Source organism: Micromonospora sp. URMC 103 (assembly GCF_051386435.1).
In the GTDB taxonomy this organism is placed as follows: Bacteria; Actinomycetota; Actinomycetes; order Mycobacteriales; family Micromonosporaceae; genus Micromonospora.
On sequence record NZ_JBPQTR010000004.1, the window covers coordinates 283960 to 339758 of the forward strand.

Sequence of the window (55799 nt, forward strand, 5' to 3'; positions counted from 1 at the left end):
CAAGGACATGGGCGGAGCCGCCTCGGTGATCGCCGCCACCGTCGGCGCGGCGGCGCTGCGGCTGCCCGTACGGGTCACCACGCTGGCCCCGCTCGCCGAGAACATGCCCAGCGGTTCGGCGTTCCGCCCCGGCGACGTGATCCGCCACTACGGCGGGGTGACCAGCGAGACGACCAACTCCGACGCCGAGGGCCGGCTCGTGCTCGCCGACGCGCTCGCCTACGCCGTCCAGGAGCTCAAGCCCGACCTGCTGGTGGACCTCGCGACGCTCACCGGCGCCAACGCGGTCGCGCTCGGCAAGCGCACGGCGGCCCTCTACAGCGAGAGCGACGGTCTCGCCGCCGACCTCGTGGCGGCCGCCGCCGAGGCCGGCGAGTCGGCCTGGCGGATGCCGCTGCCCGCGGACTACGTCGAGTACCTCGGCAGCGACGTGGCGGACCTCTACAGCGCACCGACGCAGGGCGCCGGCTCGGTGGTCGCGGCGCTCTACCTGCGCGAGTTCACGGGCGAGTTGCGGGACCGCTGGGCGCACCTGGACATGTCCGCGCCGTCCTGGGCCGACGCCGACGACGCCGAGCTCACCAAGGGTGCGACGGGCTGGGGCGTACGCGCCCTGCTGCGCTGGCTGGCCACGCTGGGCTGACCGGCCCCCGGCGGCCCGACCCCGGCGGACCGGCGGCCGCCGGGGCGGTCAGCACTTGACGGCGGCGAGCAGCCCGTGCCCCACCGGCAGCAGCGCCGGGATCCAGTGCTCCGACTCGCGGATCGCCTTGATCGTCTCCCGGACGGTCACCGTCTCGGCGTCCCGGGCGGCCGGGTCGCCGATCCGGCCACCGGCCAGGGTGCCGTTGAGGGCGAGCACGCCGCCGGGGCGCAGCAACCGCAGCGCCGCGTCCACACAGGCGTGGAAACCGGTCGCCTCCGCGTCCACGAAGACCAGGTCGTACGCCCCGTCCGCGAGGCGGGGCAGCACGTCGAGCGCCCGGCCCGTGATGATCCGGGTCCGGCCGGCGGCGAAGCCCGCCTCGGCGAAGATCCGCCGGGCGATCCGCTGGTGCTCGACCTCGACGTCGATCGTGGTGAGGACGCCGTCCGCCCGCATGCCGCGGAGCAGCCAGACGCCGCTCACGCCCGTGCCGGTGCCGATCTCCACCACCGCGCGGGCGTTGCCGGCGGCGGCCAGCAGCCGCAGCGCGGCACCCGCGCTCGGCGTCACCGCGTCGAGGCCCACCTCGCGGGCGAGACTGCGGGCGGTCCGCAGGACGAGGTCCTCGGCGACGTACGACTCGGCGAACTGCTGGGCCGGGCTCGTCTGGCTGCCGGAACCGGCGACCGTGGCGATGGGGCACCTCCGGGCGGCGAATGGTGCAGGGGGCGGGTTGGCGGCTATGAGCCTAGAGCCGGCCGTGTGCGGGCGCAGCCGCGCGTCCGCCCGTACGGTCACGGAGGCAACCCCTGACCCGGTTCCGGACATCCGTGCAATCCTGGATGCGTGTCCCGTCGATCGCCGCCCGGGCGTGCTTGTCCGATCGCGCGGTGCGGGGCCCGGGGGACGGACTGGGAGGCACCGACGTGACCGACGGCTGGGACTGGCGCCGGCCCGCTGAGGGGACGGCTCCGGCGGCGCCGCCGGGGGCCGCTGGCCCGCCGGCCACCGCCGGGGACCGCAGCGCACCGCCCTGGTGGTCGGACGCGCTGGCCGACCCGTGGCGCGACCCGCACGCGCCGGCCGCCGTGGTCGTGCCGGCGGCCGCCGTGCCGGGCGCGGAACTCGAACCGGTCACCGACCCGGACGCCCCAGGCCGGCCGGGTCTCCGCCACCTGCTGCTCATCTCGCTGGTCAGCGCGCTGCTGGCGGGGTCGCTCGGCGGCGCGCTCGGTTACGCGCTCGCGGTCCGCGGCGGCGCGGCGGCCGGCACGGTGCTGGGCGCCGACCCGGCCCAGGCGCCGGCACTCGCCCAGCGCAAGCCGGAATCGCTGGCCGGCGTCGCCGAACGCGTGCTGCCCAGCGTCGTGACCGTCCGGGTGAGCAGCCTCGGCGGCACGAGCGAGGGCTCCGGCTTCATCGCGAGCGCCGACGGGCACGTGATCACCAACGACCACGTGGTGGCCGGTGGCACCGGCAAGGCCTCGGTGGTCTTCAACGACGGCAGTTCCGCCCCGGCCACCCTGGTCGGCCAGGACCCGGAGTCGGACATCGCGGTGATCAAGGTGGATCGCAACGGCCTGCGCCCGGTCGAGTTCGGCGACTCGGACGCGCTCGCCGTCGGCGACCCGGTCCTCGCCGTGGGCTCGCCGCTCTCGCTGGCCAACACGGTCACCGCGGGCATCGTGAGCGCGCTCGACCGGACGATGCAGGCCGGTGAGCCGGGCGGCCCGGTGCGCTACTACGCGGCGATCCAGACCGACGCCGCGGTCAACCACGGCAACTCCGGCGGCCCGCTGGTGGACGCGGCCGGCCGCGTCGTGGGTGTGAACTCGACCATCAAGTCACTCGTCTCGGACGGGCAGGAGGCCGGCAACATCGGCCTCGCCTTCGCCATCCCCATCAACCAGGCGAAGCGGGTGACGCAGGACATCATCGGCACCGGCAAGGCCCGGCGTACGGTGATCGGCGCCCAGGTGGGGGGTCCGGGCGCGAGCGTGGCGGGCGGCGGCGTACGCCTCGCGTCGGTCGAGCCGTCCGGTCCCGCCGCGGGTGCCGGCCTGCGGGCGGGGGACGTCGTCCTGCGGCTGAACGGCCGGCCCATGACCGAACCGAGCGACCTCATCGCCCTGGTGCGCAAGTTCGCGCCCGGCTCGGTGGTCACCGTCGAGTACCGCCGGGGGGCGAGCAGGCAGAACGCTTCCGTGACGCTGGCCGCAGATGCCAAGTGACGAGGGGTCACCCCCTCCCCGCTCCGCCCCCGACGTGCGTAGTCTTGCCCTGACGCCGAGAGGGGGCCTCGCGGGATGTTCGACAACCTGAACTGGTGGGAGATCGGTGCGCTGCTACTCCTGGCGCTGCTGATCTTCGGTGACCGCCTGCCGACGGTCATCAACGACGGGCTGCGGATGGTGCGCAACCTGCGCAAGATGGCCAGCAACGCCACCACCGACCTGAGCCGTGAGCTGGGCACCGACATCCAGCTGGAGGACCTGCACCCGAAGGCGTTCATCCGCAAGCACCTCCTCAGCGAGGAGGACGAGCAGGCGATCCGGAAGCCGTTGCAGGGCGTCTACGACAACCTGCGCGCGGACGTGACCGGGGTGCACGACGACCTGAAGGACGTCGCCAACGCGGCCGACCTGCGGTCGAACGGCCGGCCGTCCACCGCCACGGGCAGCGCGCCGGCCCCCGCGCCCCGGGCGAGCTACGACGACGCCACCTGATCCGACGTAGCGGCCCGAGCCGGCGCGCGGCCGCGTCGTCGAGCGGTCGGCCACTCCGACCCGCCGCGGGGCGGTCCCGCGGCGGGTGACCGCCTCAGCGGCCGGCGGGCTTCAGGCCGAGCGGCTTGCCCAGCAGCGACTCACGCCGGACGGCGAGCCGGTCGGCCACCCCGCCCAGCGCCACGGCGGCCGGCGACTCGGGCTCGGCCAGCACGATCGGGTTGCCCGCGTCGCCGGCCTCGCGTACGCGGGTGTCGAGCGGGATCTGCCCGAGCAGCGGCACCTGCGCGCCGATGGTGCGGGTCAGCGACTCCGCGACGGTCTGCCCGCCGCCCGCGCCGAAGACCTCCATCCGCGAGCCGTCCGGCAGCTCGAGCCAGGACATGTTCTCGATCACACCGACGACCCGCTGGTGCGTCTGCAGCGCGATGGCGCCCGCGCGCTCGGCCACCTCGGCGGCGGCGGCCTGCGGGGTCGTCACCACGAGGATCTCGGCGTTGGGCAGCAGTTGGGCCAGCGAGATGGCCACGTCGCCGGTGCCCGGGGGCAGGTCGAGCAGGAGCACGTCGAGGTCGCCCCAGTAGACGTCCGCGAGGAACTGCTGGAGCGCCCGGTGCAGCATGGGGCCGCGCCACACCACTGCCGCGTTGCCGGCCGTGAACATGCCGATCGAGATGACCTTCACGCCGTGCGCCTGCGGCGGCATGATCATGTCTTCCACCCGGGTCGGTCGGCCGTCCGCACCGAGCATCCGGGGCACCGAGTGGCCGTAGATGTCGGCGTCGACCACGCCGACGCTGAGCCCCCGGGCGGCGAGCGCGGCGGCCAGGTTCACGGTCACGCTGGACTTGCCGACACCGCCCTTGCCGCTGGCCACCGCGTAGACCCGCGTGCGCGAACCGGGCTGGGCGAACGGGATCACCGGCTCGGCCGCCGCGCCGCCGCCGCGCAGCGTGGCCTGCAGCGACTGGCGCTGCTCCGGGCTCATCACCCCGAACTCGATCTCCACACCGGTCACCCCGGGCACCGCGGCGACGGCGGCCGTGATGTCCGCCCGCAGCTTGTCCTTGAGAGGGCAGCCGGCGACGGTGAGCAACAGCTCGACCCGTACCGCGCCGTCCGGACCCACCGTGGCGGACCGCACCATGCCCAGCTCGGTGATGGGCCGGCGGATCTCCGGGTCGTTGACCGTGGCCAGGGCGGCCTGAATCGCGTCCTCGACGGTGCTGACGGGTGCTGACATGCCCGCAATGCTACGTCGGCGGTGATCCGTGGCCGCGCCCAGCGGGGGCGGTGTGAGGGAAACGATGACCCTCACGGTCGCCGGACGAGGGCTGGACGACCAACCGACGAAGTGGGACGATCGAGACGAACGCCGCTCGCCTGGCCCCTTGAGGCGCGCGGCGTTCAAACGTTGCGGAGATCGCTGTCCATCTCGTCGCGCGGCTCGTCGAGCGCCTCGCCGCCGGACGCCCGCGACGTGCCCTTCTCCTGCTGACGCCGCTCCAGCCGCAGCCGCCGCTGGCTCGCCTCGTCCAGCTCCTCGGCCAGCCGGGCCAGCTCGCTGCGGACGAAGTCCCGGGTCGCCACCTCACCCAGCGCGATCCGCAGCGCGGCGATCTCCCGGGCCAGGTACTCGGTGTCCGCCTTCTGCGCGGTGGCCCGCCGCCGATCCTCCTCGAGCGCCAACCGATCCCGGTCCGCCTGCCGGTTCTGCGCGAGCAGGATCAGCGGCGCCGCGTAGCTGGCCTGCAACGACAGCACCAGGGTGAGGAACGTGAAGGTGTACGGGTCGAACCGCAGCTGGGGCGGGGCCAGCGTGTTCCACCCGAACCAGATGCCGATCACCAACGTCATGTAGACGATGAAGTTGGCGGTGCCCATGCTCCGGGCGATCCCCTCCGACCAGCGGCCGAACGCCTCCGGGTCGAAGCGGGGCAGCTTGACGCCGCGGGGCTCGCGCGGCTGGTCCAGCCGCTGCGCCCGCCGCTGCTCAGCCATCCGCGCCGTCCAGCGTCGCCTCGGCGGGGCCCGGGGCCGCCATGGCGTCCCGGTCCCGCCAGTCGCGGGGGAGCGAGTGGTCCAGCACGTCGTCCACCGTCACGGCGCCCACGAGCCGGCTGTTGCGGTCGATGACCGGCATGGCGACGAGGTCGTACGTGGCCATCCGGCGGGTGATCTCCGGCAGCGGCGTGGCCGGCCGCAGCGGGTCGATGTCGTTGACCACGACCCCGCCGAGCAGGTCGGCCGGCGCCTCGCGCAGCAACCGCTGGAAGTGCACCATGCCCAGGTAACGCCCGGTGGGCGTGGTCAGGGGGGCGCGCGTCACGAAGACCTGCGCCGCCACGGCGGGGGAGAGCTGCGGCTCGCGGATCCGTGCCAGCGCCTCGGCGACCGTGGCGTCCGGCGGAAGGATGACCGGCTCGGAGGTCATCACGCTGCCCGCCGTGCCGGGGCTGTACTTGAGCAGTTGCCGCACCGGGTCGGCCTCGTCGGGCTGCATGAGGTCGAGCAGCACGTCCTGCTCCGGCGGGGGAAGCTCGCTGAGCAGGTCGGCCGCGTCGTCCGGGTCCATCTCCTCCAGCACGTCGGCGGCCCGCTCCCGGTCCAGCGCGGCGAGGATCTCCACCTGGTCGTGCTCGGGCAGCTCGCTCAGGACGTCCGCCAGCCGCTCGTCGTCCAGCGCGGCGGCGACCTCGTTGCGCCGGGCGTCGGGCAGGTCCTGCAGCGCGTTGGCGAGGTCGGCGGGGCGCATGTCCTCCAGCACCGCGAGCAGGTTGGCCGTGCCCCGGCTGTCGGCGATGCCGCTGAGCCCGCGTACCCGCTCCCAGTCCACCTGGTGCAGGTGCCCGCGGCGGGTGAGCCGGCCGGTCTGCTCGCGGACGGCCACCCGGGCGAGCGACCACTCGCCGCCTCGGCTGCACTCCATGGCCACGTCCACCACCGTGCCGGACTGCCCGCCCGGGTCGACCTGCACCCGCCGGTCCAGCAACTCCTGGAGCACCAGCAGCTCGTTGGGCCGCTTCTCGAAGCGGCGCAGGTTGAGCGTGCCGCTGCCGAGCACCACGGCGTCGGCGTCGATGGAGGTGATCCGGTTGATGGAGAGGAAGATCCGCCGCCGCATCGGCATCTCGGCGACGAGCCCCACCACCTCGGGCGGCCGCTGGGTCGGCCGCAGGCGGGCCACCGCGTCACGGACGCGGCCCACCTGGTCGCCGTTGGGATCGAAGACGGCGACTCCGGCGAGCCGGGCGATGTAGACCCGGGTCGGGGTTGTCACGGCCACCAGCCTAAGCGCCTAGTGTTTATCAGCATGTCGACCTTGGCGTACGAGATCGTGGACGTCTTCACCGACCGCCCGTTCGCCGGCAACCCGCTGGCCGTGGTGTTCGGTGCCGAGGCCCTGGCCACCGAGCAGATGCAGGCGCTCGCCCTGGAGTTCAACCTTTCCGAGACGGTGTTCGTGCTGCCACCCACACAGATCGGCGCGACCTACCGGGCCCGCATCTTCACGCCGGTGGAGGAGCTGCCGTTCGCCGGTCACCCGAGCGTCGGCGCCGCCGTGGCGGCCAGTCGGCGCGGGCTGTTCGGCGTGGGGCAGGTCACCCAGGAGTGCGGGGCCGGCGTGCTGCCCATCGAGGTGACGGAGACCGGCGCGACCCTGACCGGCGGCGCGCCGACGCTCGGCCCCGAGCTGGATCCCGAGCCGCTGCTGGAGATCGTCGGCCTCGCCGCCGCCGACCACGCCGGCCCCGCGCCCCGGGTCGCCGGGTGCGGGCTGGAGTTCCCGTACCTGCCGGTGCGCCCCGAGGCCGTGGCCCGGGCGCGGATGGACCCGGCGGCGGCGCAGCGGTACGGAGTGGATCACGTCTGCGTCTTCTCCTGGGACGCGGCCACGCAAACCGCGCACAGCCGGGTCTTCGTGCCCGGGCTGGGCGTCCCGGAGGATCCGGCCACCGGCTCGGCGGCGCTGGGCCTCGGCGTGTGGCTGGTGGCCAGCGGCCTGCTGCCCGCGGACGGCCCGGCCGGTTACACGGTCCGTCAGGGTGTCGAGATCAACCGCCCCTCGTCGCTCGCCTGCGTGGTCACCGCGGCGAACGGGGCGGCGGTGGGCGCCACGGTGGCCGGTCAGGTCGTCCCGGTGGCCCGCGGCGAGATCATGGTGCCGCCGTTCGTCGGGTGACGGGCCGGTACGCCGACGCTTCGGCTGAGCGGCCGGTACGCCAACGCTGACGCGACCGCCGCCGGTGGGAGAGGATGCCGGTGTGACGGACGAGGACGGGCGGCAGCGCACGCCCCTGGTCGACGAGGTGATCAAGAAGGCGGCCGTGGCCTGGGTGAGCGTGGCCGGCGAACCGGCCCGGGCACTCTGGTGCGCCACGCTCGAGGGCGCGCTGGTCGTGGTCACCGGCCCCGGCGAGCAGGCCGCCCCGGGGCTCGCCGACGCGGCCGAGGCGCAGGTCACGATGCGCGGCGACCACGGTGGCCGGATCGTGACCTGGCCGGCCGAGGTGAGCCGGGTGCGGCCGGGCACCGAGGAGTGGGACATTGTGGCGCCACTGCTGGCGTCGAAGCGGCTGAACGCACCCGGCCCGGCCACCGAGCTGGTGCGGCGCTGGGAGGACGACGGCTGCGCGGTGAGCCGGCTCACTCCGGCCGGCGAGCCGGTCACCGGGGACGCCCTGCCCGACGGGTCGCTGGCCGAGGCGCCACGGGACACGCCCGCGGCGCGGCCGACCCGCCGGCCGTTCCGGCTGCACCGGGTCCGTCGCCGCTGAGCGGGCCGCCGGTCAGCGGGGCCGGTGGCCGGCGGCGGCGATGCCCGCGTCGACGAGGTCGAGCACCTGGCGCAGCGAGCCGAGCACCGGGCCGGTCCAGGCGACGTCCGCGTTGAACACCATGTGCTCGACGAGGTCCGGTGCGGCCAGCCGGGCCGCGGTCAGCCCGGCCTGCTCGGCGCCGGTGAGTTCCTGGCTGCCGCCGTCGCCCACGTAGAGACAGGCCCGGGGCGGGAGCCCCAGCCGCCGGCACGCCGAGAGATAGAGCTCCGGGTCGGGTTTGCACCGCCCCACCTGCACCGAGAAGATCCGGACGTCGAGCAGCGGCGCGATCGCCAGGTCCGGCAGGAAGGCCGGCAACTCGTGCGTGCAGTCGCTGATGACGCCGGTGCGCAGGCCCCGCTGGCGGAGCGCGGCGAGCGTCGGCACCGCGTCGGGGCGTAACCGGGTGTCGGCGCGTACGGCCCGGTGCCGGGACGCCACTGCCTCCCGCAACGCGCCGTCCGACGGGTGGACGCCGGCCTGCGCGCAGACCCAGCGCATGGTCGCCTCGGCGTTGCCCAGCTGACCGGTGGCCCGCTCGTAGAAGGTGCGGTCGAGCACCGCGGCGAGCGTCTCGCTGGTGCAGCCGAGCAGCTGTGCGGTGCCGCGGTGGGCGGCGCCGCGCTGGACGGACCGTGTGAGCGTGCCGAAGAAGTCGAAGAGCACGGCCTGGAACCTGGGCATGAGGGGGTGCCTCCCGGCGTGGGGGTCGCCGTGCGGACCGCGTGATCGTAGCGGAGTGCTGACGGTCCGTGGTGACCCGGAACGTGTGAGGATTGCTCCCCGTGTCCTCGCCTCCGCAGCGCCCGCCGCTCGACCTGCTCACCACCGGGGCGGTCGCCCTCGCCGTCGTCGCCGTCTCGTCGTCCGCCCCGCTGATCGCCTTCGCGGCGGCGCCCGCCCTGGCCGTCGCGTTCTGGCGCAACCTGCTCTCGCTCGCCGTGCTCGGACCGGTCTCGCTGGCCCGGCGCCGTGCGGAGTTCCGGGCGCTGTCGGTGGGCACCGGGCGGCGCGAGGGCTGGTACTGCGTCCTCTCCGGTGTCGCGTTGGCCGCGCACTTCGCCACCTGGATGCCGAGCCCCCAGCTCACCTCGGTCGCCGCGGCGACCGCTCTCGGGGCGACGCAGCCCGTGTGGCAGGGGTTGATCGCGCGCGGACAGGGCCGACGGCTGCCGGTGGTGGTGTGGGCCGGGATCGGCGTGGCGGTGGTCGGGGCCGTGGTCGCCACCGGCGCCGACTTCGCCGTGTCCGGGCGGGCCTTCGGGGGTGACCTGCTCGCCGTCGCCGGCGGGATGTTCGCCGCGGTGTACACGGCCCTCGGGGAGCGGGCGCGGGCCAGCGTCAGCACCACGACGTACACCACCATCTGCTACGGCGTCTGCGCGCTGATCCTGCTGGTCGTCTGCCTGGCCGGCGGGGTACGCCTGGTCGGCTTCGACAACCGCACCTGGCTGGCGATCCTCGCCCTCGTGGCGGGCGCCCAGCTGCTCGGGCACTCGATGTTCAACTACGCCCTGCACCGGATCTCCGCCACCACGGTCAGCGTGCTGGTCCTGCTGGAGGCGCCCGGCGCCGCCCTGATCGGCTGGGTCTGGCTCGGCCAGCTGCCCCGCCCGCTCGCCCTGCCCGGGCTGGCGTTGCTGCTGGCCGGGGTGGCCGTGGTGGTGATCGGCGGCGCGCGGGCCGGTCGCCGCGTGGAACCGGTCCCCGTCCCCGCCGACGCCGCACCGCTGGCCGACTGACCGGCGGCGCGCCCGGGAGGGCACTTTTCCGGCGAGACTCGCCATTCCGCCGCCGCAGGCGCCGCTTTGGCGTGACAGTGCGGAAGGGAAGCGGCGCGAGGAAGGGCGGGCATGCGGCGGCGGGGCGGCGGGGACCGGCAGGACGAGGGCACACCGGGAACGGTGGTCACGCCCTCGGCCGAGTTCCCGCCGCTGACCGAGGAGGAGCTGGGCGCGCTGCGCCGCATCGGGGAGCAGTGGGAGGGCGCCGGGGACGGCCGCCCGCCCCCGTCGCCGGAGCTGCCGATCGACCCGTCCCTGCGCCGGCATCGCGGCGGCCCCACCCCCGGCCGGTTCGGCCGGCTCGCGCCGATCGCCATGTTCGACGTGGGCGAGCCCGGGGAACTGGTGGCGACCGAACCCGCGAACGTGCCGGGCACGCGCCTCGGTCGGGGGCTCACCCGGGTCCGTCGGGCGCTGCTCGGCCCGCCGCTCACCAGCGCCGCCGTGCTCTACGAGCGGATGCGCAAGCTGGTGGCCCTGCCGGTGCTCTCCTCCGACCTGCTCAGCTCGGTGGCGTACGGGCCGGAGGCCATGCTCGCCGTGCTGGTGCTCGCGGGCAGCGGCGCGCTCGGGGCGTCCCTGCCGCTGACGGCGGTGCTGGCCGTGCTCATGGTCGCCGTCGGGCTGTCCTACCGGCAGACTGTGGTCGCCTATCCGCACGGCGCCGGCTCGTACGTGGTGGCCACCGACAACCTCGGCGTGCGGCCGGGGCTCGCCGCGGCGGCCGGGCTCATGGTCGACTACGTGCTGACCGTGGCGGTGTCGGTGGCGGCCGGGGTGAGCGCCCTCACCTCGGCGATGCCGGGGCTCACCCGGTTCGCCGTGCCGCTCGGAGTGCTGACCATCGCCGTCCTGCTCGCCGGCAACCTGCGCGGCGTCCGGGCCGCCGGCAACCTCTTTGTCTGGCCCACGTACGCCTTCATCCTCGCCCTGCTGGCCCTGCTCGTCGTCGGCTACGCGCGGGCCGGCGCCCGCGGCTTCGAACCGGTCGCGCCGCCGGCCGTGCCGGCCGTCGAGGGGCTGGGACTGCTGCTCGTGCTGCGGGCGTTCGCCTCGGGCGCCGTGTCGATGACCGGCATCGAGGCGGTGTCGAACGCCGTGCCGGCGTTCCGCCCGCCGGAGTGGCGCAACGCCCGCACCACGCTCGGCTGGATGGTCGGGATGCTCGTGCTGCTCTTCGTCGGGCTCACCGTGCTGATCCACCTCGACGGGCTCGTGCCGAAGGCCGACGTGACCCTGCTGTCCCAGTTGGCCCGGGTCACCTTCCCGACCGGCCCCTGGTACGCGCTGGTGCAGGCGGCCACCGCGCTGATCCTGCTGCTGGCCGCGAACACGGCCTTCAACGGCTTTCCCCGGCTGCTCTTCTTCATGGCCGGGGCCGGCCACGCGCCGCGCCGGTTCCTCCACATGGGCGACCGGCTGGCGTTCAGCGACGGCCTCGTGGCGCTCGCCGTGGCCGCGGGCGTGGTCTTCGTCGCGTTCCGCGGCCACACCCAGGCGCTGATCCCCCTCTACGCGGTCGGGGTCTTCCTCGCCTTCACCCTCTCGCAGCTCGGGATGGTGGTTCACTGGCGCCGGCGGCGCGACGCCGGCTGGCGCCGGCGGGCGGTCGTCAACGCCGTCGGCGCGGCCCTCTCCGGTCTCGTGCTGGTCACCGCCGCCTTCACGAAGTTCACCTCCGGCGCCTGGGTGGTGGTCGTCGCCGTCCCGCTGCTGGTGCTGCTCTCCCTGGCCATCCACCGCCACTACCGGACGTTGCAGCGCTCGGTGGCGCTCCACCCCGCCCCGGGCGGGCCGCGACCCAGGCCGGCCCTGGCCCCGGCGCCGCTGCTGGGCGCGGCCGAGCCGGGCGCCCCGGCGGAGGCCCAGGAACTTCCCCAGCAGGTACGCCACCTCGTCGTCGTGCCGGTCGCCCGGCTGAACCGGGCCTCGCTGCGGGCCCTGGCGTACGCGGTGTCGCTCGGGCAGCCGACCCTCGCCGTCCACATCGCCCCCGAGGATCCCGAGGGGGACCGGTTCCGCGAGCAGTGGGAGGCGTGGGGCGACCACGTGCGGCTGGAGGTCATCGTGTCGCCGTACCGGGCGGTGATCGGGCCCCTCGCGCACTACCTCGAGGCGCTGCACGTCGCCGCGCCCGACGTCGTGCTCACGGTGATCGTGCCCGAGGTCGTGGTGCGCCGGCGGTGGCACCAGCCCCTGCACAGCCGCGCCGAGCACCGGTTGCGCCGGGCCCTGAGCGCGCTGCCCGGCGTGGTGGTCACGAGCCTGCCCGTGCACCTCGCCGACTGACTGCGCCGCCGCCGCAGCGGCGGCGCGCGCCCGCCGCGCCTACCCGGCGATGCCGACGGCCTTGGCGCTGGCCGCCCAGAGCCGGGCCGCGAGCTGTGGGTCGGCGGCCTTGCGCAGCGGCCGGCGGAGCCGCCGGTCGTGGTAGTAGCCGCCGTCGACCAGCCGCGCCGGGTCGGAGTTGACCAGCCAGAGCAGCGTCTCCGCCCCCTTCTCCGCGCTGCGGAACGGCAGCAGACGCATGCCGATCGCCACGAGCCTGCTGTCGTTGCCGAACCGGGTGCGCACCACGCCGGGATGGAAGCTGTGCGCCCGCACCTCCGGCCACCGCCGCGCCGCCTCGGCGGCGAAGAGGATGTTCGCCTGCTTGCTGGTGCCGTACGCGGTCATCGCCCGGTACCGGCGCAGCGGCGCGTTGAGGTCGTCCGGGTCGAGCGCACCGCTGCGGTGCGCGCCGGAGGCGGTCACGACCGTCCGCCCGATACGGTCGCGCAGCAGGTTGCTGAGCAGGAACGGAGCCAGGTGGTTGGCCTGGATGCTGAGCTCGAACCCGTCGACCGTGGTGACCGGCTGGAGCACGATGGCGCCGGCGTTGTTGACCAGCACGTCGATCCGGTCGTACGCGGCGCGCAGCTTCTCGGCCAGCCGGCGGACGTCGTCGAGCACCGCGAAGTCGGCCCGGAACAGCTCCGGGCGCTCGCCCGACGCCTCGCGTACCCGGTCACCGGCGGCCTGCAGGCGGGCCGGGTCCCGGCCGACCAGTACCACCTGGTCACCACGGCAGGCCAGGTCGACGGCCGCCGCCAACCCGATGCCCGAGCTGGCGCCCGTCACCACCACGAGGCGCCGCCCAGTGAGATCTTCCACAGCTCCGTTCACCCCGTTCATGGCGCGAGGTTACCGTGGCGTAACACCTTTGGGATCGTTAAGCATCGGTCTTTCTGAGCTGGCGTCGGCGTACCGCCGGGCGCTGGAAGGAGCACATCCATGGCCGCTGTCGGTCGCCCCCGCCGGTCCTGCCTCGCGGTACCCGGCTCCAGCGTCAAGATGCTCGGCAAGGCCCAGGGTCTCCCGGCCGACCAGGTCTTCCTCGACCTGGAGGACGCCGTCGCCCCACTGGCCAAGCCGGACGCCCGCAAGAACATCGTGGCGGCGCTCAACGAGGGCGACTGGGCCGGCAAGACCCGCGTCGTCCGGGTCAACGACCTGACCACCCCGTGGACGTACCGCGACGTCATCGACGTGGTCGAGGGCGCCGGCGCCAACCTCGACTGCATCATGCTGCCCAAGGTGCAGAACGCCGCCCAGGTGCAGTGGCTCGACCTGACGCTCACCCAGCTCGAGAAGACGCTGGGCCTGGAGGTCGGCCGGATCGGCATCGAGGCGCAGATCGAGAACGCGGCCGGCCTGGTCAACGTGGACGAGATCGCGGCCGCCTCGCCGCGGGTCGAGACCATCATCTTCGGCCCCGCCGACTTCATGGCCTCCATCAACATGAAGTCCCTCGTGGTCGGCGCCCTGATCCCCGACTACCCGGGCGACCCCTACCACTACATCCTGATGCGCATCCTCATGGCCGCGCGGATGCACGACAAGCAGGCCATCGACGGCCCGTTCCTGCAGATCCGCGACGTGGACGGGTTCCGCGAGGTGGCCCGTCGCTCGGCCGCGCTCGGCTTCGACGGCAAGTGGGTGCTGCACCCCGGCCAGATCGACGCGGCGAACGAGGTCTACTCGCCCGCGCAGGCCGACTACGACCACGCCGAGCTGATCCTCGACGCGTACGACCACTACACCTCGGAGGCGGGCGGCCGGCTCGGCGCGGTGATGCTCGGCGACGAGATGATCGACGAGGCGTCGCGCAAGATGGCTTTGGTCGTCGCGGCCAAGGGCCGGGCCGCCGGGATGACCCGCACGTCCTCCTTCACCCCGCCCGCGCAGTGAGCGCGCGGGCCGCCGGTCGACGCCGCGGCCGTCCGTCGAGGGTGCCGGTCGCTGCGCCGGTCGTGCCGTCCGGGACACCGGGCGACACGGCCGGCACCGGGCTCAGGAGCCGCTGGAACTGTCCTGGCTGGCCGCGTAGACGATGACGATGGTGATGACGGCCGCGGCGATCAGCGCGATGGCCGTCGAGATCCAGCCCATGACGATGCCGGCGGTCGCCATGCTCTCGCCGCCCTCGCCCCGCTCACGGATCTGCCGTCTGGCCGCGTGCCCGAGGATCGCGCCGACAACGCCGATGATCCCGCCGATGCCGTAGCCGCAGAGGCCCATGATGCCGGTGATGGACACGACCATCGAGGCGACGGCCATGCCGTTGGTCGGCGGTGCGGGCGGGTAGCCGTAGCCCGGGTAGCCCGCCGCCGGATAACCGGGCGGCGGGTAGCCCCCCGCAACCGGCGGTGGGTAGCCACCCGCGGCCGGCGGCGGGTAGGCCCCCGCGGCCGGCGGCGGGTAGGCGGCCGGCGGCGCGTACGCGTCCGCGGCCGGCGACTGCTGAGCGGCCGCGTACGGGTCGGCCGGGCTGGGCTGGGTTGGCACCGGCTGGCCGGGCATCGGCAGCGTCGGATCGGCCGGCGGGTTCGATTGCGGGCTGCCCGACCACGCCGGATCGTTCCAGCCGGCGGGAGGTGGGGGATTGGTCATGCGCTTCACTCCAGTGCGTGCGGGTGCCGTCAGGGTAGCCAGCACCGGACAAACCCGATGTCCCCGCGCCCGGGTGCCGCGTTGCTCCGATGGGCCGGAACCGGCAGGATCCAGGCATGGCCATCGACGCGCGCGCCGCGGATCGTTCCGGCAGTCGACCGAGACGCGACGTGAGCCGTCCGGGTCTCGCCCGGCGCAGCCGCGCGGTCGCACCGACCAGCCCCGCCGGCCCCGACGCGCCGGCTCCACTGGCCGAGCCGGTCACGATGCGGCTCGACGGCCGGGTCGCGCTGGTCACCGGCGCGGGCAGCCCCGACGGCATCGGCTACGCGACCGCCCGCCGGCTCGCCGACCTCGGCGCGAAAGTGGCGATCGTCTCCACCACGCGGCGGATCCACGAGCGGGCGAGCGAGCTGGGCGTCATCGGGTTCGTCGCCGACCTCACCGACGAGTCCGAGGTGGGAGCGCTGGCCGACGCGGTCGCCGAGCAGCTCGGCGACGTCGAGGTGCTCGTCAACAACGCGGGCCTCGCGAGCCGGGCCAGTCCCGAGGTGCTCCGCCCGGTCGCCCAGCTCAGCTTCGACGAGTGGCGCGGCGAAATCGACCGCAACCTCACCACCGCGTTCCTGTGCAGCCGGGCGTTCATCGGCGGCATGGCCGAGCGTGGCTGGGGGCGGATCGTCAACCTCGCGGCGACCGCCGGGCCGGTCAACGCGCTGCCCACGGAGGCCGCGTACGCGGCGGCCAAGGCGGGCGTGGTCGGGCTCACCCGGGCGCTCGCCATGGAGATGATCGCCGACGGGGTGACCGTGAACGCTGTCGCGCCCGGCACGATCCACACCGCGGCGTCCACTGTGGCCGAGATCAAGCAGGGTCTCGGCACGCCGGTGGGGCGGCCCGGCACACCGGACGAGGTGGCCGCGGCCATCGCGTTCCTCTGCTCGCCGGCCGCGTCGTACATCACCGGGCAGATGCTGGTGGTCGACGGTGGCAACAGTGTCCGGGAGGCGGAGTACCGCTGAGCTGCCGCGGTCGGTGGGTGACGCCGTGGCCGCCGGTCAGTAGGTGCGGCCGTCGCTGCCCGCGAAGATCGCCAGCGCCGCCCAGCCGCAGCAGACGAGCAGGCCCAGGCCGGTGAAGACGTAGCTCAGGATGAGGCCCCACGTGGCGAGCTGGTCGCCCTCCTCGCCGCTGGTCCGTAGCTGCCGCTTCGCCACATGACCGAGCACGATGCCGGCCGGCGCGAACACGAACGCGAAGACCAGCGACAGGACGGCCAGCACGTTGGTGCCCCGGCCGGGTCCGCCCGGTGGTGGGCCGTACTGCCCGTAGGGCGTCTGCGGGGCGTACGACGGCTGCTGCCCCCACTGGGGACCCGGCGGATAGCCACCGTGCTGGCCGAACGGCGGCTGGTCCGGCGGGGTCGCGCCCGGCGGCTGGTCGCCGTACGGCGCGTACGGCGAGGGCTCGGGCGGCGGCGGGCCGTACGGTGACCGGTCCGGCGGTGGCGCGTAGGGCGAGCGGTCCGGCGGCGGCGCGTACGGCGACTGGCCCCCGGGCGGCTCGTAGGGCGACGGCGGCTGCTCGCCGCCGGGCGGCCGGGACGGCTCGGACGGGTCGGACGGCTCGGACGGCGGCGGGTTCGTCACGGTCTCCTCCTCCTGCCGGCGCCGGACACGGCCCTCTTGCCGGACGCTACCCGCAGCGGTGAACCTTTTCACAGAGGTTGTGTGGACTGGTCACCTTGGCCTCGCCGGGCCGGCGACCGATACTGACCGAGCGTTCAGTTACCCATGAGTAATGCGCCGATCCCCGGAGGCTGAGATGGCTCGACTCGCCCAGACGCCCGGCCTGACCGATGTGCAGCGGTCGATCCTGGAGACCGTCCGGGAGTTCGCCGACAAGGAGATCATCCCGCACGCGCAGCGGCTGGAGCACGCCGACGAGTACCCCACCGACATCATCGACGGCATGCGCGAGATGGGGCTGTTCGGCCTCACCATCGCCGAGGAGTACGGCGGCCTGGGCGAGTCGCTGCTGACGTACGCGCTCGCCGTCGAGGAACTCTCCCGCGGCTGGATGTCGATCTCCGGCATCGTCAACACCCACTTCATCGTCGCGTACCTCATCTCCCAGCACGGCTCCCCGGAGCAGAAGAGCCGCCTGCTGCCGAAGATGGCCACCGGCGAGGTGCGCGGCGCCTTCTCCATGTCGGAGCCGGAGTGCGGGTCGGACGTGGCGGCCATCAAGTCCCGGGCGGTCCGCGACGGCGACCGGTTCGTTCTCGACGGCCAGAAGATGTGGCTCACCAACGGCGCGTACTCGTCGGTGGTGGCCACCCTCGTGAAGACCGACACGGGCGCCGACTCGGTCTACGGCAACATGAGCACGTTCCTCCTCGAGAAGGAGCCCGGCTTCGGGGAGACCGCCCCCGGCCTCACCATCCCCGGGCGGATCGAGAAGATGGGCTACAAGGGCGTCGAGACCACGGAGATGGTGCTCGACGGCGTCTCCGTGCCCGCCTCGGCGGTGCTCGGCGGCGAGGAGCGGGTCGGCCGGGGCTTCTACCAGATGATGGACGGCATCGAGGTCGGCCGGGTCAACGTCGCCGCCCGCGCCTGCGGCATCTCGATCCGGGCCTTCGAACTGGCCGTGGCGTACGCGCAGCAGCGCCGCACGTTCGGTCAGCCCCTCGCGAAGCACCAGGCCGTCGCGTTCAAGCTCGCCGAGATGGGCACGAAGATCGAGGCCGCGCACGCCCTCATGGTGAACGCGGCCCGGCTGAAGGACGCCGGTCAGCGCAACGACGTCGAGGCCGGCATGGCCAAGCTGCTCGCCTCGGAGTACTGCGCCGAGGTGGTGCAGGAGGCGTTCCGCATCCACGGCGGCTACGGCTACTCGAAGGAGTACGAGATCGAGCGCCTCATGCGGGAGGCGCCGTTCCTGCTGATCGGCGAGGGCACCTCGGAGATCCAGAAGACCATCATCTCCCGCGGCCTGCTCAAGGAGTACAAGCTCTGAACGGCTCGGCCGGCCGCGGGCCCGACTCCGGCGCCGGCCGGTGCCGACCGGTCAGCCGAGCCGGCTGAGCGCGCCGACGGCACGCTCCACCGCGAGGCAGCGGTCCTCGACGTAGTCGATGCCCGCCTCCTCGGCGATCCGCCGCGCCTCGGCCGACACGATCCCGAGCTGCAACCACACGGCCGGGGCGCCGATCGCCACCGCCTGCCGGACCACCTCGACGGCGTCCTTCGCGGGCCGGAACACGTTCACCACGTCGACCGGGTGCGGGATGTCGGCCAGCGACCGGTAGACCTTCTCCCCGAACAGCTCGTCGGCGGTCGGGTTGACCGGGATGATCCGCCAGCCGTGCCGCTGCATCTGCAACGGCACGCTGTGCGCGGCCTTGAGCGGGTCACGTGAGGCGCCCACGACGGCGATGACGGCGGCGTCGGCGAGGATCTGTTGAGCGGTACGCACCCGGCGACTGTATCCCCGCCGGCTGGGTGTCGTCCGCGGACGGTCAGAGCAGGGTCAGCTGCTCGGCGGCCGGGGGTGTCGGCTCGGGCAGCCGACGGTTGTCGCCGGGCTCGCTCCGGTGCAGGCCGTGCCTGCGGGCCGCGATCCGCACCCGCGCCGTCAGCTCCCGCTGGTACGCCTGCGGCGCGTACGAGCCCGACCGGTACAGCTCCCGGTAGCGGGGTACCAGGTGCGGGAACTCCCGGCCGAGCCAGTGTGCGTACCACTCCCGGGCGCCGGGGCGCAGGTGCAGCGCCAGGGGCGTCACGCTGGCCGCACCGGCGGCCGCGATGGCCGCCACCGTGGCGTCGATCGACTCGTCGTCGTCGGTGAGCCCCGGCAGGATGGGTGCCATCAGCACCCCCACGGAGAAGCCCGCGTCGCTGAGCGCCCGGACCGCATCCAACCGGCGGCGGGGGCTCGGTGTGCCGGGCTCGACGGCGCGCCACAGGCTCTCGTCGACGAAGCCCACCGAGTACGAGATGCCGACGCGGGTGACCTCGGCGGCCTGGCGCAGCAGCGGCAGGTCCCGCAGGATCAGCGTGCCCTTCGTGAGGATCGAGAACGGGTTGGCGAAATCGCGGAGCGCCGCGATGATCTGCGGCATGAGCCGGTAACGCCCCTCGGCCCGCTGGTAGCAGTCGACGTTCGTGCCCATCGCGATGTGCGCGCCCCGCCATTTCGGGGCGGCCAGCTCGCGGCGGACCAGCTCGCCCGCGTTGACCTTGACGATCACCTTCCGGTCGAAGTCCGCCCCGGCGTCGAGATCCAGGTAGGTGTGGGTGTTGCGGGCGAAGCAGTTGTGGCTGACGACGCCGTTGGCGATGAAGTCGCCGGTGCCGGTGGTGATGTCCCACAACGGCAGCTCCAAGCCGAGCGGCTCGATGCTGGCGATCTGCAGGTTCGCCTGGCACTTGAGCGCCGCCCCGTCGATCGAGCGTTTGCGGGTGATCGCCGGGTCGGTCAGGTGGAAGAACCGCAGTCGCTCGGCGATACCACCGGTGAGCCGAACCTCCCGAACCCGATTGGCGCGGCCCGGGTCCTCGAGAACGGCCTGGAAACCGAAGTGGCCCAGAGCGCGGAGCACCTCGTCGAGGATCCGGTCGTCACTGTTGCTGATCCGGAGGATTCCCCCGCTGCAACTGCCCTCCGCGTCGAAGATCCCGGCGAGAAAGCCGCGCTGCCAGTCGTCACTCGGGTCGACAGGCCATTCGATCAGTTGCCTGATCGCCTCGAAGTGGTGCTGACGGGACGTGCGGATCGCCCCCATGGCGCGCCGCTGGCCGCTCGCCGGGGCGAACGAGAAGCGATTCGTCTCGATGCCAGCATCGGCCAGGTACCGCTCCGTCCGGCTCAACGCCTCCTCGTCGGCGAGCGCGAGCCGGAAGCGGTACACCGTACCGGTGGCGTAGTGGTAGCTGGCCAGGTTGGCATCGCCGCGCGCCATGCCACACACGTAGCCCCGCCGGTAGTCGGGGGAGTCCTTGGGGCCGTCCGTGAAGCGCCCGGTGCCGATCAACCGGTTGTTGGTCGTCAGGTACGGGCGACGAAGCGGCCCGTGCATCCCGCCGGTGACGTGCTTCCAGCCGCGATCGGACAGGAAGCGATGGTCGCCGCTCGCCACCAGCGTGGTTCCGTCTGCGAGGGTGATCCGGTAGGCCGGCTTCACCGTCGACCATTTGGCCCGCACGGTGGTGACGACATAGCGGCGGTAGGCGCCACGGCGCTCGGTGCCGTAGATCTGGTCGCCGATCTCCAGGTCGCGCAGCTGTCTGGTCCGCCCGTCGGCCATGAGAATCGGAGTGTCGCCCGCCAGGCAGTAGACGCAGGCATGGCTGCATCCCCGGTACGGGTTGATCGTCCACTCGAACGGGACGCGAGAGGCGCCCGGCACCCGATTGATGATCGATTTGGCCCGCACCTCGTAGAACGTCATGCCCGTGAACCCGGGGGTGTCGAAGGTGCGGACGGTCGCGCCGGGCAGCGCCAGCGGCAGGGGTGGCGTCGCTGGCGCTGCCCGCTCGGGAGCCCCCTCGGCCGGGGGAGCGGCGAGGTTGTCCCAGCGCATGGCCAGTATTCGAACACACGTACGAGGAGATTGCAAGCAGCCTCGCCCGCGGCGGCGCGCTCGTTCCGGCGGTCGGCCGGACTTCCGTTCCGCCAGCGCCTCGCGCCGGCCCTGCGACGGTGGATCCGAGCATGCCTGTGACGCACCGTGATGCAACGGAGCGTCACGTCAGTCCGAGCCCTCCCGCAGCCGCCTCTGGCGCTTTGCTCTGCACCCACCGATGCACCACATCGGTGGCCAGCGCCGTTATCTCGCCGGCCCAGGAGTCGATCACCAGGCATGGCTGCGGAGGGTGGCCGTTGCATATAGGGGTGCAGCAAAGGAGGCGGAGGAGGGTGTGCGGAGGACCCAGGATTGTGACGCAGCGTGTCCGTCCGACAAGGCCGGCCAAGGTCGGCCAGGGTCGGCCAAGGTGTCACCGGCGCGTCGGCCCGAGCTGCACCCCCGCATCGTGGTCGTGGCGTGGTGACCGCCACCTCGTGGCACCGGCCGGTGCCACCGGGTGGAGGATGGGGACATGGAGAGGTCGACGTTCGTCTACGACGGGGACTGCGCGTTCTGCACCCGCTGTGCCGAGTTCATCGAGCGCCACATCCCCAACGGGGCCCGGGTGATCCCCTGGCAGTTCGCCGACCTGGCCGCCCTGGGCCTCACCGAGGCCGAGTGCGAGCAGGCCGTGCAGTGGGTGGGCGTCGACGGCGTACGCGCGGCGGGCCCCGACGCGATCGCCCACCTGCTCGGCGCCAGCGCGCCGCTCTGGCGGGTGGCCGGCGCGGGCCTGCGGTTCCCGCCGGTACGCGCCGCGGCCTGGCCGGCGTACCGTTGGGTGGCGCGCAACCGCCACCGGCTGCCCGGCGGCACGGCAGCGTGCGCCGTGCCGGCCGCGCGCCGGGACTGACCTGGAGGTCCGGTCCGGGCCGGGCGGGCCCCGCTCAGTCGAGGCCGGCGCAGGCGGCGCCGTCGACGGTGCACCCCGTCGGGGCCGCGCTGATCGGCGCCCCGTCGACCCGGAAGGTCACCTTGGCCGAGCCGTGGCCCGGCAGGGCTCCGTTCCCGTCCGGCACGAAGGTCCAGGTGGCGCCGTCCTGGGTGGCCTTGGCCCCGCTCACCGCCGTGACGGCGAGGGACTCGCGAGGCAGCGTGACCACGAGGGTCCAGGCCCGCGAGGGGACGGCCCCGGGGTTGCTGATGGTGACGGCGGCCCGGTAGCTGAGCAGTGCCTTCTCCTCGATGGCGAACTCGCCGCGCAGCGGTTCGGGCGCCGGGGCCGACGTGCTCGCGACCGCGCTGGCCGACGGCGGCGCGGCGCTGGTCGGTGTGGGGCTGTCGACCGGGCTGCTCGGCGCCGGCGGCGGGCTCGACACGGCGGGGCGGGCCTCCGCGCCGGGCGTTCCGGGCTCCGGGGCGGCCGGCACTTCGGGGTCGGGCGGCGGGTCGAGGGCCACCGGCGCGAGGCGTTCCGGTGTCCGCAGCACCAGGACCACCGGCACCGCCGTGGCGACCAGGACGACGAGCGACGCGAGCACGGCGATCCGGACGGCCCGCGTTCCCGGGCCCCGGTCGATGACCGCGCGCCGGAGCGACCCGGCGAAGGCCACGATCCGGTCGAGCACGATGATGGCCGCGGTCCGGCGTGGTTGCGGCGGTGATGCCGGCACTGCCTCGTTCCCCCTTCAGATGGTCGAGCGCGACGGTCGTGGTGATCCTGCCAGCGCGGTCGGCGCTCGGCTCACAGGGCACGGAGCCCGGCGAGCAGTTCCCTCAGCAGGTCCTCGGACGGCAGCTCGGCGAGCGTGGGCGGCTCGTGCGTCTCGATCAGCCCGGCCGAGAGGAGGTCACCGAGGAGGACCCGGACGGTCCCGACCGGCAGGTCCAGCTCGGCGCCCACCTCCGCCACCGACAGCGGCCGGCGGCACATCTCGACGATCGCGGCCTGCTCGGGAAAGAGCTGCGCGTTCACGGGCACCGGGCCCCGGGCCACGACCAACGTGATCAGGTCGAAACGCCCGCGCTCGGGGGCCGCGCGGCCACCGGTCATGGTGTACGGCCGGACCACCGGCCCGGCGTCGTCGTCGTACCACGCCTCGTCAGGGGCGCCGTTCGGCTGCTGCACCGATCTCCCCGCTCGTCGCCCCGGAGGCCGGTTCGAGGTACACCGGCAGGTGCCGGTCGGCCTGTCCCACGAAGAGCGCCACCTCGTACGCCATGTCGCCGACCTCGGCCTCGGCGCCGATGCGCACGGTGAGGATGGCGCCGTTGCGGGTGGTCGCGACGAACAGGAACGCCCGCGCCATCTGTACGACGATCTGCCGCAGCGCTCCGCCGACGCAGACCCGCGTGGCGGCCAGACCGAGCGCCTCCAGCCCGGCGACCAGGCTGGAGAGCTGGTTGGCCAACTGGTCGTCGACGTCCCGGCTGGCGCCGAGGAGCAGCCCGTCGGGCGAGAGCACGACCGCGAACTCCGCTCCGTGCACCCGGTCGACCAGGTCGTTCAGGGCCTCGGTCAGGCCGTCGGCGGTGACCACTGATTGCGTCATGAGCGTCCTCTCGCTGCTCTGGAGACCGGCATCTCGACCGTGGCGGGGCCGGCCGCGTCCGGCCCGGACCACACCGACCCGGGGTGCCGGGTCCGTACCGGCAGGTCGCCGGTGGCGCCGGTGCCGGCCGTGGGGCGTGCCGACGGGCTGGGCCGGGTGCCGCCCGGCCCGGGCGCCGCGCCCGCGGGCCCGGTCGGCATGACCAGGTTGGTCGGGAGCAGCACGACCGCCGCCGTTCCGCCACGGGGACCGGGACGCAGCGAGACCCGGGCGCCGCAGCGGGCGGCGAGCAGGGCAGCAGCGTACAGCCCGGCGTGACCGGATGGGGGACCCGCCGTCGGCGGTTCGGCCAGCAGCCGGTTGGCCGCCGCGAGGGCGGCCGGGGTCAGGCCCGGCCCGTCGTCGATGACGACGACGGCGCACCCGTCCGGTCGGTGTTCGCCGGCCACCCGCACGGCGGTGCCGGCCGACGAGAACACCAGCGCGTTCTCGATCAGTTCGGCGAGCAGGTGGATGACGTCGGTGACCGCCGGCCCGGCCAGCGACCAGGGCCAGTGCGGCGCGACCAGGACGCGCTGGTAGTCGGGCACCTCGGCGACGGCGCCCCGGGCCACGTCGAGCATCGGGATCGGCCGGCGCCAGCGCCGGGCCGGTCGTGCGCCGGCGAGGGTGACGAGCTTCTCGACGTTGCGCCGGAGCCGGGTGGCGAGGTGGTCGAGGTGGAACAGCTCGGCGGCCTCCTCCGGGCCCCGCTCCCGCCGCTCCATGGCGTCGAGCAGCGTGAGCTGGTCGCGCAGCAGGGCCTGGTTGCGCTGGGTGAGGCGAAGGAACAGGTCCCGGTGGACCGGCACGGCGCCGGGCTCGTTCCGGCCCGGTCCGGTGGCGGGCGGCCGGTTGTGGCCGGCCGGCCAGCCGGTGGTGACCGGACCGGGGCCGACAGGGCGGCCCGGCCCGAAACCGGGGTTCGTGGCGGCCATGGCGGCGGAAACGGGCGCGGCGGGTTCCGGCGCGCGGCGGGGCGGCACGACCGGGTCGGGTGCGGGCGTCGCGTCCGGCCGGTCGGCCAGCCGGCGGATGGCGCCGGCGCCGGTGAGCAGCAGGGTGAGCACCGCGACCAGGCCGAGCCCCAGCACCAGGCCGGTGCGGACGATCAGCAGGGCGGCGCCGGGCGTGGCCCGCTCGACGCTGTGCCGGGCCGTGGACTGGACCAGCTCGTGCAGTTCGTCGAGGGCCGGCTCCACCGCGGCCTGCCAGCCGTCGACGCCGAGCGCCGGGCGGTCGTCGCCGGCCAGCAGCCGGTCCTCGGTGGACTGGAGGGCGGCGAAACTCGAACCGGCCATCATGGCCCGGTGGTCGTCCTGGTCCGCGGACGGCAACGCGGCGACCGCCTCGGCGCTCGCGTACCGCTGCGTGCCGACCAGCTCGGTGAGGCGCCGGCGGTCGTCGGCGGTGATCCGCCCGTTGGTGAGCGCGGCGGTGACCAGGGTGTCCTCCCGGGCGAGAAGCTCCCGGGACCGGGCGAGCGCCACCACGGCACGGCTCTCGGCGGCCAGCCTGCTCTCCCGCGAGCCCCACTCCGGGCCGTAGACCGCGAAGGCGGTGTCGACCAGCCGGTCGTACGCGTCGACGGTCTCGGCGCGACCGGCGTCGGCCTCGGCGCGCAGGCCGGTGAGCCCGTCGAGCTCGCGCAACAGCACGTCGGCCCGGTCGCGCACCGCCCCGGCGGTGAGCAGCCGCAGGTCGGTGCCGCCGGCGGCGTCGCGGAGGGCCGCCACCGTACGGTCGGTGTCGTTGCGGGCGAGGACGAGCGCGGACCGCGCCCGCGGCCCGCCGGCGATCGACCCGGCGGTGAGCCGTCGTTCGGCCTGCAGGTCGAGGATGAGCCGGTCGGTGGGTTGGCCGAGCGTCTCGGCCAGGGCCCCGATCCGCAGCAGGTCGGCGGCGTCGCGGCCGGTGACGTACGCGCCGTACGTCCAGAGGGCGACGAGGACGACGGCCGTGGCGGCGAAGAGTCGCCGGAGCCGCTGCCCGGTCGTCGCCGTTTCCGGGCCGTTCACCGGGTGGTCCGTTCCGGCCAGGGCTGGCCGGCCGCGGTGTCCGGCCGGTGGGCCAGGATCGTGCGCAGCAGAGCCAGCAGCTCCGCCCGGTTCGCGCAGCCCAGCCGGGAGCGCATCCGGGCGACGTGGTGTTCCACGGTCTTGGCCGAGATGAACAGCCGGTCGCCGATCTCGCGGTAGGTGAGGCCGGCCAGCACCAGCTCGGCCACTTCCCGTTCCCGGTCGCTGAGCCGGTGGCCGGCCGGGGTGGCGATGGCGTCGGCGACCTGCCCGTCGGCAGCCCCGGCGGCCGGGCGCTGTCCCGTCCGGGTCCCGCCGGGCCGGCCCTGGAGCATCCGGGCGCAGTCCAGCAGGGCGGTCATCGCACGCCGGTCGGAGGTGCGGATGGCGGCCTGGCCGGCGAGGCGGGCGCCGTCCCAACAGAACCCGGCGTCGTGCAGCCCGCGGGCGGCGGCCTCCACCCGGACCGGGTCGACGACTCCGCGGAGCACGTCGACCCAACTGGCGGCGGCCGCGGCGACCACGGCCGCGTACCGGCTGTGCGGGGCGGCGGCGTGGAGCGCGGCCACGTGCTCGTCGGCGATTGCCGGCTCCTCGGTGAGGATCGCCGCGTGCAGACCGCTCCAGTGCAGCGGCGCGCTCCACAGTGGCGGGTCCCCGAGGCGGGCGAGCAGCGTACGGGCGCCGTGCAGGTGGGGCGCCAGCCGGTCCAGGTCGCCGAGGCGGGCCGCGACGACGACGAGTTCGCCGAGCGGGAGCAGGGTGAACAGGTCCACCGGGTGGCGTACCACCGCCTCCAGGGCGTGCCCCCAGCTCCGCTGGAGGGCCCCGAGGTCGCTGTTGCGCCGGGCGATGCCCAGCTCCAGCGCGGTGGCGAAGAGAAGGTCGCGCGACTCGAGGGGCCTTCCCCCGCCGGTGACCGTGCCGAGTCGCTCGGCGGCCCCGGCCGTACGGCCCCGGACCATGAGCAGCCAGGCCTGGAGCAGCCGGTGACGGCGGGCCATGAGCGGGCCGCCGATGCCGCTGGCGACGGCCCGGTCGAGCACCCGGTCGGCGATGTCCAGTTCGCCGCCGTGCAGCGCGGTCAGGGCGGCGAGCGCGGCCGGGCTGTCGGGCAGGAGCACCGACCGGCCGTCCGGTTCGAGAAGCGCCGTCGCCTGCACGAGGGTGGACAGTGCGGTGGTGGGCGTCCCGGTGACAGTGTCCCGCACCCCCTCGGCCATCAGCCGGGCGGCGCTGGCGTGCAGGGTTGGCGGCCCGTCGCGGTCGTCCGTGGCGGAGGCCCCGGCGCCCGCGGGGTCGCCGCCGGCCAGCGCGCCGATGGTGGCGAAGGCCGCGGCCGGCGCGGCGCCGGACCACCGGTACAGCTCGACGCTGCGGCCGAGCTGGCCCCGGTGGGCCAGAGCCGTGGCGGCCACGAGCGCCGCCTCGGCCCGGTCGGTGGGGGCGGCCGAGCCGAGGAGCCGGTCGGCGAGCCGGAGAGCGACGTCGAGGTCACCGGCGAGCGCCGCCGCGACCGCCTGGCGGGTGGCCACGGGACGGCCGGCGGCTGTGGCGGCGGCGAACAGCTCGGCCGCGAGGGCGGGTTCGGTGCCGAGGGCCTCCTCGGCGGCGGCCTCCAGCGTGCCGGCCGGGCAGTCGCCCGCCACGCCGGCGGCGAGCAGCGCACGGACGAGCGGCAGCACCGGGCCGCCCCGCGCGAGCTGCACCTCACTGAGGCGGCGCCAGACCGCGATGCGTTCGGTCGCCGGGCTGAGGGCGGTCACGGCGCGCCGGACCAGCGGCGCGAGCCGCCCGTCCGGGCCGAGCAGCCCGGCTGCCCGGGTCGCGGCCACGAGCGCGTCCACTTCGGCCGGTTGGCGGCCGAGCAGCGTGCCGAGCAGGTCCACCGGCAGCGGTACGCCGGCCGCGACGGCCAGCAGCAGCCGCCGGACGTCCGGCGTGAGGTCGTCGAGGTCCGGGCCGAACTCGAGGACGGCCTGCCGGGGCGGCTCGCCCGGATGGCCCGGCTGTTCCTGCCCGCGCAGCGCGCGGACCAGCCGCTCCACGTCGCGGGGGACGCCGGCGGTCTGGCCGTGTACGAGGTCGACCAGCTCGGCGCGCCGGCCCAGCTCGGGTGCGCCGGCGAGGTACGTGGCGGTCCGTTCGCGGGTGAACGGGGCGAGCAGGAGCACCTGCCCGTCCCGTCGTACGGCGTCGGCGAGCTCGGCCAGCGCGGCGGTCCGCGGCCACGGCCGGTACGCGACGACGAGCCGGTGCCGCCGCCCGCTCGCCAGCTGGCGCAGCGTCCGGAGTCGGGCGTCGTCGAGCAGGTGCGCGTCGTCGACGAGCAGCACGGCGTCCGGGTCGGCGGCCTCCGGCTGCGCGGGGGCGGCCTCCTGCACGACCACGCCGGCCCGGCGGTAGACCCGGGCCAGCTCCTGGAGGTACGCCGTGCGGCCGTGGCCGCCGGGGCCGGTCACGGCGAGCACGAGCGGCGCCGTCGGGTCGGCCGCGACGGAGTCGAGCACCGCCCTGGGCGCGCGGTCCAGCACCAGCCGGGTTCCGGCGAGGGCGCTCATCGTCATGGTGGTCATCCTTCGCGTCCCCGGCTGCGGGCCAGCGCGAGCCGGGACGGTTTCGGCAGCTCCAGCGGGGTGATCCGGACCGGCGGGCGGGGTGGTGGCGCGGGATGGGCCGCTCGGTCGTGGTCGGGGCGTCGCGGGGCGGGAACGGCGGGTGTGGCGTCGCGGCGGGGTGCGCCGCCCGCGCCGGGCGTCCGGAACGGATCCGCCGCGCGGGACGGCTCGGGCGGCCGGGCGGGCTCGGGCGGCCGGGGCCGCGGCGACACCACCTGGCAGGCGGCCAGCGCGGCGCCCGTGGCGGCCGTGAGCTGCGGGTCGGGCTCGACCTCGACCGGCACCGGGAAGGCGGCGGCGAGCAGCTCGGCGACGAGCGGGATCCGGGTGGATCCGCCGGTCAGCAGGACGGCGTCGAGGTCGGCGGGCCGAAGCCCGGCCGAGAGCACGGAACGCACCAGCAGGTCCACGGTGGCCTGTACGGCCGGGCGGATCATCTCCTCGAAGTCCGCCCGGCTCACCGGCACCCGCGTCGGCCCGCCGGGCAGGGTGAGCAGCACGTCGGTCTCGCCGCCGACGGTCAGCTCGCGCTTGGCCCGCTCGCACTCGGGCAGGAGGGCGCGCAGGGTCGCGTACGTCTCGCGGCGGCCGGCGGCGGCGAGTTCCCGGGCCAGCACGGACCGCACGTGCCCGGCGAGCGCCTCGTCGAAGTCGGCGCCGCCGATCCAGTCCAGCCTCTGGGGAAGCCCGACCGTCTCGTATCGGCCGTGCGGGGTGCGCCGGACCAGCGCCGCCTCGAAGCTGTCGCCGCCCAGGGCGTAGACCGCCGCGGTCGTGCCGGCGAAGCCGCGCGCCGCGTGGCTCTCGGCGACGGTGACCGTACGCGGCAGCAGCGTGACGTTCCTCTGGCCCAGCTCCCACAGCGCGGCGTGCAGCAGGTCGCGGCGGTGCCGGCCCCAGCCGGCGGGGTGGCTCAGCACGACGGCCTCGGCCGGTTCGCCCTCGCGGTGGAGGACCCGCTCGACCACCCAGGTGGCCAGGACGGCGGTCAGCAGCTGCGGCGGGCAGGCCTCGCCCGCGAGCAGCAGCGGCACGTCGTCGCCGACCCGGTGGACGAAGCCCCGGGCGGTGCGGTTGCCGTCGTCGGTGTCGGGCTCGCCGACCACGAGCGTGCCGTCCGCGCCCAGGTGCAGCACCGACGGCACGGTGGCCGCGCCGGCGTCGAGCGCGACCACCTCGGGCCGCGCCCAGCTCGCGCCGCGGCGCCGGGCCAGGGTGGCCGCGGTGGTGGTGCTCCCGATGTCTATCCCCAGGACGTACGGCATGCGCTTCTTCCTTCGCCGCGAGTCGGCCGGCCGTGCGTGCTACGCGGGCTTCCCGCTCGGTGCACGGCCCACCCCCGGCGAATCCCCGCGGGCTCCTACGTTCGTACCAGAGATAGCTCCGGCATCGAGACCCTAAATCTGGCCCGCACGGTTCCCCCAATCCCCCTAACAGCCGAGGGGGATCGGGGCCCTAACCAGGCGGTACGGATTGCGGGTCGATCCCCGATGACCGGTGCGGCCGGGGGCTTCTAGCGTCGTTGTCGACGAGCGGCGGCCGACGACGCCCACATCCGAGGAGAACCGGCACATGGACCAGACCCTGCACGACTTCGTGCTCAACCTGCTCACCGACCCCGACGCCCGGTCGGCGTTCGACCTCGACCCGGAGGGCGCGCTGCAGGCCGCCGGGCTCACCGACATCACCGCCGCCGACGTGCAGGACGTGGTGCCGCTCGTGGTCGACTACGTCCCGGTCCAGGGGCTCGCCCCCGTCGCGCCGGTCGTCGACCAGCTCGGCGCCGAGCCGCTCGTGACCGACGTGACCGACGTGGTCAGCCAGCTGCAGACCGTGGCGCAGCAGATCAGCGTCACCAGCTCGTACTCCGGTGTGGACGTCAAGGCCGGCGTGCTCGGCGCCATCGCCGTGGACCCGTCCTCGGTCGCCGTCGGTGCGACGGTGCTGCCCGGGATCGGCCTCGGCGTCGGCCCCGGCGGCGTCGCCACGGACCTGACCGGTGTGAACGACGTGGCCCACACCCTCGACGCCGACGTGGTCAGCGTGGTGGACGGCGTGGCGGACCCGGTGGTCGGTGACGTGACCGGGACGGTCGGCAACCCGACGTCCGTGCTCGACTCGACCGACCACGGCCTGCTCGGCACGCCGGACGGCCTGCTCGGTGGGACCCTCTCGGGCACGACCGGCCAGGTCGGCGGCCTCGTCGACTCCCTCGGCGTCCACGACACCCTGGGTGGCCTGGGCGTCAACGACACCCTGGGCGGCCTGGGCCTGCACGACGGCGGCAGCGGCGTCGTCCCGCCGCTCGACGTTCCGTCGACGGTGGGCGGCGTGACGCACCACGTGGATAGCGTCCTTTCCGGCGTCACCGGCACGGTGGGCAGCGTGACCGGTGGCGTCACCGACGGTGTGACCGGCGACGCCGGGGTCCACGGGGACGCTCCGGCGTCTCACGGCGGCGGCCTGCTGGGCATCACCGACGGTCTGCTCTGACCGACGCCCGGTCGAGCGGGAGGCCGGGTCGCCCCTGAGGGGCGGCCCGGCCCTTCCGCTTTTCCGCGCCCACTTGATAATTGAGCCGATTTCCGCACACTTGGTGCGGTGATAGCGGGCATCTGGCTGGACGTGCTCGACGAGATCGCCCGCACGTGCCGTGAACACGGGCGGGGCGACCTCCTCCAGGCGGTCCGGCAGAAGCGCACCCAACTGCTCGATCCGACCCTGCGCGTGCTGGTGGTCGGTGAACCCAACCAGGGCAAGAGCCAGCTCGTCAACGCGATCGTCAACGCGCCGGTCTGCCCGGTCGGCGACGGCCGCACCACGGTGCTGCCGACCGTCGTGCGGCACGCCGAGGTCGCCGCGGCCGCCGTGGTGCAGGCCGCGCCACCCGCCCCGCCGGGCCGCTCGGCGGGTGCGGAGCTGCCCGGGACGGAGGAGCGCACCCCGGTGCCGCTCGACCGGATCGCGGCGGGGGTGGCCGGCACGCTCGGCCGGCGGCCGGGCGGTGGCCCGGCGTACGTCGAGATCGGACTCCCGCGCGCGCTGCTCGGCGCCGGGCTGGTGCTCGTGGACACCCCGGGCAGCGACGAGGTGGCCGGCCTCGGCGGCGCCACCCCGGTCGCCGCGCTGAACCGGGCGGACGCCGTGCTGCTCGTCTCCGACTCGACGCGGGAACTCTCGGTGGCCGAGCTGAACGTGCTGCTGCACGCCACCCGCTCCCACCCGAACGTGGTGGTCGTGCAGACGAAGATCGACCTGGTGCCGGACTGGCGGGCGGTCGCCGAGCGCAACCGGCGGCACCTGGCCGACGCGGGCGTGCCGGCGGCCCTCATCCCGGTCTCGGCGGCGCTGCGGCTGCGGGCGGCCACCGCCGACGACCGCGCGCTCAACGCCGAGTCCGGGTTTCCGGCGCTGATCGCCCGACTTCAACGGGACCTGTCCGGCAAGGCGGACGTGCTGGCCCGGGCCGCCGTGGGGTTGACCGCCCGGACGGTGGTGGAGCAGCTCGCCGCGCCGCTGCGCGCGGAGTTGGAGAGCCAGCGCGAGCAGGAGCAGTCGGGGCCGATGTCCCGGCTGCACGCGGCCCAGCGCGAGGTCGAGGAGCTGCGCCGGTGCTCGGTGCGGTGGCAGAACACGCTGAACGACGAGATGGCCGACCTGCTGTCCGACATCGAGTACGACCTGCGTGACCGCACCCGGCAGATCCTGCGGGAGGTCGACGACGCGTTCGAGTCGGCCGATCCGCTGGTCGCGTGGGACACCTTCCAGGAGTGGCTGGCGCGCAGCCTGGCCGAGGCGGCGGAGGCCAACCACGAATGGCTGGTCCAGCGCTGCGACCACGCCGCCCGCCGGGTGGCCGCCAACTTCTCCCGCTACGGCTACGACGTGCTGCCGCGCTGGTCCATGAACGTCCCGGACGACGTGGGGGACCGGCTGCCGGAGATCGAACGGCCGAACATCGACCGGTTCACCGCCGTCCAGAAGGTGATCACCGGTATGAAGGGCTCGTACGGCGGCCTGCTCATGTTCGGTCTGGCGGCGACGCTCGCCGGCATGCCGATGATCAACCCGGTCTCGATCGGCGCGGGCGCGCTCTTCGGCGGCAAGAGCATCCGGGACGAGAGCAAACAACTGCTGCGCCGCCGCCAGGCGACCGTGAAGACGGCGGTCCAGCGTCACGTCGACGACTTCTTCGTCCGCGTGGTGAAGGACTGCCGGGACGCGACGCGGCAGGTGCAGCGGATGCTGCGCGACCACTTCGCCGGGCTCACCGACGAGTTGCAGGAGGCCATCGTCGAGTCGCTGCGGACGGCGAAGCAGGCCGCGGACACCGACGCGGCCGTCCGCGACCAGCGCCAGCGGGAGATCCGGCTCAAGATGACCCGGCTCGCCGCGCTCTACGAGCAGGCCCAGCAGCTGACCGGCGCCCGGCCGGCCCCCGTGTCGCTGGAGCCGCGGGTATGACGGTCGGTCTACGGCTCGACGAGGCCGTGTGGGGTCTGCTGCACCAGGCCCTCCAGCTCTACCGCGACAATCCGCGGGCCACCGGGCACCTGCGGCACCAGTTGGCCCGGCTGGAGCAGCCGCTGCGGCTGGCGATCGTGGGCCCGTGGCGGGCCGGCAAGTCGACGCTGCTCAACGCGCTCATGGGTGAGGAGGTCGCCCCGGTCGCCGGTGCGGACGGCAGCGACGTCTTCACCTGGTACGAGGACGGCCCGCAGCCGCGGGCGACCGCGTACTCGGCCAGCCATCCGCCGCAGGAGCTGGCGATGGCCAAGTCGGCCACCGGGATGCGGGTGGACCTCGTGGGCTGGCGGGCCGGCGAGTTGCGCGACATCGTGGTCCGCTGGCCCACCCGGGCGCTGCGGCAGGTGACCCTCGTGGACACGCCCGCGGTCGGCGGGCCGGGGGAGCAGGGCCGGTCGCCCGTCATGGACCGGGTGCTTCGAGACGCGGACGCCGTGCTCTACCTCACCCGGGACGGCCGCGGCACCGACCTGCGGGTGCTGGAGTCCGGCCGGGAGACCGCGGTCGGGCAGGCGGCCCCGGTGAACGTGATCATGGTGCTCTCCCGGGCCGACGAGACCGGTGGCGGGAAGATCGACGCCCTGCTCACGGCCCGGCAACTCGCCCGGCGGCAGCACCGCGACCCCCGGGTGAACGCGCTGTGCGTGACCGTGAACGCGTGCAGCGGGTTGATCGGGCTGGCCGGCCGGGTGCTCAGCGAGTCCGAGTTCACGGCGCTCGCCCAGCTGGCCGCAGTGCCCCGGCCGGAGCTGGACACGTACCTGCTCTCGGCCGACCGGTTCGTCCGCGGCGAGGTGCCCGTGCCGCTGGACGCCGAGGTGCGCGCCGGCCTGCTCGACCGGCTCGGGCTGTTCGGGGTGCGGCTGGCCACCACGTTGGTGCGGACCGGCTGCGACAGCCGTGCGACGCTCTCCGCCGAGCTGATCCGCCGCAGCGGGCTGGCCGAGTTGCGGGAGTCGGTGAGCCGCTTCTTCGTCGACCGTCGCGAGACGCTCAAGTCCCGCTCCGCGTTGGTCGCCGTGGAGTCGCTGCTGCGCAACGAGCCCGGCCCCGGCACCGGCGAGCTGCTCGGCGCGGTCGAGCAGATCCTCGCGGGCGCGCACGCGTTCCGGGAACTGCGCCTGCTGGCCGCGCTACGCGACACCCGGCTCGGGTTCGACGCCGACGTCGCGGCGGAGGCGCGGCGGCTCGTCGGCGGCGACGGGGTCGGCCTGGCCGCCCGGCTCGGCGTCGAGCACGAGGCCAGTGTGCAGCGGCTCTGGGAGGTCGCCGCCGAGGCGCAGTGGCGGTGGCGGGACCGCGCCGAGGACCCCCTGCTCCGGCTCGCCCAGCGGCGCGGGGCGCAGGTCGTCGTCCGTAGCTGCGAGGGGATGCTCGCCGAGCTGGCCGAGGGCGGCCGGTGACCTGCCGCGCCGCAGCCGGCGCAGCCAGGTGATCGGGCGGACCCGCTCCAGCGGCAGGAAGCTCGTCATCGCCGCGAGGTGCGGGGCGAACGAGATGGTGATGGTCGCGAACGTGACCACGTGGAACGAGTAGAAGAAAGCCACGACGGCGACCCGCCACCGGTCGGGCACCAGGAACACCAGCGGGGTGGCCAGCTCGAAGGCGATGATGCCGAACTGGGCGACGATCAGCAGGTGGGGGACCTGCGCGATCAGGTCGGCCAGCTCGGTGCCGCGTCGGATGATCGCCCGGGCCAGCACCGAGCCGGTCAGCCAGTCCAGCCCGCCGAAGCGCAGCTTCGCCCAGGCCGCCAGGAAGTACGTGCAGACCACGGCGATCTGGGTGACGCGCAGCGCCCAGCCACCGGCCTCCGTCCGCGTCGGGTCGCCGTGCCGGGCGCGGCCGGCGGTGGGGAGCACGGCCAGCGCGACGAGCAGGCCGAAGCGGTCGTGGTCGACCTTGCCGTAGCTCATCGCGACGATCATCCACTCGAGGTAGAGCGCGCAGACCGTCCAGCCGAGCAGCCGCGGCGCCCGCCCGGTCGCGGCGAGCAGGGTGAGCAGCAGCAGCGCCCAGAAGATGACCGCCACGAGCGCCGGCGTCGGCGTGGGCAGGGGCAGCAGGCGGCCGACCAGCAGCGGCTGGTAGAGCTCGCCGGGCACGCTGGCCCGGGTGCGCACCCACGGGGTGAAGACCACGAGGTCGGCGGCGACGAAGAGGTAGATCAGGGTGCGGAAGGCGGCCACGCGGCCGCGGGGCACCGGCTCGGTCAACCAGCGGATCATGGCGTGACCTGCCAACGGACCACCGTCTCGTCGGTGTGTCGGCCGGTGGGGCGCCCGCCGGAGATACCGAACCAGCGGATGACGATGCGGACCTCGACGAGGGCGGGGGCGTCCGGGTGCCGTTCGGCGTACGCGTCGGCCACCTCGGCGAGGCGCTCGGGCTCGGCCGCGTACCGGCTCTGCTGGCCCTCGATCTCGGCCCGGCGGATGCCGGTCGCCTCCTGGCCGAGGCTCACGACGGCGCCCGTGCGGTCGACGCCCTCGATGCGGGTGTCGGGGGCGGGCGCGTCGGGCGGGTTGGAGGTCGCGTACATCCGGAAGGGGCCGAACGGGAAGTCGTCGTCGGTGCCCCAGAGCGTGCCGGCGAGCAGGACGGCGAGCCCCAGCGCGGTGACGCCGAGCCGGATCGCCCGTCCCCGGTTGGTCAAGGTCTCCATCGGTTCGTGACCATACGCGACCCAACGGTGGGTCAGGGTCCCTCCGACGGTCACCGTCCCCCGGCCGGTACGCCGACGGCCGGGCCCCCCGTGGGGAACCCGGCCGTCTGCGTGTGGTCGCCGGCTCAGTGCTTGTGCTCGGCCAGCTGCTTGCGGACGTCGTCCATGTCGAGCGCCTCAACCTGCTCGATCAGGTTCTCCAGCGCCGACTCGGGAAGGGCGCCCGGCTGCGCGAAGACGATCACGCCGTCCCGGATCGCCATGATCGTCGGGATCGAGCGGATGTCGAACTTCGCGCCCAGCTCCTGCTGCGCCTCAGTGTCGACCTTGCCGAAGACGATGCCCTGGTGCTTCTCCGAGGAGCGCTCGTAGATCGGGGCGAACCGCTTACACGGGCCACACCAGTCGGCCCAGAAGTCGACCAGCACGATCCCGTCCTTGCCGGTCACCTCGTCGAAGTTCGCCGTGGTCAGCTCGACGGTTGCCATGTGAACTCTCCGATCACCGCGGATGTACCTACGACCCCTAGAACCAGGAGTGACCACCTCGCATTCCCGTTCGGTCGGTGGTGAAACGCACGGCGCCGTGCGCCGCCCGGTGGCACGGTCCGTCATCGACCCGCGTCTGTGCGTTTCGGAGGTGCGGATCGCAAATGCAGGTGGCAGTTGCGTGACCAGGGGTGATGGGAGCGCTTCCATTAAGATCCGCAGCATCGATCGGAGCGAATCGGCCACCGGGGGGTTGACAAGCCGCTACTCGAGCTGCAGAGATCGCTCATCGATCCGGCGTTGCTCACCCTCAGTAGTGTTACGAAAATATAAATGTGATCCACGCCTCTGTGCAGCCGGATGGGCGTACGGCAGAATCTTGGACATCAGAGCGTGGGCGGCGGGTGCCGGGGAGGGCCCCGCCGCTCATTGCGTCTCCCCCCGGATGTGGCCCGTGTGACGTTTCCGCGTGGCCCCCGCCCCGCGCATCCCCTTAACAAGCGGTAAGGCATGCTGTGCCGAACTCCATCGCCGCCCGTCGAAGGGGACCAGGATGCAGTTCGGCCGTTACTACGAGGAGTTCGAGGTCGGCGCGGTCTACCGGCACTGGCCGGGCAAGACCGTCACCGAGTACGACGACCACCTGTTCTGCCTGCTCACCATGAACCACCATCCGCTGCACATGGACGCCCACTACGCGGAGTCGGCGAGCCAGTTCAAGCGCAACGTCGTGGTCGGCAACTACATCTACTCCCTCCTGCTCGGCATGTCCGTCCCCGACGTGAGCGGCAAGGCGATCGCCAATCTCGAGGTCGAGTCGCTGCGGCACGTGGCCCCGACCTTCCACGGCGACACGATCTACGGCGAGACCACGGTGCTGGACAAGCGGGAGTCGGCCTCGAAGCCCGACCGCGGCGTGGTCTCGGTGGAGACCCGCGGCTACAACCAGGACGGCACCATGGTCTGCGTCTTCCGTCGGCGCGTCATGGTCCCCAAGCGGGAGTACGCGGCCAGCGCCGTGCCGGAGGGCGTCGACCCGGAGCGGCCGAGCTTTCCCGAGCCGCGCTGAGTGACCGGGGCCCTTCGCCCGCATGTTCTGGTGGGGTTGGGGCTCTTTTCCCGATCCGGGGCATATGCTGACGCCGGAGGTCCCCATGAGCCACTCCGTCGCCGGAGAGCCGCCCTCTGCCGGCCGCCGCGCCGCACCGCTGACCACCGCCGTCTACTCCGCCGCCGAGTGGGACCTGCTCACCAGCCTGCCCGGCCGGGTCGTCGTGGCCGCCACGGCTCCCGGCCCCGGCCGGCCGGCCCGTGGCGTGGCCGAGGGGCTCGCCGGCCTCGAGGCGATGGCCGCCGGCCGCTCCTTCGACAGCGACCTGGTCCGCGCCGTGGTCTCCGCGATCTACGCCCGGCACGACAACCAGCCGCTGCCCACCGGCCCGAGCGACGACCTCGTCGACCTGCTCGCCGCCTGCCGGGCGGTGGTCCGGGTCCTGGACCGCCGGGCCGACCCGGCCGACTCGGCGGCGTACCGCCAGTGGGTGCAGTCGGTCGCGGCGCGCGTGTGCCGCGCGGCGCCGCCGGGCCGGCCGCCGCTCGCCGGGGAGGCCCCGGCCGACCGGCGTTTCCTCGACCGTCTCGGCGACGCGCTGGGCCTGCGCTGACGTCCTGCGCTGCGTCCCGCCGATCATGCAGTTGTGGTGGTGGATGAAGGCCGCTTACCAGTACAGGACGGGCACCACAACTGCATGATCGACGAGGCGGGATGGGGCGGGGCGGGGTGGGATGGGGATGAGGTGGGGCGGGCCGTACGCTCGCTCTGGTGACCGTGACCGGTGATCAGCTCGACGTCGGTGTGGGGCCCTGGCCGGGCGACCCGCCGGACGACCCACGGTACGACCCCGAGCTGCTCGCCGACGGCGACCGGCGCAACGTGGTCGACCGCTACCGCTACTGGCGGCGGGAGGCGATCGTCGCCGACCTGGACGAGCGCCGGCACGACTTCCACGTGGCCATCGAGAACTGGCAGCACGACTTCAACATCGGCACGGTGGTCCGCAACGCGAACGCGTTCCTCGCCGCCGAGGTGCACATCGTCGGGCGACGGCGGTGGAACCGGCGCGGCGCCATGGTCACCGACCGCTACCAGCACGTCCGGCACCACGAGACCGTCGAGGACTTCGTGGCGTGGGCGGCCGGACGGGACCTCGCGGTGGTGGGCATCGACAACCTGCCCGGCTCGCGCCCCCTGGAGACCGCCACGCTTCCCCGGCGCTGCGTGCTCCTCTTCGGCCAGGAGGGGCCCGGCCTCTCCGAGCCTGCGCGCCGGGCCTGCGCGCACGTTTTCTCGATCGCCCAGTACGGCTCCACCCGCTCGATCAACGCCGGGGTGGCCAGCGGCATCGCCATGCACGCCTGGATCCGTACGCACGCCGGCCCGCCGCCGGCCTGACGCCCCGCGTGTCTCCCCGGCCGGGCGCGTCCAGGTCGGACGCGCCACGGTGGGGTGGATACCGCCGCTCCGCTTGACGCCCCGCCCCGGCGGGGCGACGGTGGAGGCATGAGCGTCGCGGTGAGCTGTCCCCGATGCGGGGGGCCGGTCCGGCCACCGGACCTCATGCACGCCGAATCCCGGTGCGAGCGGTGCGGGCCCGTGCCGCCCCTGCACGTGCCCGAGCGCATCGGCGCCGACATCGTGGCCAGCGTGGTGGAGCGGATCGTGGCCGACGCCGACCCGCCACGCCCGACGGTCACCCCGTTGTGGTGCCCGTGGCCACTGCCGCCGGGCTGGACGATGACCGGGGTGGCGTACGCCGGTGACGAGCGCACGGGCGTGCGGGCCACGGCGGTGGCCTGCGCCGGCCCGGCACCGCTCGGTGGCGGCCCCGCCGACCTCGTCTTCGTGGCCGAGGAGCCGGGCGTCGGTCTCGGCACCCGGTTCGCCGGAATGGCCGGGCCGGACCCGGGGCCGCAGCTCGCGGCGGCGTTGACCGATCCCGGCCCGGGACACCCCGAACACGTCGGCCAGGCCAGGATCCGGGTGGCCGGCCATCCCACTCCACTGTGGTTGGTGAACTCACCTGCGGATCGAAGCGCGTACGCCGGCGAGGCTCGGGGAATGTGGCTGCATGCGATAGCCTGGCCGGCGAGCGCGGGGCATCTGCTCGCGGAGGAAGTCGTGCTGCACGACCTCACCGAGTGGACTCCCCCCGAGCTCGTGTACGGCGCACCGTCTCCGTATCTGCACGGGAGGGCTTGACAAGCCCGCCCGTACTGACGGAGAACGGACGCAGATATTCACTGTACGACACCACACTGATACTCTGGGTGCCGCTGCGGTAATGGGACCCGGCGCCGCGCGAGAGGATGGCCCGCCATGGTCAAGAAGGTCCTCACCTGGGCCGGCATCGCATTCTTGATCTTCTTTGTCGCCTACCGGCCGAACTCCGCCGCGGATGTGTTCAAGTCGCTCGGCGGCGGGATCATGGACATCGCCCAGGGGTTCGGCGACTTCTTCACCAGCCTGGTGGCCTGATCGCCGATGGGTAGCCCCTCCGGTCCGCCCTTCGACCCGGACGACCCCGACGACCGGGAGCGCCGGGACCGCGACCGTGACACGGAACCGATCCCCCGGGTCCCTCCGGAGGAGGGTCCCGGCTACGGCTCCGGTCCCGGCCTTTCCGACGGTCCCTCCCTTTCGGACGACGTCGGCTACGGCGCGGGGCCCGGTTACGCCGGCGAGGGTCGCTCCGGGCGGTCGTGGATCCGTGACCCGGAGGGCGGCTACCCGGAGATCTCCGAGGACGAGCTGGCCGGGCTGCGCGCCGACGCGGCCGGCAACACCCCCCGCCGGGTGCTGCCGCTGGAGGACGAGCCCAGCTCGCTCGTCGCCCGCTACCTGTTCCCGACCGAGCGCTACCGCGGCGAGTGGAAGCGGCACTGGATCCACCTGGCCACCCCGATCATCGTGGGGATCGCCGCCACCTTCGTCCTCGGCTACCTGTCCGGCTTCCTCGCGGGGCAGGACGTGGGCGCGCTCACCACCGTGGCCGTGCTGCTGTGGTTCGCGGTGATGGCGTGGGTCGCCTGGCGGGTCGCCGACTGGTGGTACGACCGCTTCATCCTCACGAACAAGCGGGTGATGGTGGTCAACGGGATCATCACCCGCCGGGTGGCCATGATGCCCCTGGTCCGGGTCACCGACATGAAGTACGAGCAGACGCCGACCGGCCGGGCGCTCAACTACGGGACGTTCGTGCTGGAGTCCGCCGGCCAGGAGCAGGCGCTGCGGGAGATCAAGAACCTGCCCAACCCGAACGAGCTCTACCTGCGTGTGGTCGAGGAGATGTACGAGCCGCAGGCGGTCGAGGCCCGGCTGGGCAAGGAGGCCGACGAGGCCAAGGCCGACGACGGGGCCTGACACCTTCGTCCGAACATCGGATGAACTGCACACCTTTGGCCCTCGACCCCGCCGTTCCGGCTGTGCCAGCCTGGACGGCCGGGGTCCTGGAGGTGGCGGTTGCCGAGCAGGGAAGATCTGGAGGAGGAGTTCCGCGAGTTCGTCGCGGCTCGCTCCGGCGCCCTGCTGCGCACCGCGTACCTGCTCGCCGGTGACTGGGCCACCGCGGAGGATTTACTCCAGACCGCGCTGACCAAGACGTACCTCGCCTGGCGGCGGCTCGGCGGCATCGAGGCGGTGGAGCCGTACGCCCGCCGGGTCCTCATCAACACGTCGACCAGTTGGTGGCGCCGCCGCTGGCACGGTGAGCGCCCCACCGAGGTGCTCCCGGAGCACGCCGGCGCCGACGAGATCGAGCGGCAGCTCGACCGGGACCTGCTCTGGCGGCACCTGCGCGCCCTGCCCAGCCGGCAGCGGGCCGTCCTCGTGCTGCGTTTCTACGAGGACATGTCCGAATCGCAGACCGCCGCGCTGCTGGGGATCTCCACCGGCACGGTGAAGAGCCAGACATCCCGCGCCCTCACCACGCTGCGCCGCCGGATGGGTGCCGAGGCCGCGCTCGACCTGCCCGCCGAGCCCTCGTCCACCCCGACGCGCCCGGGCCGGTCGCCTCGCCCGTCGGCGCAGCCGGACCGGGCGTCGCGGCCCGCCCCGGGCGAGTCGATCGTGACCGGGGCGTACGCCGGGACCGGCGGCCCGGACGACGCCGTGCCCGTCGACGATCTGGTGCCGGATCCCGCCGGCGCCCCGGAGCTCGGCGCCCTGCCCGCCGCGGCGCCGGCGCCACGGGACGGCGCCGCAGCGGACGTCCCGGTCCCCGCCACCGCCCTCTCCGGCACCCCGGCCGGCACCGTTCCCGGGGAGCAGCCATGAGCCCGCACCGGAGCGACAACCGGATCGGGTCCCCGAGTCGTCCACTCCACGTGACAGAGGACGAGCTGGAACGGGCGGTCCGGCGGACCTTCGCCCAGCAGGTCGCCCAGCCTCGGCTGCTCTCGGCCGACCCGGCCGGCGTCGCGATCCGCCGCGCCCGGCGGGCGCAACGCAAGCGGACCGTGGCCGGGCTGGCCCTGGCCGCCGTGGCGACCGTGCTCGTCAGCACCGGCGTGGCCCAACTCGGGGCGGACACGCGCCGCCCGACCCCGCCCACCGTCGTGCTCGGCGACCCGTCCGATCAGGCCCGGCCCGAGCCCCTCAAGCCCAACCCCGGAGTGCTCGGCACGGTACCGCCCGGCGGCGGGACCGATCTCGTCCTCGGCGACGCGATCGTGGCAGCCAACGGCGACCGGGTGGGGCTGGGCGGAATCGGCCCCGCCGAGAGCGCCCAGCGGCTGCCCGACGACGCCGGCTGGCTGGTGGTCGGCGCACCCACCCCGGCCGGCCGGTCGCTCTGGGCGGTGCCCCGCCGCGGCACCATCCAGGTCCTGCTGGCCGGAGCGGACGCCATCGCGGTGGCCGCGGACGGCCGGCAGGTGGCCTGGCGCGACGGGAACGAGCTGAACGCCGCCGGCGTCGTGGGCATGCAGCTCATCGCGCCGGTACGCACACCCGCGCCGGCGACGGCGGCGCCGGTCGGGTTCGTCGGGAACGCGGTCCTCGTCCGGCTCGACGCGGACCGGCCCGGGCACACCCTGTGGCACCCGGCCGCGGCGCCGCTGGCGCCCGCCACCGACCGGGCCACGCTGAGGATCTACGGAGCCCTGCCGGACGGCCGGCTCGTCGGCCTGGTGCCCGCGAAGACTCCGAGCCAGACCTGCCTGGCCCTGCTCGATCCGGGCGACGGGCTGGCCCCGGTGCACACCGGCTGCGGGCCGACCCTGAGTGACGACGGGCTCGGCGCCGTCTCCGACGACGGCCGCTGGTTGCTGCTCAACGGCCGGGCCGAGGCCCTGCTCGTCGACCTCGCCGGGTTCGCCGCGGTCAAGCCTGACGGGCACGGCAAGCCCCTGACGGCCCAGCCGGCCGGGCCCCCGCTGGCCGGCGCGGTGGACTGGTCCTCGGCCGACGAGGCGACGTACGTCGACGCGTCGGGCGGGCTCGTCCGGATGGCCGTCAAGCAGGTGGTCGCCGGCGAGCCGGCAACCGCCGACCAGGTGACGGACAGCGGCACGCCCGGCCGGCCAGTGGTGGTCACCGGCTCCTGACCGCCGGCCGGTAACGTCGGGCGATGACCTCGCGTACCCGGCCGGGCGACCGCATCGACCTGCACACCCACTCGACGGCCAGCGACGGCACGCTGACCCCGGCCGAGCTGGTACGCGCCGCGGCGGACGCCGGTCTGGACGTGGTCGCGATCACCGACCACGACACCACCGCCGGCTGGGTGCCCGCGCTCGCCGCGCTGCCGCCCGGGTTGCGCCTGGTCCGGGGAGCGGAGATCTCCTGCCGCTGGTTCGGCGCCGAACCGGCGCTGCCGCTGCACCTGCTCGCGTACCTCTTCGATCCGGACCATCCCGACCTCGTGGCCGAGCTGGCCCGGGTGCGGGCGGCGCGGCTGGAGCGCGGCGAGCGGATCGTGGACCTGCTGCGGGCCGACGGGGTCGACGTGAGCTGGCCGGAGATCCTGGCCGCCGCCGGCGGTGGGACGGTGGGCCGGCCGCACATCGCGCAGGCCCTCATCCGCGCCGGCCTGGTCGGCAGCACGAGCGAGGCGTTCGGGCCGGACTGGCTGGGCGAGCGCTACCGGCTGCCGAAGGAGGACATCGACGTCTTCCACGCGGTCCGGCTGGTGCGCGCGGCGGGCGGCGTGCCGGTCTTCGCCCACCCGCGGGCCACCCGGCGGGGACGGGTGGTGCCCGACGAGCTGATCGCCGAGCTGGCCGCCGCCGGGCTCGCCGGGCTGGAGGCCGACCACGAGGACCACTCCCCGGACGAGCGGGAGCACGTCCGCCGACTCGCCGGCGAGCTGGGACTGCTGGTCACCGGCTCGTCCGACTTCCACGGCACGCACAAGACCGTCCGGCTCGGCGCGTTCACGACCGACCTCGAGGCGTACGAGCGGATCGTCGCGGACGCCGGCGGGGTGACCGGCGTCGCTTCCGGCTGATCCGCGGTTCGTCCTCCGGAGGCGCCGATACCTTGATCAGGTGGATCTGAAGCTCTTCGGCGAGGTCTTCGTGACCCTGCTGGTGATCACCGACCCGCCGGGCATGATGCCGATCTTCCTCGCGCTGACCGGCCCGCTGCCGGCCCGGGACCGCAACCGGGCCGCCTGGCAGGCGGTCGCGCTGGCGCTCGGGGTGATCGTCGTCTTCGCGGTGGCCGGGCAGACCCTCCTCGCGTACCTGCACGTCGACCTGCCTGCGCTCCAGGCGGCCGGCGGGCTGCTGCTCGTGCTCGTGGCGCTGGAGCTGCTGACCGGTAAGGGCGACCAGCCGAGCGGCCAGTCCACCTCGAACATCGCGCTCGTCCCGCTGGGCACGCCGCTGCTCGCCGGCCCCGGCGCGATCGTGGCCACCATGCTCTTCGTCCAACGCGCCGACAACGCCACCGACTACGTGGCCATCGGCCTCGCGATCATCGCGGTGATGGCCGCGGTCTGGATAGTGCTCCGGTTCTCGGGCGTGATCGTCAAGATCCTCCGCCCCGGTGGGATCGAGGTGCTGACCCGGATCGCCGGCCTGCTGCTGGCCGCCATCGCGGTGCAGCTCATCGCCGACGCGATCGCCGCGTTCATCCGCCACTACCTCGCGGTGTTCTGACGCGGCGTCGGCGCTGTCGTACGTGGATGGCAGGATCCGAGGCGTGCGACGACCCTCCCCGACCAGTCGACCGTCCCCCGGCGGCCGGGCCCCCCGACCCCGCGAGGCGCAGGCCGAGCAGCTCGGCTTCGAGGGCATGCCGGAGCGGCTGTTCGTCTGCACCCCGAGCAAGCTCGGCACCTACGCCGACTGCCCCCGCCGCTACCGCTACTCCTACGTCGACCGTCCCGCGCCGCCGAAGGGCCCGCCGTGGGCGCACAACTCCCTCGGCGCGAGCGTGCACACCGCCCTGCGCAACTGGTACGCCCTGGAGCCCGACCGCCGCCGCCCCGAGGCGCTGGCCGCGCTGCTCCGGGGCACCTGGGTGCGGGAGGGCTACCGCGACGACGAGCAGGAGCGGGCCGCCTACCGGCGGGCGCTGGGCTGGCTGGAGTCGTACGTCGAGACGCTGGAGCCGGGCGTCGACCCTCTCGGCGTCGAACGGGTGGTCGCCGTGAAGACCGCCGTGCTGGCCTTCAACGGCCGCGCCGACCGGATCGACTCCCGCCCCGGCCCCGACGGCCCCGAGCTGGTCATCGTCGACTACAAGACCGGCCGCACCGGGCTGGACGCCGACGACGCGCGTGGCTCGCAGGCGCTGGCGCTCTACGCGTACGCGGCCGAGCGGACGTTCCGCCGGCCGTGCCGCCGGGTCGAGCTGCACCACCTGCCGACGGGCACCGTGGCGGGGCACGACCACACCGTCGAGTCGCTGGCCCGGCAGGTCACCCGCGCCGAGGAGACGGCCCGCGACATCATCGCCGCCGAACGGGCGGTGGCCGACGGCGCGGACCCCGACGAGGCCTTCCCGACCACGCCCGGCCCGAAGTGCGGCTGGTGCGACTATCGGCGCGCCTGTCCCGCCGGAGCGCAGACGCCCGGCAAGGAGCCGTGGGCCGCCGTCGATCGCCCGACCGGGGCGGCCACCGGCGACTGACGGGCACGCGGCCCATCCCGGGGTCCGTCCGCGGCCGCCCGGTGTCCGCGGGGCGGGCTGGCTGCTTCGGGTGTCAGCTCGTTCCCGCCGTGCCCGCGGGGCGGGCTGGCTGCTCGGGTGTCAGCTCGTTTCCGCGGCGCCCGCGAGGCGGGCCGCCCGCTCCCTGGCGGCCTGCAACACCGGGCCCTCCCGCCAGCGTTGCGGCAACGCCGCGAGGGCGAGGCGCAGCCCCCGCACGGTCAGCTCCGCCGACAGGGCGGTCGTGGGCAGCCCCAGGCCGCCGTACATCCGGCGGGCCCAGGCCGGGAGCAGCGCGAGCGCGGTGCCGGCGACGCCGAAGTACGCCCACCGTGGCGGCCCCAGGGTCAGCCCCAGCCGGACCGGGAGGCTCAGGTTCCACGGCAGCGGCGGCGCCGTGAGGAACAGGGCCGTCTCGGCCGCCTCCCGGGTCATCCGCAACTCGGGGCGGACGGCGCGGTAGTAGTCGGCCACCTCGTCGGCGGTCCCCGGCACGCTGGCCGGGTCGAGGCCCACCAGGGCGGCGGCGCGGCGCTGCTCCGTGTAGTAGCCGTCCACCTCGGCGGGCGTCAGCGGCAGGCCGGCCCGGCGGGCGGTGTCGAGGAACGACTCCACCTCGGCCACGTGCACCCACCGCAGCAGGTCCGGATCGTCGATGCGGAACCGCTCACCGGTGGCCGGGTCGGTGGCGCTGAGCCGCGCGTGCAGCCGCCGCAGCCGCCGTCCCGCCTCCTCCGCCTCGGTCCTGGTGCCGTAGACGGTGGTGGCCACGTACGTGGCCGTGCGGACGAGACGCCCCCAGGAGTCGGTGCGGTAGTTGCTGTTCTGCGCCACCCCGGCCATCGCGCGGGGGTGCAGCGCCTGAAGGTAGAGCGAACGGAGGCCGGCGACGATCAGGATCGGCTCGGCGTGCACCTTCCACGTGACCGAACCCGGACCGAAGAGGCCGAGGTCATCCGAATCCATCGACCCAGCGTGCCACGCCCACGACGCGAGCGGGTGATACGCCGGCCACGAGGGTCACGCGTCGGCGGCGCGGCGGGCCCGGCAGCTCGGGCAGAGCCCCCAGAAGGTCACCTCGGCCTCGTCGATCTCGAAGCCGTGCGCCGTGTCCGGGTCGAGGCAGGGCGTCTCGCCGACCGCGCAGTCGATGTCGGCGATCTCGCCGCAGCCGCGGCAGACCACGTGGTGGTGGTTGTCGCCGACCCGGGCCTCGTAACGGGCCGGGCTGCCCGCCGGCTCGATCCGGCGCGACAGGCCGGCCCGGGAGAGGGCGCCCAGGACGTCGTACACCGCCTGGGTGGAGACCGAGTCGAGCCGTGCCCGCACCCGACGGGTGATCTCCTCGACCTCGAGGTGGCCGCCGTCGGCCAGCACGTCCAGCACGGCGAGGCGCGGCCGGGTGACCCGCAGGCCCCTCGACCGGAGAAGATCCTCGGCACTCGACATGGGCCCAATGACAGCACGCACCATCCCACTCGACAAGCCGCGTTCGGCGCGGGCCGATGAACCGGTGCGGCGTCCGCTGCGTGTAGCCCGTCGAAGGCCTGGGTGCGGCGGCCGCGCACGTAGGCTGCAGCCGCGACCGTGATCCGTGACGGAGGAGCCGATGTTCGAGCAGATCCTGGGCCTGCCGGTCCACGTCCTGGTGGTGCATGCGGTCGTGGTGTTCGTACCGCTGCTGGCGCTGCTCGGCGTGGCCTACGTGGTGCTGCCGCGCTGGCGTGCCCGGCTGGACTGGGCCGTGGGCATTCTCGCCGTGATCGCGCCCGTCTCGGCGTTCTTCGCCGTCCAGTCGGGGGAGGCGTTCACCGACGCGCTGGTGGCCCGGGGCTTCCAGGGGCCCATCCTCGACCAGATCTTCGACCACTCCCGGTACGGGGACATCCTGTTCCGGATCGTCGTCCCGCTCGGCATCGTGGTGCTCCTCCTGCTGGTGGCGACCAGCGGCCACCGCCGGGTGCCGAGACTGCCGGCGCTGGTCACCCCGGTGCTGTCGGTGGCGGTCGTCGGCCTGGCGGTCGCCGCTCTGATCTACGTCTACCTGACGGGACATTCGGGCGCCGAGACCGTCTGGGGCACGACGCTCTGACGCCGGCCCGGGCGGGCGGGGCGCTGCGGCGGCGCGGGCAGCGCGGCGCGGCGCTGCCCTGTGCGGCGCGGCGCGGGCAGCGCGGCGCGGCGCTGCCCTGTGCGGCGCGGCGCGGCCTGTGTGGTGCGGTGCGGCCCGTGCGGCGTGGCGCGGCGCGTGCGGTGGTGGCGGTGTTCAGACGATGACGCGTGAGCAGAGCAGGCAGAGCAGGGCCAGCAGCACCACTCCGGCCACCGCCCCGATCGAGTAGGTGACCCGGCGCGCGCGATCCTCGGCCGCGTCCAGCCCGGCCATGTCCTGCGGAGGCAGTACCCGCGCAGGCGCCGGCTCCAGGTGTACGGGCGGACGCCAACCAGCAGGCGGCGGGGTGCTCGGCGGCGGACCGGTGTACCCACCCGCCGCCACGCCCGAGCCGGCTGGAACGCCCGGGGCGGTCGGCGTTCTCGCGTACGGCGACGGGCTCGGGCCGGGACCGGTCGGCGTGCCGGAGCCCGGTGCGGTGCCGGGTCGCGGTGGCTGCCTCGGTCCGGCTGTGCTGCCGGCGTCGGAGGGGATGCCGGGCTCCGGCGGCGAGCCCGGCTCGGGTGTCTGGCCCGGGTCGGGTGTGGTGCTGGCGGCGGGCGGCGTGCCCGCTCCGGAGGTCCGGCTCGGGTCGGGTGGCGCGCTCGGTCCGGTCGCCAGGGTCGGGTCGGGTGGCGCGCTCGGTCCGGCCGGCAGGGTTGGGTCGGGTGGCGCGCTCGTTCCGGTCGCCGGGCTCGGGCCGGGCTCGGTGGGTGCCTCGGGTGGCGTGCTCGCCCCCGGCGGCTGGTCTGGCCCCGGTGCGCCGCTCTCGTGTGGGGGTGTGGCCGACCGGTCCGGCAGCCCGTCGCCGCCGGTCGGCGGCCGCCGCCAGTAGTCGTCGTCCGGGGAACTGCCGCCGCTGGGGGTCGTCACGCCGTCCGACGCTACCAACGCCCGGACCGGGTTACCGGAGGACGCGGCCGGGCGTTCCGCCTCCGGTACGCGCTCGGCCGGGTCGGGGCCAGCACGAGCACGGTGATCCACTCCGTTTCGCCGATGTGGCGGTATCGGCGCGCCCCGGACCCCGCCACTTCGCCGAACTGGTGTCGATCATGCTGTCCCGAGGGCGGCTCGCTGCCCGGGTCGCGCTTCCGGCTGCGCTACCCTTGCCGCTCGTGAGCACCGAGGACCCGAGTTCCCGCGGCGACGACGATCGCACCGTCGACCTGAGCGACGACTTCGTGGTGCTGCCCGAGCAGACGAGCGACGACACGGACCGCGGCTGGGGCGAGACGTCAACCCGCGACGACGACTGGTGGCTCGCGGAGCGTCCCCCGCACTGGGGCTGATCGCTTCCTCGTCGACCGCCCGCACCGGAGCTTCGCGACCACGGCCTGTGGACAACGAGCCAACCTGTGGACAACGAGCCGGCCTGTGGACAACGCGCGCGGAGGGGGCCGGTGTCCGCTGGAAGGCCGCCTGCCCGGGCACCCGCCGCCGGCCGGATCGGCGCGCCGGAAACCGGGCGCGGCCAGGCCTGCCCGAGCAGCCGGGGGCGGCCGGGTCGGCGCCGCCCGATACCGGGCGCGGCCCGCGGACCGGTGAGGTCCGCGGGCCGTCGGCCTGGTCGCCTGACTCGGGACGGTCAGGAAGAGGAGCTGGCGGTCGCCGTCTTGGACGAGGAGCCCGACGACGAGCCGGACGACGAACCGGACGAGGAGCCGTTCGCGGAACCGGACGACGACCCGTTCGACGAGGACGTGCTGGACGACGTGGTCGAGCTGGACGACGAGTCCGACTTCGCAGGGGTGCTGCTGCCCGTCGACTTCTCGGAGCCGGAGGAGCGGGAGTCGGTGCGGTAGAAGCCCGAGCCCTTGAACACGATGCCGACCGAGTTGAAGACCTTGCGCAGCCGTCCCGCACACTCCGGGCACTCGGTGAGCGGTGCGTCAGAGAAGGACTGCACCGCCTCGAGCTGGTGACCGCACGCGGTGCAGGCGTACTGGTACGTGGGCACGTTCTCCTCCGGATCGGACTCGGCCGGTTGGCACTCGACGTCTTCGAGTGCCAATGTTGCGTCATTCTCCGCTGGTTCGTCCAGTCGAAGTGTGGGGCGCGACACCCGGCGGCGCCTCCGCCACGGGCGGCGACGCGGCATCCAGCGTACGCAGGCCGCCGTCCGGGGTGATCACGGCGCGTACGGGCCGGTCGTGCGGCTCGGCGGGGACGGCCGGAACCAACTCGCCGTCGTGCAGCAGGACCACGGTCAGCGTCGCGGCCGGCACGCGGGCGAGCGCGCGGTCGTACGAGCCGCCGCCGCGGCCCAGCCGCAGCCCGCGCCGGTCGACGGCCAGTGCCGGCAGCACCACGAGCTCCGCCGTGGTGATCGCGCCCACACCCCGCCGCGACCCCGTCGGCTCCCGCATCCCTCGTCCGGCCACGGCGAGCGAGCCCGGCCCGGCGTACGCGGCCCAGTCCAGGTCCAGGTCGGGCCGGAGCACGGGAAGCAGCAGTTCGCCCCCGGGCGGCAGCACCTGGCGCAGCACGTCCGGCAGCTCCGGCCCCCCAGGCTCGGACCCCACCGGCACGTACGCCGTCATCCGCTGGGGACGCAGCCGGCGGACCAGCGCGACGAGTTCGGCCTGGACGCGGGACGCGGCCGTCGCACGCGTCTCGGCGGTGAATTCCCGGCGGCGGGCGAGCAGCTCCCGCCGCATGTCCCGTTTCGCCACATGGGTCACTTCCGCTCCATCAGAAAATTCCGGCACGCAACACTCCTGACGCAACGCTGCTCCCATGGTTGCTCTGTGTCAGCATCGCAACATCGGAGGCGCAACTTCCGGGGGGAGCGAGTGACGCTACGCGGGCGGTTGACGGCGGCCTTCCTCGCGGTGGTGCTCGGCCCGGTCCTGCTCGGCGCCCTCTTCGTCGCCTCGACCGCGCACTCCGTCGACCGCAGCCGCTCCGCCGAGCGGCTGGCCGTGGCGGCGGCCACCGTGCGTACCTCGGTCGACGCCCTCTGCCAGCAGTTGCGCGCGGCGGCCGACGCCGTGGCGCTCACCGGCGCCGACCGGGCCGGCGCCGCGGGCCAGGTGGTCAGCCGGGGGCTCGCCTCGGCCGTGGTGGTCAGCGACGTCGCGGGGCGAATCACCTACCGCACCCCCGGCGCGCCGCCGACGCCGTGGCAGGAGTGCGCCGGCGCGGTCCCGGCGGGCGGCCCGGTCCGGGCGCTCACCGTCCGCGTCGACCTGCGCGACCGGGCCGGCGCGACGCTCGGCGCGGTCACCGCGGCGCAGCCGGTCGACCCGGCCTTCGTGTCCCGGCTCGCCGCGGTGACCGGCGTGGCGGTCACGCTGCTCGACGACGGCGCCGGCTCGGCGCGGGTCACCCACACGACAGAGGCCCGGGAGGTACGCGACGCGGTGTTGGCCGCCGCCGGCACGCTCGACGGCGAGCGCGTGACCGAGACCGCCGACGGCCGGTACGTGCGCCGGATCGGCCCGTCGTCGGGGCAGCCGCTGCCGCTGGTGCTCTCGGTGCCGAGCGACCAGCCGCCCGGGCTGCACACCGTGCTCGTGGGGGCCGTGGTGCTGGCCGCGCTGCTCGCCGTGTTCGCCGCCTGGCGGCTGGCCCGGGTCACCACCCGACCGCTGGTGGAGCTGGCCGGCGCCGTCGACCGGGTCGCGCACGGTGACCTGACGGCGCGGGTGCCGGTGCGTACGCGCGACGAGCTGGGCCGCCTCGCGGGCGCGTTCAACCGGATGACCCGGGAGACCGGCGCCTACGTGGCGGCCCTGACCAGCAGCCGCGACCAGCTACGCGGCCACCTGGCCGTGCTCGGCGACACGCTGGCCAGCACCCACGACCTGCAGCGCATCCTGCGGGTGATCCTCAACAGCGCCATCGCGGCGACCGGCGCCCGGGCCGGGGCGGTGCTCCTCGTCGACTCGGGCGGCGTGCTGGTGGCCCGGTGCACCGACGGACTCGACGGGCGCTGCCCGGAGATTGACGGCCCGGCCGCGCTGCGGGTGCCGGTGGGCAGCGGCGTGGTGGGCGCGGTCGCGGCGACCGGCGTACCGCAGCGGGGCCGGATGGACCCGGCCGACGCGCCGCCGGGCGAGCCGCGCTGCCGCACGTACGTCGCGGTTCCCTTCGCGGCCCCCGTCGGACCGGGAGGCGCCGGCGGACCCGGAAGCGCCAGTGGGCCGGGAGGCGCCGGCGGACCCGGCCCGTCCCAGCCACCCGGGCCCGCGTCCGCACCGGCGCGGGACGACGCGCCGACCATCGAGCTGCCCGGAGGCGCCGTGGCGCGGCCCGCCGGCGCGGCGGGCGGGCCCGGCTCGCGGTCTGCGGCCGGCGACGCGGCCGCCGCGCTCGGCGTGCTCGCTCTCTACGACCGGCTCGGCGCGGACGAGTTCGACGACGACGACGTGGTCACCCTGCGCACCTTCGCGAGCCACGCCGCCGTGGCCGTGGAGAACGTACGGATGCACGAGGAGGCGCAGCGGCTCTCGCTCACCGACCCGCTCACCGGGCTGTGGAACTACCGCTACCTGCGCGAGTCGATCCGGCGGGAGGTCGAGCGGGCGAGCCGGTTCGGGCGGATGCTCAGCGTCCTGGCCCTCGACCTGGACCGGTTCAAGGACGTGAACGACACGTACGGGCACGCGGCCGGCGACACGGTGCTGGCCGAGTTCGCCCGCCGGGTACGCGGCGAGATCCGCGAGGTCGACCTGGCGTTCCGGCAGGGCGGCGAGGAGTTCGTGCTGCTGCTGCCGGAGACCGACGCCCGGGGCGCCGCGATCGTCGCGGAGCGGCTCGGCGCGGCGATCCGCGACACGTCGATCGCGGTCGACGCGCACGGCGGCTCGCCGGTGCCGGTGCGGGTCACCGTCTCCATCGGCATCGCCGTCTACCCCGACCACGCCAGCAACGGGCAGCAGGTGCTGGACGCGGCCGACGACGCGCTCTACGCCGCGAAGGCGGCCGGCCGGGACACGTACCGGCTGAGCACGCGGCGTGCCCTGGCCGCCCGCGAGCTACCGGTGCCGGCCGGGGCGCTCACCCCGCCGGACGGGCTGCCCCGCGCCGGCCGCGCGGTCGCGCCCAGCCGCGCCGAGGCGGACGCCGCCGACCGCGCGGAACCGGCGACGGTGGAGACCGGGAGCATCGAGGAGCCGTTCGGCCCGGCGCTCACCGGCTCCGACGTCGCCCGGGCCGGCCCCGGACCGGCGCGGCCCGCCCCGGGAGGCGGCGCGTCTTCCGGGCCACACCCGCCGCGGCAGAGCCGTGGCCGATAGTCTCGCGACATGTCGGAGCACTCAGCGAACTCCTCAACGACGGCCGCCGCGACCGGCCGTTCCCGCGCGGTGAAGGCCGTGATCCCGGCCGCCGGTCTGGCCACCCGGTTCCTACCCGCGACCAAGGCGGTGCCCAAGGAGCTGCTACCGGTGGTCGACCGGCCGGTGTTGCAGTACATCGTCGAGGAGGCCACCCAGGCCGGCATCAACGACGTGCTGTTGATCACCGGTCGGGGTAAGACCTCGATGGTGGACCACTTCGACCGCCGGCCGGACCTGGAGGCGCGGCTGAAGAACAAGCCGGAGATCCTGGCCGCCGTGCAGCGCCCCAGCGAGCTGGCCGAGATCTACACCGTCCGGCAGCCCGAGCAGCTCGGCCTGGGCCACGCCGTCGGGTACGCCGAGTCGCACGTCGGTGACCAGCCCTTCGCCGTTCTCCTCGGCGACGAGTTCGTGAAGATGGACGAGCCGCTGCTGCCGGCCATGCTGGAGCTGCAGGCCCGCACCGGTGGCGTGGTGCTGGCCTTCTTCGAGGTCGACCCGGCCGACACCAAGCGGTACGGGATCGCCTCCGTCGAGCCGGCCGAGGGCGACCTCACCGACATCGGCGAGGTCGTGAAGGTCACCGGGATGGTGGAGAAGCCCAAGCCGGAGGAGGCGCCGAGCAACCTCGCGGTCCTCGGCCGGTACGTGCTGCCGGGCCGCATCTTCGACGCCATCCGGCGTACGGAGCCGGGCAGCGGCGGCGAGATCCAGCTCACCGACGCCATGGAACTGCTGCGCATGGAGGGGGTGCCGGTGCACGCGATCGTCTACCGGGGCACCCGCTACGACACCGGCATGCCGCTCGGCTACCTCCAGACGGTGGTGCAGATCGCCGTGGAGCGGGACGACTTCGGCGCCGAGTTCCGCAAGTGGCTCGTCGACTTCGTCAACTCCGACGCGTCGGGCGGTCCTAATACATGACAGCGACGGCCGACGCCGAGGCGGCCGCGAACGGGTTGACGCCGCTCGCCGACTACCTGGGCAGCGTGCTGCGCAGGTTGCGCGCGCTGCCTCCGCTCGACCTCGACCTCACCCAGGCGTACGGCAACGTCCTCGCCGAGGACGTCGTCGCCCCGCACGCCTTCCCGGCCTTCGACCAGGCGGCCGTGGACGGGTACGCGGCGCGCTGGGAGGACCTCTCCGGCGCGGGCCGGGCCGCCGGAGGACGGGCGGTCCGGCTCAACGTCGTGGGTGACCTCGGCGCGGCCAGCTGGCGGCCGGTCCGCCTCACCCCGGGGTCCTGCTTCTCGGTGGCCGCCGGCGCGCCGCTGCCCGTCGCCGCCGACGTGGTGGTGCCGGTGGAGTGGACCGACCAGGGCATGGCCGCCGTCGAGATCTACCGCACCCCCAAGCGGGGGTACGGCGTCCGCCGGGCCGGGGACGAGTTGCCCGCCGGGGCGCTGCTCGCCCGGGCCGGCACGTACGTCTCGCCGGCGCTGGTTGCGGTCTTCGCGGCCACCGGCATCGGGCACGTGGTGGTGCGGCCCAGCCCGCGGGTGGTCGTCGTGGCCACCGGCGACGAGCTGGTCGACGTCGGCCGGGGCAGCCAGCCCGGCCAGGTCGTGGACGCGAACTCGCACGCGCTGACGGCCGCGGCGGCCGAGGCGGGCGCGCTCGCGTACCGGGTCGGGATCTGCGACGACGACCCGGAGGGGCTGCGCGGGCTGCTCGAGGACCAGACCCTGCGCGCCGACCTGATCATCACCACCGGTGGCACCGGCACGGGCCCGGGCGACATGGTGCGTCGCATCCTCTCGCGTCGCGAGGGCGGCCGGGCGGGACCCGTCACCTTCACCGAGGTGGCGCTCTATCCGGGCACCGCGCTCGGGTTCGGCACCGTGGGCGCCGAGGAGGTGCCGGTGGTCTGCCTGCCCGGCGACCCGGGCGCCGCTCTGATCGGCTTCGAGGTGCTGGCCCGGCCGGCGATCCAACTGCTCGCCGGGGCCGAGCCGGTGTTCCGGCCCAGCGTGCGGGCGCACCTCCTGGAGACCGTCTCGTCCCCGACCGGGTTGCGCGAGTTCCGCCCCGCGCACGTCGCCGAGCGCCGCGGCGGCGGGTACACGGTCCAGCCGCTCAGCGGCGGGCCGTTCACCCTCTCCGGCCTCGCCGAGGCAAACGGCCTGCTGGTGCTCGGTGAGCGCGTCACGACGGCCGCCGCCGGCTCCACCGTGGATGTCCTGCTCCTGGACCGCCGCCGGTGAACAGGCGCTCCCGGCCCGATCCGCCGCCGCGCCGGAGCGCGGTCGCGAGCAGCGGGGTGCCGGGCGTAGGGTCCCGCGCGTGAGCCTCTTCGGAGCCGGCCGCGCGCCCGGCTGGCCGGCCGTCCTCGTGGACGGTGCGGTGGTGCTGCGCCCGTACCGGCGTTCGGACGCCGCCGCCTGGTCCGAGGTGCGGCGGGCCAACCAGGCCTGGCTCGCGCCCTGGGAGTCGTCGCTGCCCGGCGAGTGGGACGAGCTGAACTCGCCGGCCGCCTTTCGCTGGGTCTACCGCGACCAGCGGCGCTCGTCACGCACCGGTGACGGCATGCCGTTCGCGGTCTGCCTGCGCGAGGAGGGGCAGGAGCGGCTCGTCGGGCACCTCAACGTGGGCAGCATCGTCCGGCGGGCGTTCTGCTCCGGGTACGTGGGCTACTGGGTGGACCGCCGGGTGGCCGGCCGCGGAGTGATCCCCACCGCGCTGGCGCTCGCCGTCGACCACGCGTTCGGCCCCGGTGGCCTGCACCGCATCGAGGTCAACATCCGGCCGGAGAACCGGCCGTCCCGGCGGGTCGTGGAGAAGCTCGGGTTCCGCGAGGAGGCGTACCACGTGCGCTACATGCACATCGACGGCGCCTGGCGTGACCACATCGGATACGCGATGACCAGCGAGGAGGTCGCTGCCGAGGGCGGGTTGCTGGCCCGCTGGCACCGGGTACGCGCCGGGGCGGGGTGAACCGTCCCACGCACGGGATCGGCGCGGCGCGTCGGCGAGACGGGCCGTCGCCCGTAACCTCAAGTAACTGCAAGCTGTGGCAAGCGCTGCACGCCCGTACGATCCACGCGGCCGACACCGATCGGTGGAAGATCCTGCGGCCGGGCAGCGGTTGCTCCGAATTCGGTGACGGGAGGGGTGAGGGTGCCGACCTCGGTGCTCCTCGCCGTCCTCGCCGCCGCCGGCCTGCTCGCCCTCGCTCCGGCGCTCGTCCGCCGGTACGACGCCACCGAGCGGCTGGTGGCGGAGCGGGCGCAGTCGACGGCGCGGGTGCTCCAGCGCCAGCGCCGCCGCCGCACTGTGCCGGGACGGCGGCCGGTCCGCCCACCTCGGTCCCTCGTAGTCACACTCAGTGAAGATTCGGCTACGGGTGGTCTCACCCGGCCCGTCTCGGCCCCTCCCGCGGCCGGCCGCCGGTCGGGCCGGCTGCGCGCCGTGCCGCCCGCCCCGAACCGCGCCCGCCGTCGACCGCCGTCGCGTCGCCACACCCCGGCCGTCTACCGGCGCCGCCGGGTGCTCGCCGCCCTGCTCCTGCTCAACGGCGTCGAGCTGATCGGCGTGCTCGTGGTCGGCCCCGGCTTCTGGATCAGCTTCTCGGTCACCGGCACGCTGCTCGTCGCGTACGTCGTACACCTGCGGCAGCGGGCCATCGCCGACCAGCGCCGGCGGCGCGCCCGCGCCCGCGAGGCGGCCTGGCTGGCCGCCCGGCAGGCGGAGGTGCGGCGCGAGCAGGCACGCCGGGCGGCGGCCCGCCGGGAGGCGCAGCGTCGTCTCGCGGCCCAGCGCGAGGTCGTACGCCGGGCGGCCATGGGCCTCGACCGGCCGGCCGACCTGCCGCCCGCCGCGAACGG

55 protein-coding genes and 2 pseudogenes (2 of these 57 only partly in view) are annotated in these 55799 nt (G+C 74.6%); 33 read left to right on the forward strand and 24 right to left on the reverse strand.

The genetic code is table 11. The annotated features are described in order from the left end of the window. Nucleotides 1–643: the final stretch of a leucyl aminopeptidase family protein gene (locus ACSNOA_RS04885; RefSeq protein WP_436656699.1), read on the forward strand. Its footprint begins 833 nt before the window's first position; 643 of the gene's 1476 nt are visible here — the last part of the coding sequence; its start codon lies off the left edge, out of view; its stop codon occupies nt 641–643. Nucleotides 644–691: 48 nt separating this feature from the next. On the opposite strand, the gene ACSNOA_RS04890 is transcribed toward ACSNOA_RS04885, so the two are convergent. Next, nucleotides 692–1342 (reverse strand): O-methyltransferase, encoded by a 651-nt coding sequence (locus ACSNOA_RS04890; protein WP_436658317.1) that lies wholly within the window; start codon nt 1340–1342, stop codon nt 692–694. A 230-nt stretch (nt 1343–1572) separates the two neighbouring features. Here ACSNOA_RS04890 and ACSNOA_RS04895 point away from each other — a divergent pair, with 230 nt between their 5' ends. Together ACSNOA_RS04895 and ACSNOA_RS04900 are read left to right on the forward strand one after the other, a co-directional pair. After that, a complete protein-coding gene (locus tag ACSNOA_RS04895) occupies nt 1573–2877 on the forward strand; it encodes a S1C family serine protease (protein WP_436656701.1) in 1305 nt (434 codons plus the stop codon). Nucleotides 2878–2952: 75 nt separating this feature from the next. Further along, nucleotides 2953–3372: a preprotein translocase subunit TatB gene (locus tag ACSNOA_RS04900; protein WP_436656703.1), complete on the forward strand. Its 420-nt coding sequence runs from the start codon at nt 2953–2955 to the stop codon at nt 3370–3372. Between the two features lie 94 nt (nt 3373–3466). On the opposite strand, the gene ACSNOA_RS04905 is transcribed toward ACSNOA_RS04900, so the two are convergent. The 3 genes from ACSNOA_RS04905 to ACSNOA_RS04915 all read right to left on the reverse strand — a co-directional run bounded on the left by ACSNOA_RS04905 (nt 3467) and on the right by ACSNOA_RS04915 (nt 6652). Continuing rightward, nucleotides 3467–4615, reverse strand: coding sequence for an Mrp/NBP35 family ATP-binding protein (locus ACSNOA_RS04905; protein WP_436656705.1), 1149 nt, complete (start codon nt 4613–4615; stop codon nt 3467–3469). Between the two features lie 164 nt (nt 4616–4779). Further along, nucleotides 4780–5373 carry a DUF1003 domain-containing protein gene (locus ACSNOA_RS04910; protein WP_436656707.1) on the reverse strand — a complete coding sequence of 198 codons (594 nt, stop codon included), beginning with the start codon at nt 5371–5373 and terminating at the stop codon, nt 4780–4782. After that, nucleotides 5366–6652: a magnesium transporter MgtE N-terminal domain-containing protein gene (locus ACSNOA_RS04915; RefSeq protein WP_436656709.1), complete on the reverse strand. Its 1287-nt coding sequence runs from the start codon at nt 6650–6652 to the stop codon at nt 5366–5368. The genes ACSNOA_RS04910 and ACSNOA_RS04915 overlap by 8 nt, the downstream gene beginning before the upstream one ends. A 33-nt stretch (nt 6653–6685) precedes the next feature. On the opposite strand from ACSNOA_RS04915, the gene ACSNOA_RS04920 reads away from it, so the two are divergent. Further along, nucleotides 6686–7555 (forward strand): PhzF family phenazine biosynthesis protein, encoded by an 870-nt coding sequence (locus ACSNOA_RS04920; protein WP_436656711.1) that lies wholly within the window; start codon nt 6686–6688, stop codon nt 7553–7555. 82 nt (nt 7556–7637) lie between these two features. Continuing rightward, nucleotides 7638–8150 carry a hypothetical protein gene (locus ACSNOA_RS04925; RefSeq protein WP_436656713.1) on the forward strand — a complete coding sequence of 171 codons (513 nt, stop codon included), beginning with the start codon at nt 7638–7640 and terminating at the stop codon, nt 8148–8150. A gap of 12 nt (nt 8151–8162) precedes the next feature. Here ACSNOA_RS04925 and ACSNOA_RS04930 read toward each other — a convergent pair whose 3' ends face one another. After that, a complete protein-coding gene (locus tag ACSNOA_RS04930) occupies nt 8163–8876 on the reverse strand; it encodes an HAD family hydrolase (RefSeq protein WP_436656715.1) in 714 nt (237 codons plus the stop codon). Between the two features lie 92 nt (nt 8877–8968). Here ACSNOA_RS04930 and ACSNOA_RS04935 point away from each other — a divergent pair, with 92 nt between their 5' ends. Together ACSNOA_RS04935 and ACSNOA_RS04940 are read left to right on the forward strand one after the other, a co-directional pair. Further along, the gene (locus tag ACSNOA_RS04935; protein ID WP_436656717.1) at nt 8969–9934 is read left to right on the forward strand and encodes a DMT family transporter; all 966 of its coding nucleotides are present in this window, start codon (nt 8969–8971) and stop codon (nt 9932–9934) included. 111 nt (nt 9935–10045) lie between these two features. Next, nucleotides 10046–12265: an APC family permease gene (locus tag ACSNOA_RS04940; protein ID WP_436656719.1), complete on the forward strand. Its 2220-nt coding sequence runs from the start codon at nt 10046–10048 to the stop codon at nt 12263–12265. A 39-nt stretch (nt 12266–12304) separates the two neighbouring features. On the opposite strand, the gene ACSNOA_RS04945 is transcribed toward ACSNOA_RS04940, so the two are convergent. Then, nucleotides 12305–13150: an SDR family NAD(P)-dependent oxidoreductase gene (locus ACSNOA_RS04945; RefSeq protein WP_436656721.1), complete on the reverse strand. Its 846-nt coding sequence runs from the start codon at nt 13148–13150 to the stop codon at nt 12305–12307. 99 nt (nt 13151–13249) lie between these two features. On the opposite strand from ACSNOA_RS04945, the gene ACSNOA_RS04950 reads away from it, so the two are divergent. Beyond that, nucleotides 13250–14206 carry an HpcH/HpaI aldolase/citrate lyase family protein gene (locus tag ACSNOA_RS04950; protein WP_436656723.1) on the forward strand — a complete coding sequence of 319 codons (957 nt, stop codon included), beginning with the start codon at nt 13250–13252 and terminating at the stop codon, nt 14204–14206. Between the two features lie 102 nt (nt 14207–14308). On the opposite strand, the gene ACSNOA_RS04955 is transcribed toward ACSNOA_RS04950, so the two are convergent. Continuing rightward, nucleotides 14309–14908: a DUF4190 domain-containing protein gene (locus ACSNOA_RS04955; RefSeq protein WP_436656725.1), complete on the reverse strand. Its 600-nt coding sequence runs from the start codon at nt 14906–14908 to the stop codon at nt 14309–14311. Between the two features lie 116 nt (nt 14909–15024). On the opposite strand from ACSNOA_RS04955, the gene ACSNOA_RS04960 reads away from it, so the two are divergent. Next, nucleotides 15025–15930 carry an SDR family NAD(P)-dependent oxidoreductase gene (locus ACSNOA_RS04960; protein WP_436656728.1) on the forward strand — a complete coding sequence of 302 codons (906 nt, stop codon included), beginning with the start codon at nt 15025–15027 and terminating at the stop codon, nt 15928–15930. Nucleotides 15931–15966: 36 nt separating this feature from the next. Here the strand turns inward: ACSNOA_RS04960 and ACSNOA_RS04965 are convergent, their stop codons facing one another. Then, nucleotides 15967–16557 (reverse strand): DUF4190 domain-containing protein, encoded by a 591-nt coding sequence (locus tag ACSNOA_RS04965; RefSeq protein WP_436656730.1) that lies wholly within the window; start codon nt 16555–16557, stop codon nt 15967–15969. Between the two features lie 175 nt (nt 16558–16732). Here ACSNOA_RS04965 and ACSNOA_RS04970 point away from each other — a divergent pair, with 175 nt between their 5' ends. Continuing rightward, the gene (locus ACSNOA_RS04970; RefSeq protein WP_436656732.1) at nt 16733–17929 is read left to right on the forward strand and encodes an acyl-CoA dehydrogenase family protein; all 1197 of its coding nucleotides are present in this window, start codon (nt 16733–16735) and stop codon (nt 17927–17929) included. A 51-nt stretch (nt 17930–17980) separates the two neighbouring features. Here ACSNOA_RS04970 and ACSNOA_RS04975 read toward each other — a convergent pair whose 3' ends face one another. Then, complete coding sequence (locus ACSNOA_RS04975) at nt 17981–18388, reverse strand: CoA-binding protein (protein WP_436656734.1); 408 nt, start codon at nt 18386–18388, stop codon at nt 17981–17983. 43 nt (nt 18389–18431) lie between these two features. After that, entirely contained in the window at nt 18432–20495 is a 2064-nt protein-coding gene (locus ACSNOA_RS04980) for an intein-containing Rv2578c family radical SAM protein (RefSeq protein WP_436656736.1), read from the reverse strand. A gap of 517 nt (nt 20496–21012) precedes the next feature. Between ACSNOA_RS04980 and ACSNOA_RS04985 the strand changes: the two genes are divergently transcribed. Continuing rightward, nucleotides 21013–21393: a thiol-disulfide oxidoreductase DCC family protein gene (locus tag ACSNOA_RS04985; RefSeq protein WP_436656738.1), complete on the forward strand. Its 381-nt coding sequence runs from the start codon at nt 21013–21015 to the stop codon at nt 21391–21393. Nucleotides 21394–21427: 34 nt separating this feature from the next. Here the strand turns inward: ACSNOA_RS04985 and ACSNOA_RS04990 are convergent, their stop codons facing one another. The 6 genes from ACSNOA_RS04990 to ACSNOA_RS05015 form a co-directional block, all read right to left on the reverse strand. Continuing rightward, nucleotides 21428–22153 (reverse strand): cellulose binding domain-containing protein, encoded by a 726-nt coding sequence (locus tag ACSNOA_RS04990; protein WP_436656740.1) that lies wholly within the window; start codon nt 22151–22153, stop codon nt 21428–21430. Between the two features lie 71 nt (nt 22154–22224). Further along, nucleotides 22225–22608 carry a DUF742 domain-containing protein gene (locus ACSNOA_RS04995; RefSeq protein ID WP_436656742.1) on the reverse strand — a complete coding sequence of 128 codons (384 nt, stop codon included), beginning with the start codon at nt 22606–22608 and terminating at the stop codon, nt 22225–22227. Next, the gene (locus tag ACSNOA_RS05000) at nt 22583–23032 is read right to left on the reverse strand and encodes a roadblock/LC7 domain-containing protein (RefSeq protein ID WP_436656744.1); all 450 of its coding nucleotides are present in this window, start codon (nt 23030–23032) and stop codon (nt 22583–22585) included. The genes ACSNOA_RS04995 and ACSNOA_RS05000 overlap by 26 nt, the downstream gene beginning before the upstream one ends. Continuing rightward, nucleotides 23029–25089, reverse strand: a complete 2061-nt coding sequence (locus ACSNOA_RS05005; protein ID WP_436656746.1) for a nitrate- and nitrite sensing domain-containing protein — start codon at nt 25087–25089, stop codon at nt 23029–23031. Before ACSNOA_RS05005 ends, ACSNOA_RS05000 begins: the two co-directional genes overlap by 4 nt. Beyond that, nucleotides 25086–27656, reverse strand: a complete 2571-nt coding sequence (locus tag ACSNOA_RS05010) for a LuxR C-terminal-related transcriptional regulator (RefSeq protein ID WP_436656748.1) — start codon at nt 27654–27656, stop codon at nt 25086–25088. The genes ACSNOA_RS05005 and ACSNOA_RS05010 overlap by 4 nt, the downstream gene beginning before the upstream one ends. Nucleotides 27657–27661: 5 nt before the next feature. After that, nucleotides 27662–28972 (reverse strand): Hsp70 family protein, encoded by a 1311-nt coding sequence (locus tag ACSNOA_RS05015; RefSeq protein WP_436656750.1) that lies wholly within the window; start codon nt 28970–28972, stop codon nt 27662–27664. Nucleotides 28973–29279: 307 nt separating this feature from the next. On the opposite strand from ACSNOA_RS05015, the gene ACSNOA_RS05020 reads away from it, so the two are divergent. From ACSNOA_RS05020 to ACSNOA_RS05030, 3 genes and pseudogenes are all read left to right on the forward strand, one after another. Next, complete coding sequence (locus ACSNOA_RS05020; RefSeq protein WP_436656752.1) at nt 29280–30200, forward strand: IniB N-terminal domain-containing protein; 921 nt, start codon at nt 29280–29282, stop codon at nt 30198–30200. 108 nt (nt 30201–30308) lie between these two features. Beyond that, entirely contained in the window at nt 30309–32171 is a 1863-nt protein-coding gene (locus tag ACSNOA_RS05025) for a dynamin family protein (RefSeq protein WP_436656754.1), read from the forward strand. After that, nucleotides 32168–32671 (forward strand): annotated as a pseudogene (locus ACSNOA_RS05030) (hypothetical protein); the annotation flags it as partial. The gene ACSNOA_RS05025 and the pseudogene ACSNOA_RS05030, both read left to right, overlap by 4 nt. A 696-nt stretch (nt 32672–33367) precedes the next feature. Here the strand turns inward: ACSNOA_RS05030 and ACSNOA_RS05035 are convergent. The 3 genes from ACSNOA_RS05035 to trxA form a co-directional block, all read right to left on the reverse strand. Then, complete coding sequence (locus ACSNOA_RS05035; RefSeq protein ID WP_436656756.1) at nt 33368–34462, reverse strand: MFS transporter permease; 1095 nt, start codon at nt 34460–34462, stop codon at nt 33368–33370. Next, nucleotides 34459–34899 (reverse strand): hypothetical protein, encoded by a 441-nt coding sequence (locus ACSNOA_RS05040; protein ID WP_436656758.1) that lies wholly within the window; start codon nt 34897–34899, stop codon nt 34459–34461. Before ACSNOA_RS05040 ends, ACSNOA_RS05035 begins: the two co-directional genes overlap by 4 nt. A gap of 125 nt (nt 34900–35024) precedes the next feature. Beyond that, a complete protein-coding gene (trxA, locus tag ACSNOA_RS05045) occupies nt 35025–35387 on the reverse strand; it encodes a thioredoxin (protein WP_436656759.1) in 363 nt (120 codons plus the stop codon). A 553-nt stretch (nt 35388–35940) separates the two neighbouring features. Between trxA and ACSNOA_RS05050 the strand changes: the two genes are divergently transcribed. The 11 genes from ACSNOA_RS05050 (at nt 35941) to ACSNOA_RS05100 (ending at nt 44523) form a co-directional block, all read left to right on the forward strand. Further along, on the forward strand, nt 35941–36456 hold the full coding sequence (locus ACSNOA_RS05050; protein WP_436656760.1) for a MaoC family dehydratase: 516 nt from the start codon (nt 35941–35943) through the stop codon (nt 36454–36456). A gap of 64 nt (nt 36457–36520) precedes the next feature. Further along, nucleotides 36521–37051 carry a hypothetical protein gene (locus tag ACSNOA_RS05055; protein WP_436656761.1) on the forward strand — a complete coding sequence of 177 codons (531 nt, stop codon included), beginning with the start codon at nt 36521–36523 and terminating at the stop codon, nt 37049–37051. Nucleotides 37052–37215: 164 nt separating this feature from the next. Continuing rightward, nucleotides 37216–37839, forward strand: coding sequence for a TrmH family RNA methyltransferase (locus tag ACSNOA_RS05060; protein ID WP_436658318.1), 624 nt, complete (start codon nt 37216–37218; stop codon nt 37837–37839). A gap of 108 nt (nt 37840–37947) precedes the next feature. Beyond that, complete coding sequence (locus ACSNOA_RS05065; RefSeq protein ID WP_436656762.1) at nt 37948–38646, forward strand: DUF6758 family protein; 699 nt, start codon at nt 37948–37950, stop codon at nt 38644–38646. Between the two features lie 117 nt (nt 38647–38763). After that, nucleotides 38764–38922, forward strand: a complete 159-nt coding sequence (locus ACSNOA_RS05070) for a hypothetical protein (RefSeq protein ID WP_007455302.1) — start codon at nt 38764–38766, stop codon at nt 38920–38922. Between the two features lie 6 nt (nt 38923–38928). Beyond that, nucleotides 38929–39807 (forward strand): PH domain-containing protein, encoded by an 879-nt coding sequence (locus ACSNOA_RS05075; RefSeq protein WP_436656763.1) that lies wholly within the window; start codon nt 38929–38931, stop codon nt 39805–39807. 99 nt (nt 39808–39906) lie between these two features. Further along, the gene (locus ACSNOA_RS05080; protein WP_436656764.1) at nt 39907–40719 is read left to right on the forward strand and encodes a SigE family RNA polymerase sigma factor; all 813 of its coding nucleotides are present in this window, start codon (nt 39907–39909) and stop codon (nt 40717–40719) included. Between the two features lie 50 nt (nt 40720–40769). Then, nucleotides 40770–41990 (forward strand): hypothetical protein, encoded by a 1221-nt coding sequence (locus ACSNOA_RS05085; protein ID WP_436656765.1) that lies wholly within the window; start codon nt 40770–40772, stop codon nt 41988–41990. Nucleotides 41991–42013: 23 nt separating this feature from the next. After that, nucleotides 42014–42892 (forward strand): PHP domain-containing protein, encoded by an 879-nt coding sequence (locus ACSNOA_RS05090; protein ID WP_436656766.1) that lies wholly within the window; start codon nt 42014–42016, stop codon nt 42890–42892. Between the two features lie 40 nt (nt 42893–42932). After that, nucleotides 42933–43547, forward strand: a complete 615-nt coding sequence (locus ACSNOA_RS05095; RefSeq protein WP_436656767.1) for a MarC family protein — start codon at nt 42933–42935, stop codon at nt 43545–43547. 136 nt (nt 43548–43683) lie between these two features. Continuing rightward, on the forward strand, nt 43684–44523 hold the full coding sequence (locus ACSNOA_RS05100; protein ID WP_436658319.1) for a RecB family exonuclease: 840 nt from the start codon (nt 43684–43686) through the stop codon (nt 44521–44523). Between the two features lie 120 nt (nt 44524–44643). Here ACSNOA_RS05100 and ACSNOA_RS05105 read toward each other — a convergent pair whose 3' ends face one another. Beyond that, a complete protein-coding gene (locus ACSNOA_RS05105) occupies nt 44644–45507 on the reverse strand; it encodes an oxygenase MpaB family protein (protein ID WP_436656768.1) in 864 nt (287 codons plus the stop codon). A 54-nt stretch (nt 45508–45561) separates the two neighbouring features. After that, the gene (locus ACSNOA_RS05110; protein ID WP_436656769.1) at nt 45562–45990 is read right to left on the reverse strand and encodes a Fur family transcriptional regulator; all 429 of its coding nucleotides are present in this window, start codon (nt 45988–45990) and stop codon (nt 45562–45564) included. Nucleotides 45991–46150: 160 nt separating this feature from the next. Between ACSNOA_RS05110 and ACSNOA_RS05115 the strand changes: the two genes are divergently transcribed. Next, nucleotides 46151–46633 carry a DUF2231 domain-containing protein gene (locus ACSNOA_RS05115; RefSeq protein WP_436656770.1) on the forward strand — a complete coding sequence of 161 codons (483 nt, stop codon included), beginning with the start codon at nt 46151–46153 and terminating at the stop codon, nt 46631–46633. Nucleotides 46634–46807: 174 nt separating this feature from the next. On the opposite strand, the gene ACSNOA_RS05120 is transcribed toward ACSNOA_RS05115, so the two are convergent. Beyond that, the gene (locus ACSNOA_RS05120) at nt 46808–47566 is read right to left on the reverse strand and encodes a hypothetical protein (RefSeq protein WP_436656771.1); all 759 of its coding nucleotides are present in this window, start codon (nt 47564–47566) and stop codon (nt 46808–46810) included. Nucleotides 47567–47808: 242 nt separating this feature from the next. Between ACSNOA_RS05120 and ACSNOA_RS05125 the strand changes: the two genes are divergently transcribed. Beyond that, a complete protein-coding gene (locus ACSNOA_RS05125) occupies nt 47809–47982 on the forward strand; it encodes a hypothetical protein (protein ID WP_436656772.1) in 174 nt (57 codons plus the stop codon). 324 nt (nt 47983–48306) lie between these two features. Next, entirely contained in the window at nt 48307–48495 is a 189-nt protein-coding gene (locus ACSNOA_RS05130; protein WP_436658405.1) for a hypothetical protein, read from the forward strand. 62 nt (nt 48496–48557) lie between these two features. On the opposite strand, the pseudogene ACSNOA_RS05135 reads toward ACSNOA_RS05130, so the two are convergent. Both ACSNOA_RS05135 and ACSNOA_RS05140 read right to left on the reverse strand, forming a co-directional pair. Beyond that, a pseudogene (locus ACSNOA_RS05135) lies at nt 48558–48791 on the reverse strand (FmdB family zinc ribbon protein); the annotation flags it as partial. After that, a complete protein-coding gene (locus ACSNOA_RS05140) occupies nt 48712–49401 on the reverse strand; it encodes a 5-formyltetrahydrofolate cyclo-ligase (RefSeq protein ID WP_436656773.1) in 690 nt (229 codons plus the stop codon). The pseudogene ACSNOA_RS05135 and the gene ACSNOA_RS05140, both read right to left, overlap by 80 nt. 84 nt (nt 49402–49485) lie before the next feature. Here ACSNOA_RS05140 and ACSNOA_RS05145 point away from each other — a divergent pair, with 84 nt between their 5' ends. The 5 genes from ACSNOA_RS05145 to sepX form a co-directional block, all read left to right on the forward strand. After that, nucleotides 49486–51933 carry a diguanylate cyclase gene (locus ACSNOA_RS05145; protein ID WP_436656774.1) on the forward strand — a complete coding sequence of 816 codons (2448 nt, stop codon included), beginning with the start codon at nt 49486–49488 and terminating at the stop codon, nt 51931–51933. 9 nt (nt 51934–51942) lie between these two features. After that, entirely contained in the window at nt 51943–52899 is a 957-nt protein-coding gene (locus ACSNOA_RS05150; RefSeq protein WP_436656775.1) for a UTP--glucose-1-phosphate uridylyltransferase, read from the forward strand. Then, complete coding sequence (locus ACSNOA_RS05155) at nt 52896–54179, forward strand: molybdopterin molybdotransferase MoeA (protein ID WP_436656776.1); 1284 nt, start codon at nt 52896–52898, stop codon at nt 54177–54179. The genes ACSNOA_RS05150 and ACSNOA_RS05155 overlap by 4 nt, the downstream gene beginning before the upstream one ends. A gap of 79 nt (nt 54180–54258) precedes the next feature. Continuing rightward, the gene (locus ACSNOA_RS05160; RefSeq protein WP_436656777.1) at nt 54259–54909 is read left to right on the forward strand and encodes a GNAT family N-acetyltransferase; all 651 of its coding nucleotides are present in this window, start codon (nt 54259–54261) and stop codon (nt 54907–54909) included. A 177-nt stretch (nt 54910–55086) separates the two neighbouring features. Next, a protein-coding gene (gene sepX / locus ACSNOA_RS05165) for a divisome protein SepX/GlpR (protein WP_436656778.1) crosses the window boundary here: on the forward strand, nt 55087–55799 show its 5' portion. The gene runs 79 nt beyond the window's last position; the window shows 713 of its 792 coding nt (coding positions 1–713); it begins with the start codon at nt 55087–55089; the stop codon falls past the right edge of the window.

Coding starts and splice junctions, on each gene's coding strand:
- ACSNOA_RS05065 (WP_436656762.1), top strand. CDS start 37,948: ATGAGCGTCGCGGTGAGCTGTCCCCGATGCGGGGGGCCGGTCCGGCCA.
- ACSNOA_RS05110 (WP_436656769.1), bottom strand. CDS start 45,990: ATGTCGAGTGCCGAGGATCTTCTCCGGTCGAGGGGCCTGCGGGTCACC.
- ACSNOA_RS05055 (WP_436656761.1), top strand. CDS start 36,521: ATGCTGACGCCGGAGGTCCCCATGAGCCACTCCGTCGCCGGAGAGCCG.
- ACSNOA_RS05035 (WP_436656756.1), bottom strand. CDS start 34,462: ATGATCCGCTGGTTGACCGAGCCGGTGCCCCGCGGCCGCGTGGCCGCC.
- ACSNOA_RS05105 (WP_436656768.1), bottom strand. CDS start 45,507: ATGGATTCGGATGACCTCGGCCTCTTCGGTCCGGGTTCGGTCACGTGG.
- ACSNOA_RS04930 (WP_436656715.1), bottom strand. CDS start 8,876: ATGCCCAGGTTCCAGGCCGTGCTCTTCGACTTCTTCGGCACGCTCACA.
- ACSNOA_RS05075 (WP_436656763.1), top strand. CDS start 38,929: ATGGGTAGCCCCTCCGGTCCGCCCTTCGACCCGGACGACCCCGACGAC.
- ACSNOA_RS05100 (WP_436658319.1), top strand. CDS start 43,684: ATGCCGGAGCGGCTGTTCGTCTGCACCCCGAGCAAGCTCGGCACCTAC.
- ACSNOA_RS05090 (WP_436656766.1), top strand. CDS start 42,014: ATGACCTCGCGTACCCGGCCGGGCGACCGCATCGACCTGCACACCCAC.
- ACSNOA_RS05115 (WP_436656770.1), top strand. CDS start 46,151: ATGTTCGAGCAGATCCTGGGCCTGCCGGTCCACGTCCTGGTGGTGCAT.
- ACSNOA_RS05015 (WP_436656750.1), bottom strand. CDS start 28,972: ATGCCGTACGTCCTGGGGATAGACATCGGGAGCACCACCACCGCGGCC.
- ACSNOA_RS04950 (WP_436656723.1), top strand. CDS start 13,250: ATGGCCGCTGTCGGTCGCCCCCGCCGGTCCTGCCTCGCGGTACCCGGC.
- ACSNOA_RS05050 (WP_436656760.1), top strand. CDS start 35,941: ATGCAGTTCGGCCGTTACTACGAGGAGTTCGAGGTCGGCGCGGTCTAC.
- ACSNOA_RS05150 (WP_436656775.1), top strand. CDS start 51,943: ATGTCGGAGCACTCAGCGAACTCCTCAACGACGGCCGCCGCGACCGGC.
- ACSNOA_RS04970 (WP_436656732.1), top strand. CDS start 16,733: ATGGCTCGACTCGCCCAGACGCCCGGCCTGACCGATGTGCAGCGGTCG.
- ACSNOA_RS04945 (WP_436656721.1), bottom strand. CDS start 13,150: ATGAACGGGGTGAACGGAGCTGTGGAAGATCTCACTGGGCGGCGCCTC.
- ACSNOA_RS05000 (WP_436656744.1), bottom strand. CDS start 23,032: ATGACGCAATCAGTGGTCACCGCCGACGGCCTGACCGAGGCCCTGAAC.
- ACSNOA_RS05155 (WP_436656776.1), top strand. CDS start 52,896: ATGACAGCGACGGCCGACGCCGAGGCGGCCGCGAACGGGTTGACGCCG.
- ACSNOA_RS04920 (WP_436656711.1), top strand. CDS start 6,686: ATGTCGACCTTGGCGTACGAGATCGTGGACGTCTTCACCGACCGCCCG.
- ACSNOA_RS04960 (WP_436656728.1), top strand. CDS start 15,025: ATGGCCATCGACGCGCGCGCCGCGGATCGTTCCGGCAGTCGACCGAGA.
- ACSNOA_RS04940 (WP_436656719.1), top strand. CDS start 10,046: ATGCGGCGGCGGGGCGGCGGGGACCGGCAGGACGAGGGCACACCGGGA.
- ACSNOA_RS05040 (WP_436656758.1), bottom strand. CDS start 34,899: ATGGAGACCTTGACCAACCGGGGACGGGCGATCCGGCTCGGCGTCACC.
- ACSNOA_RS04985 (WP_436656738.1), top strand. CDS start 21,013: ATGGAGAGGTCGACGTTCGTCTACGACGGGGACTGCGCGTTCTGCACC.
- ACSNOA_RS04980 (WP_436656736.1), bottom strand. CDS start 20,495: ATGCGCTGGGACAACCTCGCCGCTCCCCCGGCCGAGGGGGCTCCCGAG.
- ACSNOA_RS05020 (WP_436656752.1), top strand. CDS start 29,280: ATGGACCAGACCCTGCACGACTTCGTGCTCAACCTGCTCACCGACCCC.
- ACSNOA_RS05010 (WP_436656748.1), bottom strand. CDS start 27,656: ATGACGATGAGCGCCCTCGCCGGAACCCGGCTGGTGCTGGACCGCGCG.
- ACSNOA_RS05070 (WP_007455302.1), top strand. CDS start 38,764: ATGGTCAAGAAGGTCCTCACCTGGGCCGGCATCGCATTCTTGATCTTC.
- ACSNOA_RS04900 (WP_436656703.1), top strand. CDS start 2,953: ATGTTCGACAACCTGAACTGGTGGGAGATCGGTGCGCTGCTACTCCTG.
- trxA (WP_436656759.1), bottom strand. CDS start 35,387: ATGGCAACCGTCGAGCTGACCACGGCGAACTTCGACGAGGTGACCGGC.
- ACSNOA_RS04905 (WP_436656705.1), bottom strand. CDS start 4,615: ATGTCAGCACCCGTCAGCACCGTCGAGGACGCGATTCAGGCCGCCCTG.
- ACSNOA_RS04955 (WP_436656725.1), bottom strand. CDS start 14,908: ATGACCAATCCCCCACCTCCCGCCGGCTGGAACGATCCGGCGTGGTCG.
- ACSNOA_RS04910 (WP_436656707.1), bottom strand. CDS start 5,373: ATGGCTGAGCAGCGGCGGGCGCAGCGGCTGGACCAGCCGCGCGAGCCC.